At 76.2% G+C, this 57,368-nt stretch carries 49 protein-coding genes and 1 tRNA gene (1 of these 50 running past the window's edge); 27 read left to right on the top strand and 23 right to left on the bottom strand.

Annotated features, from left to right (window positions below):
• The 3 genes from GYH36_RS00255 to ald form a co-directional block, all read right to left on the bottom strand.
• A protein-coding gene (locus GYH36_RS00255; protein WP_162288784.1) for a M3 family metallopeptidase crosses the window boundary here: on the bottom strand, positions 1-216 show its 5' portion. Its footprint begins 1,938 nt before the window's first position; the window shows 216 of its 2,154 coding nt (coding positions 1-216); it begins with the start codon at positions 214-216; its stop codon lies beyond the left edge, outside the window.
• A 109-nt stretch (positions 217-325) separates the two neighbouring features.
• A complete protein-coding gene (locus GYH36_RS00250; protein ID WP_312028436.1) occupies positions 326-961 on the bottom strand; it encodes a GNAT family N-acetyltransferase in 636 nt (211 codons plus the stop codon).
• Positions 962-1,032: 71 nt separating this feature from the next.
• Positions 1,033-2,148, bottom strand: a complete 1,116-nt coding sequence (ald, locus tag GYH36_RS00245) for an alanine dehydrogenase (RefSeq protein WP_162288782.1) — start codon at positions 2,146-2,148, stop codon at positions 1,033-1,035.
• A 108-nt stretch (positions 2,149-2,256) separates the two neighbouring features.
• Here ald and GYH36_RS00240 point away from each other — a divergent pair, with 108 nt between their 5' ends.
• Both GYH36_RS00240 and GYH36_RS00235 read left to right on the top strand, forming a co-directional pair.
• Entirely contained in the window at positions 2,257-3,597 is a 1,341-nt protein-coding gene (locus tag GYH36_RS00240) for an APC family permease (RefSeq protein WP_162288781.1), read from the top strand.
• A 56-nt stretch (positions 3,598-3,653) separates the two neighbouring features.
• Positions 3,654-3,956 carry a DUF1905 domain-containing protein gene (locus tag GYH36_RS00235; protein ID WP_115942640.1) on the top strand — a complete coding sequence of 101 codons (303 nt, stop codon included), beginning with the start codon at positions 3,654-3,656 and terminating at the stop codon, positions 3,954-3,956.
• Between the two features lie 17 nt (positions 3,957-3,973).
• Here GYH36_RS00235 and GYH36_RS00230 read toward each other — a convergent pair whose 3' ends face one another.
• Positions 3,974-5,254, bottom strand: a complete 1,281-nt coding sequence (locus GYH36_RS00230) for an AI-2E family transporter (RefSeq protein ID WP_115942641.1) — start codon at positions 5,252-5,254, stop codon at positions 3,974-3,976.
• 195 nt (positions 5,255-5,449) lie between these two features.
• On the opposite strand from GYH36_RS00230, the gene GYH36_RS00225 reads away from it, so the two are divergent.
• A tRNA-Leu gene (locus tag GYH36_RS00225) sits at positions 5,450-5,534 on the top strand.
• Between the two features lie 83 nt (positions 5,535-5,617).
• Here the strand turns inward: GYH36_RS00225 and GYH36_RS00220 are convergent.
• The 3 genes from GYH36_RS00220 to GYH36_RS00205 all read right to left on the bottom strand — a co-directional run bounded on the left by GYH36_RS00220 (position 5,618) and on the right by GYH36_RS00205 (position 8,097).
• Positions 5,618-6,742, bottom strand: coding sequence for a DUF1275 family protein (locus GYH36_RS00220; protein WP_312028435.1), 1,125 nt, complete (start codon positions 6,740-6,742; stop codon positions 5,618-5,620).
• Positions 6,739-7,206: a fluoride efflux transporter FluC gene (locus GYH36_RS00210; protein ID WP_162288779.1), complete on the bottom strand. Its 468-nt coding sequence runs from the start codon at positions 7,204-7,206 to the stop codon at positions 6,739-6,741. The genes GYH36_RS00220 and GYH36_RS00210 overlap by 4 nt, the downstream gene beginning before the upstream one ends.
• Positions 7,207-7,278: 72 nt before the next feature.
• Positions 7,279-8,097 carry an alpha/beta fold hydrolase gene (locus GYH36_RS00205; RefSeq protein WP_024840153.1) on the bottom strand — a complete coding sequence of 273 codons (819 nt, stop codon included), beginning with the start codon at positions 8,095-8,097 and terminating at the stop codon, positions 7,279-7,281.
• Positions 8,098-8,331: 234 nt separating this feature from the next.
• On the opposite strand from GYH36_RS00205, the gene GYH36_RS00200 reads away from it, so the two are divergent.
• The 9 genes from GYH36_RS00200 (at position 8,332) to GYH36_RS00160 (ending at position 21,289) form a co-directional block, all read left to right on the top strand.
• On the top strand, positions 8,332-9,543 hold the full coding sequence (locus tag GYH36_RS00200; RefSeq protein WP_024840152.1) for a cupin domain-containing protein: 1,212 nt from the start codon (positions 8,332-8,334) through the stop codon (positions 9,541-9,543).
• A 25-nt stretch (positions 9,544-9,568) separates the two neighbouring features.
• Positions 9,569-10,723, top strand: coding sequence for a low temperature requirement protein A (locus GYH36_RS00195; protein WP_024840151.1), 1,155 nt, complete (start codon positions 9,569-9,571; stop codon positions 10,721-10,723).
• An 88-nt stretch (positions 10,724-10,811) separates the two neighbouring features.
• Entirely contained in the window at positions 10,812-13,532 is a 2,721-nt protein-coding gene (locus tag GYH36_RS20165) for a helix-turn-helix transcriptional regulator (protein WP_162288778.1), read from the top strand.
• Between the two features lie 229 nt (positions 13,533-13,761).
• On the top strand, positions 13,762-16,557 hold the full coding sequence (locus GYH36_RS00185) for a helix-turn-helix transcriptional regulator (RefSeq protein ID WP_162288777.1): 2,796 nt from the start codon (positions 13,762-13,764) through the stop codon (positions 16,555-16,557).
• Positions 16,558-16,718: 161 nt separating this feature from the next.
• Positions 16,719-17,474, top strand: coding sequence for an ABC transporter ATP-binding protein (locus GYH36_RS00180; RefSeq protein ID WP_162288776.1), 756 nt, complete (start codon positions 16,719-16,721; stop codon positions 17,472-17,474).
• Positions 17,471-18,346, top strand: coding sequence for a hypothetical protein (locus GYH36_RS00175; RefSeq protein ID WP_203231433.1), 876 nt, complete (start codon positions 17,471-17,473; stop codon positions 18,344-18,346). Before GYH36_RS00180 ends, GYH36_RS00175 begins: the two co-directional genes overlap by 4 nt.
• Positions 18,347-19,189, top strand: a complete 843-nt coding sequence (locus tag GYH36_RS00170; protein WP_162288775.1) for a hypothetical protein — start codon at positions 18,347-18,349, stop codon at positions 19,187-19,189.
• Between the two features lie 28 nt (positions 19,190-19,217).
• Positions 19,218-20,618 (top strand): sensor histidine kinase, encoded by a 1,401-nt coding sequence (locus GYH36_RS00165; RefSeq protein WP_162288774.1) that lies wholly within the window; start codon positions 19,218-19,220, stop codon positions 20,616-20,618.
• A complete protein-coding gene (locus tag GYH36_RS00160; RefSeq protein ID WP_024840144.1) occupies positions 20,615-21,289 on the top strand; it encodes a response regulator in 675 nt (224 codons plus the stop codon). The genes GYH36_RS00165 and GYH36_RS00160 overlap by 4 nt, the downstream gene beginning before the upstream one ends.
• A 4-nt stretch (positions 21,290-21,293) precedes the next feature.
• On the opposite strand, the gene GYH36_RS00155 is transcribed toward GYH36_RS00160, so the two are convergent.
• The 3 genes from GYH36_RS00155 to GYH36_RS00145 are packed head-to-tail and all read right to left on the bottom strand — an operon-like array spanning position 21,294 to position 25,719.
• Positions 21,294-23,909, bottom strand: coding sequence for a winged helix-turn-helix domain-containing protein (locus GYH36_RS00155; RefSeq protein ID WP_162288773.1), 2,616 nt, complete (start codon positions 23,907-23,909; stop codon positions 21,294-21,296).
• Between the two features lie 46 nt (positions 23,910-23,955).
• Positions 23,956-25,329, bottom strand: a complete 1,374-nt coding sequence (locus tag GYH36_RS00150) for a hypothetical protein (RefSeq protein ID WP_162288772.1) — start codon at positions 25,327-25,329, stop codon at positions 23,956-23,958.
• Between the two features lie 6 nt (positions 25,330-25,335).
• Positions 25,336-25,719, bottom strand: a complete 384-nt coding sequence (locus tag GYH36_RS00145) for an SHOCT domain-containing protein (RefSeq protein WP_024840141.1) — start codon at positions 25,717-25,719, stop codon at positions 25,336-25,338.
• A 147-nt stretch (positions 25,720-25,866) separates the two neighbouring features.
• Here GYH36_RS00145 and GYH36_RS20160 point away from each other — a divergent pair, with 147 nt between their 5' ends.
• Positions 25,867-26,796, top strand: a complete 930-nt coding sequence (locus GYH36_RS20160; RefSeq protein WP_312028434.1) for a DUF6325 family protein — start codon at positions 25,867-25,869, stop codon at positions 26,794-26,796.
• A gap of 299 nt (positions 26,797-27,095) precedes the next feature.
• Positions 27,096-30,992 carry a PQQ-dependent sugar dehydrogenase gene (locus GYH36_RS00135; protein WP_246209075.1) on the top strand — a complete coding sequence of 1,299 codons (3,897 nt, stop codon included), beginning with the start codon at positions 27,096-27,098 and terminating at the stop codon, positions 30,990-30,992.
• Between the two features lie 120 nt (positions 30,993-31,112).
• Here GYH36_RS00135 and GYH36_RS00130 read toward each other — a convergent pair whose 3' ends face one another.
• Positions 31,113-32,243 (bottom strand): FUSC family protein, encoded by a 1,131-nt coding sequence (locus GYH36_RS00130; protein WP_024840138.1) that lies wholly within the window; start codon positions 32,241-32,243, stop codon positions 31,113-31,115.
• Between the two features lie 290 nt (positions 32,244-32,533).
• Between GYH36_RS00130 and GYH36_RS00125 the strand changes: the two genes are divergently transcribed.
• The 5 genes from GYH36_RS00125 to GYH36_RS00105 all read left to right on the top strand — a co-directional run bounded on the left by GYH36_RS00125 (position 32,534) and on the right by GYH36_RS00105 (position 38,675).
• On the top strand, positions 32,534-33,883 hold the full coding sequence (locus GYH36_RS00125) for an ABC transporter substrate-binding protein (protein WP_231492819.1): 1,350 nt from the start codon (positions 32,534-32,536) through the stop codon (positions 33,881-33,883).
• A 1-nt stretch (position 33,884) separates the two neighbouring features.
• Complete coding sequence (locus GYH36_RS00120; protein ID WP_024840136.1) at positions 33,885-34,871, top strand: carbohydrate ABC transporter permease; 987 nt, start codon at positions 33,885-33,887, stop codon at positions 34,869-34,871.
• A complete protein-coding gene (locus GYH36_RS00115) occupies positions 34,868-35,827 on the top strand; it encodes a carbohydrate ABC transporter permease (protein ID WP_024840135.1) in 960 nt (319 codons plus the stop codon). The genes GYH36_RS00120 and GYH36_RS00115 overlap by 4 nt, the downstream gene beginning before the upstream one ends.
• A gap of 65 nt (positions 35,828-35,892) precedes the next feature.
• On the top strand, positions 35,893-37,086 hold the full coding sequence (locus GYH36_RS00110) for a zinc-dependent alcohol dehydrogenase (RefSeq protein WP_024840134.1): 1,194 nt from the start codon (positions 35,893-35,895) through the stop codon (positions 37,084-37,086).
• A complete protein-coding gene (locus tag GYH36_RS00105; protein ID WP_231492818.1) occupies positions 37,077-38,675 on the top strand; it encodes a phytoene desaturase family protein in 1,599 nt (532 codons plus the stop codon). Before GYH36_RS00110 ends, GYH36_RS00105 begins: the two co-directional genes overlap by 10 nt.
• 20 nt (positions 38,676-38,695) lie before the next feature.
• On the opposite strand, the gene GYH36_RS00100 is transcribed toward GYH36_RS00105, so the two are convergent.
• Positions 38,696-39,133: an SRPBCC family protein gene (locus tag GYH36_RS00100; protein ID WP_024840132.1), complete on the bottom strand. Its 438-nt coding sequence runs from the start codon at positions 39,131-39,133 to the stop codon at positions 38,696-38,698.
• Between the two features lie 166 nt (positions 39,134-39,299).
• Between GYH36_RS00100 and GYH36_RS00095 the strand changes: the two genes are divergently transcribed.
• A complete protein-coding gene (locus GYH36_RS00095) occupies positions 39,300-39,809 on the top strand; it encodes a DUF2243 domain-containing protein (RefSeq protein ID WP_162288771.1) in 510 nt (169 codons plus the stop codon).
• The gene (locus GYH36_RS00090; protein WP_162288810.1) at positions 39,809-40,612 is read left to right on the top strand and encodes a cytochrome c oxidase assembly protein; all 804 of its coding nucleotides are present in this window, start codon (positions 39,809-39,811) and stop codon (positions 40,610-40,612) included. The genes GYH36_RS00095 and GYH36_RS00090 overlap by 1 nt, the downstream gene beginning before the upstream one ends.
• Positions 40,613-40,641: 29 nt before the next feature.
• Here the strand turns inward: GYH36_RS00090 and GYH36_RS00085 are convergent, their stop codons facing one another.
• A complete protein-coding gene (locus GYH36_RS00085) occupies positions 40,642-41,076 on the bottom strand; it encodes a DUF6098 family protein (protein ID WP_034603906.1) in 435 nt (144 codons plus the stop codon).
• A 200-nt stretch (positions 41,077-41,276) separates the two neighbouring features.
• Here GYH36_RS00085 and GYH36_RS00080 point away from each other — a divergent pair, with 200 nt between their 5' ends.
• Positions 41,277-41,456 (top strand): hypothetical protein, encoded by a 180-nt coding sequence (locus GYH36_RS00080; protein ID WP_024840128.1) that lies wholly within the window; start codon positions 41,277-41,279, stop codon positions 41,454-41,456.
• Positions 41,457-41,528: 72 nt separating this feature from the next.
• Here the strand turns inward: GYH36_RS00080 and GYH36_RS00075 are convergent, their stop codons facing one another.
• The 3 genes from GYH36_RS00075 to GYH36_RS00065 are packed head-to-tail and all read right to left on the bottom strand — an operon-like array spanning position 41,529 to position 44,266.
• Positions 41,529-42,890: a cytochrome P450 gene (locus tag GYH36_RS00075; RefSeq protein ID WP_162288770.1), complete on the bottom strand. Its 1,362-nt coding sequence runs from the start codon at positions 42,888-42,890 to the stop codon at positions 41,529-41,531.
• The gene (locus GYH36_RS00070; protein ID WP_155099228.1) at positions 42,887-43,360 is read right to left on the bottom strand and encodes a DUF4383 domain-containing protein; all 474 of its coding nucleotides are present in this window, start codon (positions 43,358-43,360) and stop codon (positions 42,887-42,889) included. The genes GYH36_RS00075 and GYH36_RS00070 overlap by 4 nt, the downstream gene beginning before the upstream one ends.
• 24 nt (positions 43,361-43,384) lie before the next feature.
• A complete protein-coding gene (locus GYH36_RS00065; RefSeq protein WP_024840125.1) occupies positions 43,385-44,266 on the bottom strand; it encodes a manganese catalase in 882 nt (293 codons plus the stop codon).
• 395 nt (positions 44,267-44,661) lie between these two features.
• Here GYH36_RS00065 and GYH36_RS00060 point away from each other — a divergent pair, with 395 nt between their 5' ends.
• Together GYH36_RS00060 and GYH36_RS00055 are read left to right on the top strand one after the other, a co-directional pair.
• Positions 44,662-45,261 carry a DUF2231 domain-containing protein gene (locus GYH36_RS00060; RefSeq protein WP_312028433.1) on the top strand — a complete coding sequence of 200 codons (600 nt, stop codon included), beginning with the start codon at positions 44,662-44,664 and terminating at the stop codon, positions 45,259-45,261.
• Positions 45,262-45,266: 5 nt separating this feature from the next.
• Positions 45,267-46,091, top strand: a complete 825-nt coding sequence (locus GYH36_RS00055) for an SDR family NAD(P)-dependent oxidoreductase (protein WP_312028432.1) — start codon at positions 45,267-45,269, stop codon at positions 46,089-46,091.
• On the opposite strand, the gene GYH36_RS19415 is transcribed toward GYH36_RS00055, so the two are convergent.
• From GYH36_RS19415 to GYH36_RS00035, 4 genes are all read right to left on the bottom strand, one after another.
• On the bottom strand, positions 46,031-46,294 hold the full coding sequence (locus GYH36_RS19415) for a CDGSH iron-sulfur domain-containing protein (RefSeq protein ID WP_024840122.1): 264 nt from the start codon (positions 46,292-46,294) through the stop codon (positions 46,031-46,033). The two genes, GYH36_RS00055 and GYH36_RS19415, sit on opposite strands and share 61 nt — an antisense overlap.
• Positions 46,291-47,292: a glycosyltransferase family 2 protein gene (locus GYH36_RS00045; RefSeq protein WP_162288768.1), complete on the bottom strand. Its 1,002-nt coding sequence runs from the start codon at positions 47,290-47,292 to the stop codon at positions 46,291-46,293. Before GYH36_RS00045 ends, GYH36_RS19415 begins: the two co-directional genes overlap by 4 nt.
• The gene (locus tag GYH36_RS00040) at positions 47,285-48,493 is read right to left on the bottom strand and encodes an iron-containing redox enzyme family protein (RefSeq protein ID WP_081772264.1); all 1,209 of its coding nucleotides are present in this window, start codon (positions 48,491-48,493) and stop codon (positions 47,285-47,287) included. The genes GYH36_RS00045 and GYH36_RS00040 overlap by 8 nt, the downstream gene beginning before the upstream one ends.
• A 115-nt stretch (positions 48,494-48,608) precedes the next feature.
• On the bottom strand, positions 48,609-48,866 hold the full coding sequence (locus GYH36_RS00035; protein WP_024840119.1) for a hypothetical protein: 258 nt from the start codon (positions 48,864-48,866) through the stop codon (positions 48,609-48,611).
• A gap of 275 nt (positions 48,867-49,141) precedes the next feature.
• Here GYH36_RS00035 and GYH36_RS19150 point away from each other — a divergent pair, with 275 nt between their 5' ends.
• From GYH36_RS19150 to GYH36_RS00020, 3 genes are read left to right on the top strand one after another with little or no spacing between them, the layout of a single operon-like run.
• Positions 49,142-50,083: a hypothetical protein gene (locus GYH36_RS19150; protein ID WP_024840118.1), complete on the top strand. Its 942-nt coding sequence runs from the start codon at positions 49,142-49,144 to the stop codon at positions 50,081-50,083.
• On the top strand, positions 50,067-50,567 hold the full coding sequence (locus GYH36_RS00025; protein WP_024840117.1) for a phage holin family protein: 501 nt from the start codon (positions 50,067-50,069) through the stop codon (positions 50,565-50,567). The genes GYH36_RS19150 and GYH36_RS00025 overlap by 17 nt, the downstream gene beginning before the upstream one ends.
• Positions 50,564-51,154, top strand: coding sequence for a DUF3618 domain-containing protein (locus GYH36_RS00020; RefSeq protein WP_024840116.1), 591 nt, complete (start codon positions 50,564-50,566; stop codon positions 51,152-51,154). The genes GYH36_RS00025 and GYH36_RS00020 overlap by 4 nt, the downstream gene beginning before the upstream one ends.
• A gap of 175 nt (positions 51,155-51,329) precedes the next feature.
• Here the strand turns inward: GYH36_RS00020 and GYH36_RS00015 are convergent, their stop codons facing one another.
• From GYH36_RS00015 to GYH36_RS00005, 3 genes are all read right to left on the bottom strand, one after another.
• On the bottom strand, positions 51,330-55,013 hold the full coding sequence (locus tag GYH36_RS00015; protein WP_162288767.1) for a PQQ-dependent sugar dehydrogenase: 3,684 nt from the start codon (positions 55,011-55,013) through the stop codon (positions 51,330-51,332).
• A 387-nt stretch (positions 55,014-55,400) separates the two neighbouring features.
• Complete coding sequence (locus GYH36_RS00010) at positions 55,401-56,198, bottom strand: MBL fold metallo-hydrolase (RefSeq protein ID WP_115942664.1); 798 nt, start codon at positions 56,196-56,198, stop codon at positions 55,401-55,403.
• Positions 56,195-57,368: aldehyde dehydrogenase family protein (locus tag GYH36_RS00005; protein ID WP_162288766.1), on the bottom strand; the 1,174-nt coding region annotated here is incomplete at its 5' end. The genes GYH36_RS00005 and GYH36_RS00010, both read right to left, overlap by 4 nt.

Genomic DNA, 57,368 nt, shown 5'->3' with positions numbered 1-57,368 from the left:
GATCGCCTCGACCGCCGCACGCTGGGCCGCGGTCGCCGCGCGCAGCGCGGGGAGGTAGTGCTCCTCGCGGATCGCGTCGTAGTCGGGCAGTTCGTACGGCAGCGCGGACGGCGCCGCGAAGGGGTTGGCGGGGTCGAGGTCGGCGAGGGTCGTGGCGCCGGCCGGCACGGGGGTGGGCGCGGGCGCGTCGGTGCGCGTCGTGGGCTCGGAGGTCATGGACCCCATCTTGACCCCGCGGCCGCGCACGACGGAAACGGATTCGCAGGCACCGGACGCTCCCGGTCGGCCGCGCGTCCTCGGGCGTCCGCGGCCGACCGGGCGTGCGTCAGGCGGCGCGGCCCGGCGACGGGGCGTCGGCCGGCCACGGCTCGTTTGGCTCGCGCGGGTCGTCCGGCAGGAGCGTGCCGAGCCACGAGTCGCGGCGCTCGCCGCGCTGGAGCGCGTAGCCGCGCACCGTGCCCTCGACGCGGAAGCCGAGCCGCCACGCGGTGCGCCGCGACGGCCAGTTCCCCACGTACGCCTGCCAGAACAGGCGCGCGAGGGCGCCGCCCTCCGGGTCGAACGCCCAGTCGACGACGAGCCGGCACGCCGCCGTCATGAGGCCGCGGCCGCGCGCCTCCGGGGCGGTCCAGTAACCGATCTCGGCCGACCGGTGCCCCGCGGGCGCGTCGTCCGCGCTCAGTCCGACCATCCCGAGCAGGCGCCCGGGGCCCTCGGGGCCGGGGATGCCCGACGGCCCGGCGCTCTCGCGCACGCCCCACGTGAGCACGTCGCCGCGCTCCCAGCCGGGGGCCACGTACTCCTCGACGAACTGCACCGCGTCCGCGCGCGCGTACGGGGACGGGACGACCGTCCAGGCCGCGACCTGCGGGTCCTGGCACGCCGCGGCGATGGCGTCGACGTCGTCGGGGGTGGGGGTGGACAGGTGGACACGGCCGTCGTCGAGGGAGAAGGGAAGCACGCCCCGAGGCTCGCACGCGCCGCGACCCCGCGTCATCCCGATTCTCGGCACGTCCCGCCAGAGGGCGACCGTCAACCGCGCAGCGCGTCCTGCGCGGGCGTCCACGGCAGGTCGTGCGCCTCCGCGACCGCCTCGTTGAGCAGCGTCCCGCGGCGGGTCGACGCCCCGGACCGCAGCACGGGGTCCTCGCGCACGGCCGCGACCCCGCCGTCCGCGAGCGCCGCGAGGTACGGCAGCGTCGCGCTGGTGAGCGCGAGCGTGCTCGTCACCGGCACCGCGCCGGGCATGTTCGCCACGCAGTAGAACGTCGTGCCGTGCACGGCGAACGTCGGGTCGTCGTGCGTGGTGGGCCGCGACCCCTCGAAGCACCCGCCCTGGTCGACGGCGACGTCGACGAGCACGGCGCCCGGGCGCATGCGGGCGACGAGGTCGTCGCCGACCAGGCGCGGCGCGCGGGCGCCCGCGACGAGCACGGCCCCGACGACGAGGTCGGCCTCGAGCACCTCGCGCTCGATCGCGTACGCGCTCGACACGACCGTGCGGACGTGCCCGGAGAACTCCTGGTCGACCGCGCGCAGCACGGGCAGCGAGAGGTCGACGACCGTGACCTCGGCGCGCATCCCCACCGCGATCTCGGCGGCGTTGCGGCCGGCGGTCCCGCCGCCGAGCACGACGACCCGTCCCGGGCGGGTGCCCGGGACGCCGCCGAGCAGGACGCCGCGCCCGCCCGCGGGGCGCTGCAGGAGCCACGCGCCGACCTGCGTCGCCATGCGCCCGGCGACCTCGCTCATGGGCGCGAGCAGCGGGAGCGAGCCGTCGGCGGCCTGCGCCGTCTCGTAGGCGACCGACGTCGTGCCCGCGTCGAGCAGCGCGCGCGTGCACGCCTCGTCGGCGGCGAGGTGGAGGTAGGCGAACAGCAGGAGGTCCTCGCGCAGGAAGCCGTACTCGCTCGCGACCGGCTCCTTGACCTTGCACACGAGCTCGGCCTCGCCCCAGACCTCCTCGGCGGTGGGCACGACGCGCGCCCCGGCGCTCTCGAACTCCGCGTCCGACAGGTGGGAGCCGGTCCCGGCCCCGGACTGCACGAGCACGTCGTGCCCGGCGCGCACGAGGTGGTGAGCGCCGGCGGGGGTGAGCGCGACGCGGTCCTCGTGGTTCTTGACCTCGGTGGGTATGCCGATCCTCATGGTCCAGTGTGGCCGCAGGCCGTCGCGCCGCGCAGGGTGGCAGGATCTTGTGCACAGGTGGCGTCCCTGCCACTCGTCCGCCCGTGCCGCCGTCGCGAGGGTGGCAGCGTGGACACGACGACGCCTCCCCCGGCCCCCGGCACGGCGCCTCCCGCCCCGCCGTCCGGCGCCCTCGCCGGTCCCGCTCCCGGGCTCGGCCGTGCGCCGTCCGGCACGCTCGGGATCGCGCGCGGCAGCGCGCTCTACGTCGCGAGCGTGCTCGGCACGGGCGTGCTCGCGCTGCCCGGCCTCGCGACGCGCGTCGCCGGGCCCGCGTCCGTGCTCGCCGTGGCGCTCGTCCTCCTCGCGAGCGTGCCTCTCGCGGGCACGTTCGCGGCGCTCGCGGCCCGGCACCCGGACCGCGGCGGCGTCGCGAGCGCGGTGCGCACGGCGCTCGGCCCGACGGCGGCCCGCGCGACGGGCTACTGGTTCTACCTCGGCGTGTGCGTGGGGGCGCCCGTCGTGGCGGTGCTCGGCGCCGAGTACGTGGTCGCCGTCGTGGGCGCGGACCGGGCGGCGGTGCCGGTCGTGGCGGTGGCGCTCGTCGTCGTGCCCGCCGTCGCCGTGTGGCTGGGCGTGCGCGTCGCGGGCGCCGTCCAGCTGGGCCTCACGTCGCTCCTGCTGGCGGCGGTCGTCGTGGTCGTCGCCGTCGCGGCGCCGGCCGCGAGCGCCGAGCGCTTCACGCCGTTCCTCAGCGAGGGCTGGTCCGGCGTCGGCTCCGCCGTGAGCCTGTTCGTGTGGGCGTTCGCGGGCTGGGAGGTGGGCACGCACGTCTCGGCCGACTTCCGCGACCCGCGCCGCACGATCCCCGCCGCGACGGCGGTCGCGCTCGTCGTCGTGGGGGTGGCCTACCTCGCGCTGCAGGTCACGACGGTCGGCGTGCTCGGCACGGGCGCCGGCACGGGGACCGTCGCGCTGCTCGACCTCGCGCGCACGGGCGCACCCGCGGCGGGACCGGTGGTCGTGGGCGTGGTCGCGGCGGTCGTCACGTCGGGCGTGCTCACCGCGTACCTCGCGGCGTTCGCGAACCTCGGCCAGGCGCTCGCGCGCGACGGCGACCTGCCGCGGCCGCTCGCCGCGCTCTCCGGGCGTGCGGGCGTGCCGCGCCGCGCGCTCGCCCTGACGCTCGCGCTCACCGCGGCCTACCTCGGCGTGCTCGTCACCACCGGGCTCGACCTCGAGCCGTTCGTGCGCGTGCACACGAGCTGCATGGTCGCGGTCTACGCGCTCGGCATGGTCGCCGCCCTGCGCCTGCTCCCCCGCCGCACCGCGGGCCGGCGCCTCGCGGCCGTCGCGACCGCGCTCACCGCCGTGCTGCTCGTCCTCGCCGGGGCGTCGCTCGTCGCGCCCGCGGTGCTCGCCGTCGCGGCCGTCGTGGTGACGCTCGTGCGGCGCCGTCCCAGCGCCTGAGACCGGCGGCCCAGGCCCGTTCCCCGCGCCGGGGCCCGTCCGCTACGGTCGTCGGCATGCCCACGTGGACGGACCCGGGGCCGGTGGAGTTCGACGCGGTCGTGACCGCCGCCGGGACGCGGACGGGAGCGTTCGTCGCGCTCCCGTACGACGCCGCGGAGCTGTTCGGCACGCGGGGGCGCGTCCCCGTCGTCGCCGAGGTGGACGGCGTGCGGTACCGCGCGTCGCTCGTCGCGTACGACGGGCCGCACCTGCTGGCCCTGCTGCGCTCGGTGCGCGCCGCCACGGGCAAGGACGTCGGCGACACCGTGCACGTGTCCGTCCGGCTCGCGGCGGAGATCTCCGCCGTCCCGCGCTGACGCGGGGGCGCGCGGGCTCAGGCCGGGGCGTCCTCCGCCGCCGTGCGCCCGGCGTCGCCCAGGGCGATCTCCTTGGCCGTCGGGATGTCCTCCTCCATCGGGGGGTCCTTGTGCCGCAGCCTGGAGAACACCGACCACGCGACCGCGACGAGGGGGACGGAGACGACGGCGCCGAGGATGCCGGCGAGCAGCGTCCCCGCGGTCACGGCGATCGCCACGACGACCGGGTGCAGCGACACCTGCTTGCCCATGACGAGCGGCTGGAGCACGTGTCCCTCGAACTGGCCGATGAGCGCGATCCCGATCGTCACGACGAGCGCGATGACGATGCCCTTGGCTGCGAGCGCGACGATCGCCGCGATGATCATCGCGAGCGGCGCGCCGATGATCGGGATGAACGCCCCGATGAAGACGAGCACCGCGAGCGGCGCCGCGAGCGGCACGCCGAGGATCGCGAGGAAGACCCCGGCGAGGATGCCGTCGACGAGCGCGATGATCACCGTGCCGCGCGCGTAGCCGGAGAAGGTGTACCAGCCCGCGCCGCCCGCGATCTTCCAGCTGTCGCGCGAGCGCGCCGGGAGCTGGTTGAGGAACCACGTCCACATGTCCTTGCCGCGCGCGAGGAAGAACACCGTGCAGAAGATCGCGAGCGCGATCGCGGCGAACGCCTCGAACACCGACCCCGCGCTCGCGGCGGCCTGGCTCGCGATGTCACCGCCGTGCTCCGTGAGCCACTGGCGCCCGTTGTCGATCCACTCGTTGACGTCGTCCGCCGTGATCGTCACGGGCAGGGGGCCGTTCTCGAGGAAGTCGAAGATCTGCTCGATGCCCTGGTCGAACTGGTCGGCGAGGCTCTGCCACTGGCCGGCGACCGACGTGATGACGTAGGTGAGCAGGCCCGCGATGAACAGCAGGGCCGAGAGGATCGCCAGCGCCGTCGCCAGGCCGCGCGGCATGACCTTCGCGTAGAGGTCGGTGACCGGGCGCAGGACCGAGGTGATGACCAGCGCGAGGAAGACCGCGACGAAGACGAGCTGCACCTGCGCCGTCGCGAAGAAGATCAGGGCGACGGCCGCGACGATGAGGAGCAGGCGCCAGGACCAGCCCGCCGCCGTCCGCAGCCACGACGGGACCGTGTCGTCGTACCCGACGACCGACGGGTTGCGCCGCGCCCCGGCGACCTTGCGCGCCGCGCTCGACGCTCCCGCGAGGTGCTTGACCGACGCCGCCGCACGGTCCGACCCGGACCCGGGCCGGGGGGTGCCGGTCGCTGCCGCCGGGCGCTGGTCCTCCGTCACGCGTGCCTCCGTCCGGTCGTGGCCACCACCCGCCCAGTGTGCCCCAGGTCGTCCCCTCGCGCCGGGCGCCCCGCGTCCCGGGCCCGGTGGGTCCGCGCGGTGGTGGGGTGGCCGGACGCGATGTGAGGACCACGCCCGAACCGTGCTATGTTTTTCCCCGCACCGGAACGGCGGAAACGCCGGGAAGGTCCACTCGTCCGGGTGGCGGAATGGCAGACGCGCTAGCTTGAGGTGCTAGTGCCCTTTATCGGGCGTGGGGGTTCAAGTCCCCCTCCGGACACTCGTTGAGACAGCGACGACGGAGCGGGTCCAGGGAAACCTGGGCCCGCTCCGTCGTTGTGTCGTGAGCCCGGTCCGCCGAGGTCAGGGGGTCGGCGCGGTCTGCTCGGGGTCGACGGGCCCGCGGGCGCGCGCGGCGGCGAGCCCGAGCCCGAGGACGACGACGGCCGCCGCGAGCAGCGGCGCCGGGGACCACACGGACTCCAGGACGAACCCCGCCGCTCCCCCGTCCGCGAACGCGACGAGCACGAGCCCGAAGACGGCCGCGATGCGCACGTGCGGGTCGCCGTCGTCGACCCGGCGCCGCACGACCGCCCGCCCCAGGAGGCTGAACGTCGTCTGCACCACGAACGTCACCGCGGTGTTGCCGTACAGCATGCCGTGGTCCCGGTGGAAGGCGTTGCCCTGGACGCCCGCGAGGAGGCTCACCGCGAGCACGACCCCGGCCGCGAGGGCCGGACGGGCGGCGACGAGCACGGCGCACACGACGAGGGCCAGCGCCTCGACCAGCAGCACCCACGGGGAGTACGCGCGCCCCCGGGCCAGGACGAGCGCCACGGCGACCGCGCACAGACCCGCGCCGAGGCCGAAGGCGAGGACGGCGGCCAGCGCCCGCAGCGCCCGCTCCGCGTCCCCCTGGACCCCGAAGAAGCCGAGCATGACGACGTTGCCGGACTGCACGGTCGCGAACGTGCCGACCCGGGCGAACGTCCAGGCGTCGAGGACGCCGGACACGAGCGCGAGGAGCATCGCCGACGTCGGCCGCTCGAGCAGCGGGTAGGGCCCGGCGCGGCGCGGGCGCGCCGGGGCGGGGCTCGCGGACGCGCTCACCGCAGCACCGATCCCGCCCACAGGCCCGCGGCCGCCGCGAGGAGGGCGCCGGCGTACGTCGTACGTCGCGCCCCCGTACGCGAGCGCGGCGAGCGGGCGCCCGTGCGCGAGCAGGTCGGCGTTCTGCGTGCTCGCCGTGCTGAACGTCGTGTACCCGGCGAGCAGCCCCGCCCCGAGCACGGCGCGGGCGGCCGCCGTCGGGGCGCCGGCGAGGGCCGCCGTCGCGAGGCCAAGGGCGAACGACCCCGTGACGTTGACGACGACCGTCCCGAGCGGGACGGGTGCGCGGACGGCGCGCTCGACCCACCCGTCCACGAGGAACCGCAGGGCCGCGCCGAGCCCACCCGCGACGACCGTGGCGAGCGTCACCCCGGTCACGGCGTCCCTCCCCGGTCCGAGCGCGCGAGGGTCGCGCCGGCCCGCGCCGCCAGGACCCCGGCGGGGACGGTGGCGATCGAGAGCGCGAGACCCGCGAGCGGCGCCGTCCCGGTGAGGAGCCCGTCGGTGCCGACGGCGAACGCGCTGTACGTCGTGTAGCCGCCGAGGACGCCGGTGCCCAGACCGAGCCGCGCCGCGCGCGCACGCGGCGTGCCCGCTCGCCCCGCGAGGACCGCGAGCAGCCACCCCAGGGCGAACGCGCCGGTGAGGTTGGTCACGACGACGGCGACGGGCAGCGGCCCGGCGTCCGGCAGGACCCGCGCGACGCCGAGCCGCAGCGTGGTCCCGAGCGCCCCGCCGGCGGCCACGACCAGGACGTCGCGGACCGCGGGAGCGCCGGGTCGCGCGGGGGCCGGCGGCCCGGCCGGGCGTCCGCGCGGGGCGGTCTGGTCGTGCGTGCACATCGCTCCCCCTCGGCTGCCGGTGGGGCAGACCGTGCACGGCCCCGCGATCCCGCCGCGGGGCCGTGCCGGCCGCTACGAGATGAAGTCGAGGACGTCCTTGTGGAGGGCTTCCCGGTAGCTGCCGTGGATCCCGTGCGGGGCCCCCGGGTAGACCTTGAGCGTGCCGTCCTGGACGAGCTCGATCGCCTTGAGCGCGGCGTCCGCGATCGGCACGATCTGGTCGTCGTCGCCCTGCGCGATGAGCATGGGGACGTCGATGGAGCGGAGGTCCTCGCGCTGGTCGGTCTCGCTGAACGCCCTGACGCAGTCGTACGCCGCGGCGAGGTTGACGAGCATGCTCTGGCGCCAGAACTCGTCCTTGGTCCCCTGCGAGACGGACGAGCCCTCGCGGTTCGCGCCGTAGAACGGCTCCGCCAGGTCGCGGAAGTACTGCGGGGCGTCGTGGAGCACGCCCGCGCGGATCTCGTCGAACGCCTCGACCGGCGTGCCCTCCGGGTTGAAGTCCGTCCGGACCATGATCGGCGGGACGGCGCCGACGGTGACGACCTTGGCGACTCTGCCCCGGCCGTGCTGCGCGGCGTACCGGACGACCTCCCCGCCCCCGGTCGAGTGGCCCACGAGCACGACGTCGCGCAGGTCGAGGGCCTCGACGACCGCGGCGAGGTCGCGGGCGTAGGTGTCCATGTCGTTGCCCGTGTACGTCTTCGACGACCGGCCGTGCCCGCGGCGGTCGTGCGCGATCGTGCGGAACCCGGCGTCGGCGAACACCTTGAGCTCGACCTGCCACGCGTCCGAGCTGAGCGGCCAGCCGTGGCTGAACACGACCGGCTGCCCCTGGCCCTGGTCGGTGTAGTAGATCTCGGTCCCGTCGGTCGTGGTGATGTACGGCATGACGTCCTCCTGGTGCGACGGACGGCCGGCCCTGCGGCCTGCCTGGTCCGCCCACTGTGGGCACGGGCCCGCGGACCGAGGATCCGTCAGACGACTCGACCCGGCCGGAGCGCGTCCGCGGGCGCACGGTCGAGTCATTCGTCGCTCCCCCGCGGCGCCGCCGTGGTGTTCGCTCGGACCACGAGCGCCCGACGGACCACCGTCGCGCACCGAGGGACCCGTCTGGAGAGCACCATGGATTCGAACGCCACGGCCCCGCACCACGAGACGCCCGAGCTCGGCAACCCCGACCTGCCGCCCGAGGGTTCGGTCAACACGGTCCGGGAGCCGGCGAGCACCGCGATGACCGGGCCCCGCAACCCGGTGATCGAGAGCCAGTTCCCGAACCAGATGGACCCGCCGGCGACGGACGTCAGCACGCAGCCGTTCTTCTGGTCGTCCTTCAACGTCTCGCCGCGCCGCATCCAGGCGGGGGGCTGGGCCCGGGAGGTCACCCAGCAGGACTTCGCGATCTCCGACGAGATCGCCGGCGTGAACATGTACCTCGAGGCGGGCGGCATCCGCGAGCTGCACTGGCACCAGACCGCGGAGTGGGCGCTCATGACCCGGGGGGACTGCCGGATCACGACGCTGTCGAGCGCCGGGCTGCCCAGCGTCGAGGACGTGTCGGAGGGGGACCTGTGGTTCTTCCCCGCCGGGCTCCCCCACTCGCTGCAGGGGCTCGGCCCGGACGGCGCGGAGTTCGTGCTGGCGTTCGACGACGGCGAGCAGTCCGAGAGCAACACGCTCCTGCTCACCGACTGGGTCGCGCACACCCCGCCGGAGGTGCTCGCGAAGAACTTCGGCGTCTCCCAGGAGGTGTTCCGGGACGTCCCGCTGCACAACCTCTGGATCTTCCCCGGCGAGGTGCCCGGGCCGCTCGAGGACGACCAGCGGGCGGCCGGCGTCGAGTGGGGCGCGACCGAGCCCGTCATCTTCCGCCTCTCGCGCTCCCAGCCGGTCTACGAGAACAGCGGCGGCCGGATCCAGGTCGCGGACAGCCGGAGCTTCCCCGTCTCGCGCACGGTCGCGGCCGCCCTCGCCACGGTCCGGCCCGGGTCGATGCGCGAGCTGCACTGGCACCCCAACGCCGACGAGTGGCAGTACTTCCTCCGGGGCAGCGGCCGGATGACGGTCTTCAACACGGGGCCCCACGCGACGACGACGGACTTCCACGCGGGCGACGTCGGGCTCGTGCGGCGCAACCTCGGCCACTACGTCGAGAACACCGGCGACGAGGACCTCGTCTACCTCGAGACGTTCCGCAGCGACCGCTACGAGGAGGTGTCGCTCGCCAACTGGCTCGCGCACCTGCCGCCGCGGCTCGTCGCGCAGCACCTCAACATCCCCGAGGACGTCGTCGCGAGCTTCCCCCGGGGGACGCAGGGGATCGTCCCGCTGCGGTGAGAGCCGCGGCCCCAGGAGGACCGCCATGGCGGCTCGCCGAGCCCCCGAGGGCCGCAGCGTCCGCCCGCTCGAGCTGTTCTACGACCTCGTGTTCGTGGTCGTCGTGCAGCAGCTCGCGCGGCGCCTGGAGGGCGGGGCCGACGCCCTGGCGTACGTCGCGGTCGCCGCCCTCGCGGTGCTCGTGTGGATGTGCTGGCTCAACCAGACGTTCCTCATGAACATGGCCCCCGCGCGGAGCGGGGCGGAGGTCGTCCTGACGCTGGCCTCAATGGCAGGGGTCGGGGTCGTCGCGATCTCGCTCGCGCCGTCGCAGCCGTGGACGCCCGGGCTCTTCGCCCTCGGGTACGCGGTCGCGCGCGTCGCGCTGTGGCCCCTGTGGCGCCGGGTCGCCGCCTCCAGACCCGCGGGCGCGTGGCGCGAGACGTGGGCGACGCCGACGCTCTTCGGCCCGGGCCTGGCCGTCGGCTGGCTCGCGAGCGTCCTGCTGCCGCCGCCGGCGGTCTACGTCGCGTGGGCGGTGCTCGTCGGCGTGGAGACGGTGCTCCTCGTCCAGGGCCTGCCGCGGTACGCGTACCGCGGGGACCACCTCACGGAGCGCGCCGAGCTCTTCGTGCTCGTCCTGCTCGGGGACTCGATCATCGAGCTCTTCCTCAGCGTCACCGTCGCGAGCCCCCCGGCCGCGTGGTGGGTCGCCGCGGTCGCGTTCGTCGCGACGTGCGCCGTGTGGGCGCTGTACTTCGACCTCGGGGCGCGCGTCCCGGCGCTGCGGCGCGACCCGTCCCGCACCACGGGAGGGTTCGTGCGCGACGTCGTCGTCGGCGCGCACCTCCTGCTCCTCGTCGGGCTCGTGCTCGTCGCCGTGGGCTTCCGGTCGGCGATCGAGGCGGCGGAGGTGCGGCCGTCGGGCACGGCCACCGCCGCCTGTCTCGGCGCCGGGTTCGTGCTCGTGCTGCTCGCGCAGGGCGCGACGGCGCTGCGCGCCCGTTACGCACCGCGCTGGGTCGCCGTGTGGGTGCTCCCGGGCGCCGTCGTCGCCGCGGGCGCCGGCGTGGCCGGGGCGTCCTGGCCGACGGCGGCGGTCCCGGTGGTCTGCCTCGGCGCCGTCCTCGGTGCGCTCGCCACCGGGTACGCGCTCGTGGGGCGCGGGTTGCTCGTCGTCGCGCGCACCCCGGCGGCGTGAGGCCGCGCCGCCCGGACCGCGCGCGGTGGTCGCGAGGCCCCCGGGAGGAGCCCGGGACGCGCGGACCCCGCTGCAGTAGCCTGGACCGGTGCTAGCCCGGCACGCGGAGAGGGCCCGGCTCGACGAGGTCCTCGGACGGGTCCGTGAAGGACGGTGCTCGACACTCCTGCTCGAGGGAGCCGCGGGTGTCGGGAAGACGACGCTGCTCGACCACCTGGTCGAGCGCGCGGACGGCGTGCAGGTGCTGACCGTGAGCGGCATCCAGTCCGAGGTCGAGCTCGCGTACGCCGGGCTCCACCGCCTCGTCCGGCCGCTCCTCGGCTCCGTGCCCGCGCTGCCCGTCCCGCAGCGCCAGGCTCTCGACGTCACGTTCGGCCTGCGCGACGGTCCCGCCCCGCCGAGGTTCCTCGTCGCCCTCGCCACCCTGGGCCTGCTCGCCGCGGCGTCGGACGCGGGCCCGGTCGTCTGCGTGGTCGACGACGCCCAGTGGCTCGACGAGAGCACCGCCCTGGCCCTGGGGTTCGTCGCGCGCCGGCTCGAGGCGGAGCCGGTGGCCCTCGTGCTCGCGGCCCGCTCCCCCGCGGACCTCCCGCACCTGCGCGACGTCCCGCGCCTGGAGGTCCCCGCGCTCGGGCGCGAGGCCGCGACGCGGCTCCTGCTGTCACGGGTCCCGGGCCCGATCGACCCGCGCGTGCGCGACCGCGTGCTGGACGAGGCGGGCGGCAACCCGCTCGCGATCGTCGAGGCGGTGCGCGTGATGCAGCGCGCGGAGATCACCACGGGGATCGTGACGCCCGCCCTGTCGGGCCGTCCGAGCGAGCTCGAGGAGCACTTCCGCCGCCTCGTGGACACGCTCCCCGCCCCGACGCGGCGCCTCCTGCTCGTCGCCGCCGCGGAGCCGTTCGCCGACGCGGGCGCCGTCCGGGCCGCCGCGGGCGTCCTCGGGCTCGACGACAGCGCAGCCGGCCCGGCTGCCGAGGCCGGGCTCCTCGACCCGGGCGCCCCGCTGCGGTTCCGGCACCCGCTGGTGCGCTCCGCCGTCTACCGGTCGGCGCCGCCCGAGGCCGTGCGGGCGGCGCACCGCGCCCTGGCCGACTCGCTCGCCGAGCGCGCCGACGGGGCCGATCCCGACCTCCTCGCGTGGCACCGCGGTCGCGCGTGCGACGGCGTCGCCGACCACCCCGTGGCCGAGGACCTCGCGCGCGCCGCGGGGCGCGCGCTCGCACGCGGCGACCCGGCCGCCGCCGCCGCGCTCCTGCGCCGCGCCGTCGAGCTGACCGACCGCCCCGAGGACCGCGCCGCGTGGTCCGTCCTCCAGGCCGAGGCCGATCTCGCGGCCGGGCAGTACGACGCCGCGACCGCCGACCTCGCGGCGGCGCGGCGCGCGGGCGCACCCCGCACGGTCCGGGCGCGCGCGACGCTCACCGAGGCGCGGGTCGCGTTCGCGCGCGAGCGCGGCGGCGCCGCGGTGCCGCTGCTCCTGGAGGCCGCGCGGCAGCTCGCACCCGTCGACGGCGCCGCGTCGCGCGACGCCTACCTCGAGGCGCTCTCGGCCGCGCTCTTCGCCGGCCGTCTCGCCGACGGCGACGCGATCGAGACGGTCGCCGCGGCCTGGCGCGCGGCGCCCGTCGAGCGGACCGGGGCCCCGGCGGACCGGCTGCTCGACGCGCTCGCGCGCGTCGTCCTCGACGGCGGCGTCCACGCGTGGGGCGCGCTGCGCCGGACGGTCGCGTCCCTCGCGGCGTCGGACGAGCCCGTGTCGGCACCCGCGCTCTGGCTCGCGAGCGTCGGGGCGGCCGCCGCGTGGGACCTCGAGGGCTGGGAGGGGGTCTCGAGGCGCCTCGTCGACCTCACGCGCGCGGCCGGGGACTTCAGCGAGCTGCCGACGGGGCTCAGCTCGCTCGCGTTCGTCCGGATCTTCCAGGGCCGGCTCGCGGACGCGACCGAGGTCGTGAACGAGCTCGACACGATCGTCTCCGCCACCGGCGGCCTCGTCAGCCCCTACGTCGCGCTCGGCACCGCGGCCGTCCAGGGGCGCGAGGCCGACGTCGACGCACTCCTCGTCGAGTCCATCCCCGACGCCGTGCGCCGGGTCGACGGCACGGGCGTCGCGATGGCGCACTGGGCGGCGGCCCTGCTCAACAACGGCCTCGGGCGCTACGAGGCGGCGCACCTGTGGGCCGCGCGGGCGGACGCCCTCCACCACCCGCTCCACGCGACGAGCGCGTGGACGCTCGTCGAGCGCGTCGAGGCCGCGAGCCGCGTGCGCGACGACGCCGACGCCGCCGCGGGGCTCGAGGCGCTCGCCGACGTCGCCGGGTCGAGCAGGACGGACTGGGTGCTCGGCGTGCTCGCCCGGTCGCGCGCGCTCGTGGCCGGCGCCGGCGCCGAGGAGCACTTCGCCGAGGCCGTCGACCGGCTCGGCCGCGCGCGGTCCCGCCTCGACTACGCCCGCGCGTGCCTCCTGTACGGCGAGTGGCTGCGGCGCCGGCGGCGTCTGGGCGAGGCGCGAACGCGGCTCGGCGAGGCCCACGAGCTCTTCGACGCCATGGGCGCGACGGGCTTCGCGCTCCGGGCGGCGCGCGAGGCCGCGGCCGCGGGAGTGCGGACCGAGGCCCCCGGGCCACGGCCCTCGAGCGTGCTGACCCCGCAGGAGGCCCGCGTCGCGCGGCTCGCGGGCCAGGGGCTGACCAACGGCGAGATCGCGGCCCGCATGTTCCTCAGCCCCCGCACCGTGGAGTACCACCTCGCGAAGGTGTTCGCCAAGCTGCAGATCACCTCCCGGCACGACCTGGGCGACGCACCCTGACGCGCGCCCGCGCCGCGCCCGCCCCGCGCCCGCGACGCGCGCGACCTGCGCGCACCGGGCTCCGGGCCTACGGATGCCCCTACGGATTCCGTCGCGCCCGCCGTGCGGGACCCTGGACACCTCGGCACGTCGACGGCCGCGACCGGTGGAGAGAACCCGGGCGGACCGACGTGGGCAGCGGACGACGGGGGCGCGCGAGCGACCCGTGGTGCCGGCGGAGGAGGAGCAGATGACGCGCAGCACGGACGCGCCGTCCGCGAGGGCGCTCCTCGGGCGCGACGCCGAGACCGCGGCGCTCGACCGCTTCCTCGCCACGTCCGCGCGCACGGGCGGCGCCTGTCGCGTCGTCGGCGAGCCGGGGATCGGCAAGAGCGCGCTGCTCGACCACGCCGCGGCGCGCGCCGCCGCGGACGGCTGGCAGGTGCTGCGCGGCAGCGGCTTCGAGTACGAGGCCGACCTCACCTACGCGGGCCTCCACCAGCTCATGCTCCCGGCGTTCCCCACGCTCGCCGACCTCCCCGCACCGCACGGCGGCGTCCTGAGCACGGCGCTCGGCATCGAGGCCGGCCCACCGCCCCGCCGCCTCGTCGTGACGACCGCGCTGCTGTCGTGGTTCGGCCTGCTCGGGCGGCGAGGCCCCCTGCTGCTCGTCGTGGACGACGTGCAGTGGCTCGACCGTGCCAGCGCGCTCGCCCTGAGCCGGGTCGCCCGCCGTCTGTCCGGCCTCCCCGTGGCGCTGCTCACGGCCCAGCGCAGCGGCTCCGAGTCGTTCCTCGACGAGCGCACCGACACCCTGACGCTCGGACCGCTCGACGACGCCGACGCGGCGCGGCTCCTGCGGTCGCGCGCCGCGCCCCTGCACCCGGCGACCCGGCGCCGCGTCATCCTCGAGGCCGGCGGCAACCCGCTCGCGCTCGTCGAGCTCCCCCGCGCGCTGACGTCCGAGGAGGAGCGCGCGGGCGACCGTCTGCCCGTCGTCCTGCGGCTCACGGACCGCCTGCGCACCATGTTCGCCGCGCGCGTCGAGGCGCTGCCGCGCCCCACGCGGCACCTGCTGCTGCTGGCCGCGCTCAACGGCCGCGACGGCGCACCGCTCGTGCCGACGCTCGCCGCCGCCGCCGCGGACCTCGCGCCGGCCGAGGAGCAGGGCCTCGTGCGCGTCGAGCGGGACCAGCGGCTCGTGTTCCGCCACCCCCTCACGCGCGCCGCGACCGTCGAGCTCGCGACGCCCGCCGAGCGCCGCGCGGCCCACCGCCACCTCGCCGAGCTCGCGACGGACCCGTCCCTGCGTGCCGTGCACCGCGGGGAGGCCGCGCTCGGGTACGACGAGGACGCCGCCGCAGCCCTGCAGGAGGCGGGCCGCGTCGCGGTGAGCCGCGGGGACGTCGTGCAGGCCGTCGCGCGCATGGTCCGTGCGGCCGAGCTCACGGCCGAGCCCCGCGAGCGTGCCCGACGGCTCGCCGAGGCCGCCTACCTCGGGGCGAACTTCTCCGGGTCGCTCGACGGCGCGCACGCGCTCCTCGAGGAGGCACGGCGCGCCGCGCCGGACGCGGTCCACACGCTCGGCGCGGCGGCGGCCGCAGCGGCACACCTCCTCAACAGCGACGGCGACATCGACACCGCGCACCGCATGCTCGTCGCCGCCCTCGCGCACGCGGACCCCCGGTCCACGGACCCGGCGGTCGAGGCCGCCGTCACGACGCTCATGGCGGTGTGCACCTTCGGCGGACGCGCGGCCCTGTGGGAGGAGCTCGACCGCACGGTCGCCCGGTTCTCCACGGTGCTGCCGCGCGCGCTGGTCCTCGGCGCGCGGACGTTCGGCGACCCCGCCCGGTCCACCCCGGCGATGCTCGCCGAGCTCGACGCGCTCGTGGAGCAGATCGGCTCGGACACCAACCCGGTCCGCATCCTCCAGGTAGGTCTCGCGGGGCACTACGTCGACCGGCTGCCCCGGGCCGCCGTCGAACGGGTCGTCGACGACGCCCGGCGCGGCGGCGCCGTCGCCGCCGGGGCGAACGGCCTCATCCTCCTGGCCGTCGACGCCTACCACACCGGGCGCTGGACCGAGGCTGTCGCGCTCGCCCAGGAGTGCGCCGAGTGGTGCCGCGAGAACGGCTACCCGACGCTCGAGTGGGGCGCGCTCCACGTCAGCCTGCTCGTGGCCGCCGCCCGGGGCGACCGGCAGCGCCTGCGCGACGCCCACGAGCGCGCGCACCGGTGGGCGGTCCCGCGCCGGGCGTACGCGGTGCGCACGTTCACGTCCGGCACGGAGGCGCTCGCGGCCCTGGCGTCCGGCCGGCACGAGGACGCGTACGCCCTCCTCACGTCCGTGGCCCCGCCCGGCGACTTCCCCGACCACGACCAGCTGGGCGTGTGGTCGCTGCTGGACCTGGTCGAGGCCGCGGTCGGGACGGGCCGGGTCGGGGAGGCGCGGGCCCACGTCGAGGCCGCGACCGCGCTCGGACTCCCCCGGGTCTCGCCCCGGCTGGCCTTCCAGTGCCGCGCCGGACGGGCCATGACGGCCGACGCCCGCACCTACCGCGCCGCGTTCGAGGACGTCGTCGACGACCCGGGCGCGAGCGCGTGGCCGTTCCACCTCGCGCGCGTCGAGCTCGCGTTCGGCGACCGGCTGCGCCAGGACCGCGAGCTGCGCCGCGCGCGGGTGCGTCTCGAGCGCGCGGTCGAGCTCTTCGCGCGTCTCGACGCGACGCCGTGGCTCGACCGGGCGCGCACCTCGCTGCGGTCCACGGGACGGACGGTCCGTCGGGCCGCCGCCGCCCCGGACGCCCTCACCCCGCAGGAGCGCGAGATCGCGCGCCTCGCGGCGAGCGGCCTGACGAACCGGCAGATCGGTTCGCGGCTGTGCCTCTCCCCGCGCACCGTCGGCGGCCACCTCTACCGGGTGTTCCCCAAGCTCGGCATCAGCACGCGGGCCGCCCTGCGGGACGCGCTCACCGAGCGCGAGCGCGAGCGCGCGACCACGTCCGCCGCACCGCGCGACGACGCGGCGTACGGCGTCTCCTGAGCCGCCGCGGTCCGCCCGTGGCGGGAGCGTCTCCTCCTCGAGGAGGAGGCCCCCGGCCCGACGATCTCGGCCGCGAGCCCGAGCCGGGGTCGGTGCGTGCGTCCGTAGCGTCGACGACGGCGGCGCCCGGGCGGCGGGCGCCCCGGACGACGGGAGGACGCATGATCGAGGTGGCGGCGCTCACGAAGCGCTACGGGCCCACGACCGCGGTGGACGGGCTGACGTTCACCGCGCGAGCGGGCGCCGTGACCGGGTTCCTCGGGCCCAACGGGGCCGGGAAGTCGACGACGATGCGGGTCGTCGTGGGCCTCGAGCGCCCGACCTCGGGGACCGCGACGGTCGACGGGCGCCGGTACGCCGACCTGCCCGCGCCCCTGCGCACGGTGGGCGTCATGCTCGACGCCCGCTCGGTGCACCCGGGGCGCACCGCGTTCCGGCACCTGACGGCGCTCGCCCGCACGCACGGGATCGGCCGCGCCCGGGTGGACGAGGTCATCGGGATGACCGGGCTGGACAGCGTCGCGGGCCGCCGCGCGGGGACGTTCTCGCTCGGGATGGGTCAGCGCCTCGGGATCGCCGCGGCCCTGCTCGGCGACCCGGGCACGCTCGTCCTCGACGAGCCGGTCAACGGTCTCGACCCCGACGGCGTGCTGTGGGTGCGCCGGCTCGTGCGCGACCTGGCGGCCGAGGGCCGCGCCGTGCTCCTCTCGTCCCACCTCATGCACGAGCTCGCGCTGTGCGCCGACCGCGTCGTCGTCATCGGGCGCGGCCGGCTCCTCGCGGACGCCCCGGTCGCCGAGCTCGCCGCCGACGGCTCGCTCGAGGACGCGTACCTGCGGCTCACCGCGGGCGCGGTCGAGTACCAGGGCCGCGCCGTCGGCGAGACCGGCACGACCGCCGTCGGAGGTGCCCGATGACCGCCACGACGGCCGCGTCGCGCCGCGCCCGCCCGACCGCCCACCGACCCGCGGACGCCGGAGGCCCGACGCTCCTCCGCGTCGTCGCCGCGCAGTGGACCGCCCTGACGAGCCTGCGCTCGTCGTGGTGGGCGGCGGCCCTCACGGTCGTGGTCTCGGGCGTCCTGACCCACCTCTCGGCGCAGGCGTCGTCGGTGGACCCCGGGTTCGACCCGCTCGGGTCGCTCACGTCCGGCGTCGTCCTCTCCCAGGTGCCGCCGCTCGTCCTCGGGGTCGTCGTCGGCACCGGTGACTTCAGCACCGGCGCGTTCCGCACGACGTACGTCGCGGTGCCGCGGCGCTGGCCGGTGCTCGTCGCGCAGACCGTCGCCACGGCCGCGTTCGCGCTGCTCACCGCGGTGGCCGCGGTCGCGGCGGCGGTGCTCGCGCTGCTGCCGTCGGCGCGGTCGCGCGACATCGCGCTGGAGCTCGGGAGGGACGGGACGCCGCAGACCCTCTTCGGGATGACGCTCCTGCTCACGGGCACCGCCCTCCTCGGGCTCGCGATCGGCGCGCTCGTGCGCCGGTCCGTCCCGGCGCTCACCGCCGCGGTCCTGCTCGTGCTCGTCCTCCCGGTCGTGCTGCTGCTCGCGACCGACCTCTCGACCGACCCGCTCGCCCCGGCGACCGGCGGCGTGCCGCCCGCGGTGGCGGTCGTGAACACCGTCGTCACGTTCCTGCCGAGCGGGGCGGGCGCGCTCCTGACGGCGGACGTCGTCGTCGAGGGCGCGCCCGACCTCGGCCCGTGGGGCGGGGGTCTCGTCCTCGCCGCGTGGATCGCGCTGCCCCTCGCGGCGGCGGCGCTCCGGCTGCGCACGCGGGACGTGGTCTGAGTGGGCGGCGTCCCCGCCACCGCCACGGCGCGCCGTGCGCGACCCGCGCTCGACCCGCGTCCCCGCGGCGTCACCCTCGGCCGGGTCGTCGCGTCCGAGGCCGACAAGCTCACGAGCCTGCGCTCGACCGGCTGGCTCGCTCTCGCGACCGTCGCCGCCGCGGCGGCGACGGCGTGGGGGCTCGGGCTGTTCGCCCGCCCGGAGCCGGGTGCGTCGGGCGCGCCGATCGCCGTCGCCGGCGCCGTGCTCTCCCAGCTCGGCTTCCTCGTCCTCGGGGCGAGGGCCGGCGCCGACGAGTACCGCACCGGCACCGCGCGTAGCACCTTCGCCGCCGTGCCGCGGCGCCTCCCCGTCCTCGTCGGCCAGGCGCTCGTCACGACGGCGGCGGCGCTGGTCGTCGCGGTCCTCGCGCTCGGCGCGGCGGTCGCGGCGACGGCCGGGCTGCGCGCGGCGGCCGGGCTCGCGCTCGACGTCACGGACCCGGAGACGGCGCGGCTGCTCGCCGGGTTCGTGCTCCACCAGACCGGCGTCGCGCTCGTCGGGCTGGGTCTCGGCGCGCTCGTGCGACGCCCCGACGCGGCGCTCGTCGCGGGCGTGCTCGCGCTCGTCGTGCTCGACCACCTGCTCGCGACCAACCCGGGCCGCGTCGCGGACACGGCCCGCGCGCTCCTGCCGGGCGCCGGGGCCCGCGTGCTCCTGGACGACGGCCGTCTCGACGCGCTCGCCGCCGGGTCCCTCGGGCCCCACCCCGGCCCGTGGTCGGGACACCTCGTCCTCGCGGCGTGGGCGGCGGCCCTGCTCGCCGCGGCGGCGTACCGGCTGCGACGCGGCGACGTCACCTGACGTGCCGCCGGGATGGGAGAGTGGGGCCATGCCCTCGCCGCACGCCGCCTTCCCCGCGCGCGCGGGGGCAGCGTGGGAGGAGGCCGCCGCCCCGGACGTGCTCCGGCCGAGCCGTCGGAGCCGGCTGCTCGCGACCCACCCGTGGGTCGGCGACGCGGCGCTCGTCGCCGCGGTCGTGGCGCTCGGGCTCCTCACGGGCGTCGTCGCGCTCGCCACGGTCGACGGCACGACGAACCTCGGGATGTTCCGGCCGGAGGACCACGTCCCCGAGCGGGTCGTGTCGGCGTGGCTCGTCGGCGCCGTCCTGGGCGCCGCCCTCCTCACCGCGCGTCGGGCGCGCCCGCTGCTCGTCACCGCGGTGCTCACCGGGCTCGCCGTCGCGTCGCTCGCCACCGCGGGGGTGCTCGGCGTCCTCGGCGTGTGCCTCGCGTGCGCGGTCCACGCGGTCGCCGCGACGCGCGCGCCGCGCACGGCCTGGGCGACGTGCGCCGCGGTGCTCGTCGCGGTGACCGCCGCGCTGTGGTGGTGGCAGGACATCGGCCTCGCCGAGATCCTCCTGTGGAGCGACCCGATCGTGCGTCCCGACGGCAGCCCGCCCGTGCGCGACCTCGCCGAGCCCCCGTTCTCGCCCGGCCGCCGGTCCGCCAGCGCGTCGCTCCTGCTCGCGCTGCTGCTGCTCGGCATGGCGACCGGCTCGGGCGCGCGCGCCCGCCGCCTGCACGCCGAGGACCTCGCCGAGCGCTACCGGGCGATGGCGCGCGAGCGCGACCAGAGCGCCGCCCTCGCGCGCGCCGCCGAGCGGGCGCGCATCGCGCGCGAGATGCACGACGTCGTCGCGCACAGCGTCTCCGTCATGGTCGCCCTGTCCGACGGCGCGGGCGCCGCGCTCGACCGCGCCCCCGAGCGCTCGCGCGAGGCCCTGCGCGAGCTGTCGCGCACGGGCCGGGAGGCGCTCGGCGACATGCAGCGCGTGCTCGGCGCGCTCGACCCCGACGACTCCGGCGTCGCCGACGGCGACGGGCGCCCCGCGCCGACCGGCACCGACCTCGCAGCCGTCGTCGCGCGGTTCCGGGCCGCGGGCCTGCCGCTCACCGCGACGGGTCTGGACGTCGCGCTCCCGGCCGACACGTCGCTGCGCCTCGCGCTCGTGCGGATCGTGCAGGAGGCGCTGACGAACGTGCTGCGGCACGCCCCGGGCACCGCGGCGGCCGAGGTCGTCGTGCGGCGCTGCCCGGGCACGGTCGAGGTCGAGGTCGCCGACCACGGCGGCACGCGGCCGGGCGCGGGCGGCGGGACGGGGCGCGGGATCATCGGGATGCGCGAGCGCGCCGCCCTGCTCGGCGGGAGCGTCGAGGCGGGCCCGCGACCCGGCGGCGGCTGGACGGTGCACGTCGTGCTGCCGTGGGACGACGAGGGAGGACGCGCGTGACGACGGTGCTGCTCGTGGACGACCAGGCGCTGCTGCGGATGGGGTTCCGCCTCGTCATCGAGTCCGAGCCCGACCTCGAGGTGGTGGGCGAGGCGTCCGACGGCGCCGTCGCGCTCGACCAGGTCGCGGCGCTCTCCCCCGACGTGGTGGTCATGGACGTGCGGATGCCCGGCACGGACGGGATCGAGGCCACGCGCCGCGTCGTGGCGGAGCACCCCGCGACGCGCGTGCTCGTGCTCACGACGTTCGACGTCGACGAGCACGCGTTCGCCGCCCTGCGCGCCGGCGCGAGCGGCTTCCTCCTCAAGAGCGCCCGGCCCGACGAGCTCGTCGAGGCGATCCGCACCGTCGCTGCCGGCAGCTCGGTCGTCGCGCCCCGCGTACTGCGTCGCGTGCTCGACCTCTTCGCGCCGCACCTCCCGGCGGGCGACGCCCCCGCGCCCGACGACGGCCTCGACCCGCGGCTGCGCGCGCTCACGCCGCGCGAGCTCGACGTGCTGCGGTGCGTCGCGCAGGGCCTGTCGAACGCGGAGATCGCCGAGCGTCTCGTGCTCTCCGCGACGACCGTCAAGACGCACGTCGGCAACCTGCTCGCCAAGCTCGGCGTGCGCGACCGCGTGCAGGCCGTGATCGTCGCCTACGAGAGCGGGCTCGTCGGCTCGCGGTCGTGAGCCGTCACGGGACCACGCCGAGCTTGCGGTAGACGGACTTCAGGTGCGCCTTGACGGTGTTCACCGACACGAAGAAGTCCTCCGCGATCTCGACGTTGCTGGCCATGGACGGCAGGACGACGAGGATGGCGAGCTCGCGCTCGGTGAGCGGCTCGACGAGCGGGACCGGCTCGGGCGCGCCCTCGGCCCGGTCGAGCAGGCCGCGCAGGCGCGCGCCGAGCTCGTCGGGGCGACCTGCGACCGCGCGCACGAGAGCCGGGCGCAGCGTGTGCACCGCGACCGAGAGGAACGGCCGGGCGAGCCGCTCCGGTGCGGCGAGGTCGAGCGCACGCCGCAGCGCCGCGTCGAGCCGGTGCGCGCCGGGGCGCACGAGCGCGCACGCCTCGACCAGCGCCGCCTCGACGCGCACGAGCGGGTCGACCTCGCCGTCGGGTGCGTCGACCAGCCCCGACACCGCGCGCACCGCGGCGCCCGTCCGTCCTACCGCGAGCAGCCCGCGCGCGGTGCACACGGCGACCGTTCCCGTGCTGCCGAGCCGTTCGCGCGTCCCGCGCGCGGACCGTGCCGCGTGCGCGCCGTCGTCGAGCGCCCGCACCGCCGCCGAGGCGCGCACCCAGAGGTCCGCGACTGCCGGGGGCGTCGCGACGCCGGCCAGGGCGCGGTCGGCCCCGGCGAGCGCCTGGCGCGCGGCGCGCGCGTGCCCGCGGTCCGCGGCGACGAGCGCCTGGAGCAGCCGGACCGCGACGCCCGACGCCGGCTCGCGCCCTCCGGCGTCGGCGGCGAGCGCGTGCGCGAGATCCCGGTCCACGCCGTCGTCCTCGGCACGCAGGTACCGCACCCACGCGCGCGCCGCGTGCGCCGGGCGGACGTGCGCGTACCCGTCCCAGCCGCGGGGCTCGGCCTCCGCGAGCACGGCGCGCGCGGCTGCGTCGCCGTCGTCGAGCCGGCCCTCGGCGACGGCGAGCAGCGCCGCCGCCGCGCGGGCCCCGAGGACGAACAGCTGGGGGGCCCGCCACGCGCGCGTCGAGGACGTTGCGGCCGCCGTCGTGCCCGACCGCTCCGGGCCGACCGAGCACCAGGCCAGGCCGGCCGCGCGCTGCGCCGCGGCCATCCCGCGGTAGGTGTCGAGCGCCGGGAACGGGTAGGGCGCGGCCTCCGCGACGGCCAGCGCGGCGCCCGCGGCCGTCGCGAGCCCGCGCACGTCCCCCGTCGCGCGCGCGACCGACGCGTCGAGCAGCTCGACGAGCACGGCCGCGGCGGGCTGCCCGACGGGGTCGAGGAGCTCGCGCGCGAACGCCGTGTGGCGACGGGCCGCGTCGAACCGCTCCTCGGCGTACGCGAGCGACGCCGCGCACAGGGCCAGGCCGGCGTCCGGCGGGAGGTCCGCGTACGGCACGCGGCGCAGCGCCTCCGCCACGCTCTCGCGGTGCGGCCCCGCGAGCTGTGCGGCCGCGCCCTCGACGAAGACCGTGCCGACCAGCCCCCAGTCCTCCGCGGCGACCGCGTGCTCGAGCGCGCGCAGCGACTCACCCTCGCGGGCGAACCACCGGGCCGCGGCGCGGTGCGCGTCGCGCAGCCCGCCGGGGTCCTCGACGCGGAGCTCGCTCACGAGCATCTCGCGCAGGAGGGGGTGGTACCGGTACCAGGTGCGGCCCTCGCCCGCGGTCGTGACGAACCCGTCGGCTGCCGCGAGACCGGGGAGCAGGCGCCCCGCCGGCGAACCCGGGGCGAGGTCGGCCGCGAGGTCGGGGCACACCGCCGTCGTGACGCTCGTCCGCAGCAGGAAGCGCCGCGTCGCGGGTTCCTGGCGGTCGAGGACCTCCGTGAGGAGGAACTCCGCGGCCGAGCGGTCCGCGCGCGCCCGGCTCGCGGCGTCGTCCGCCTCGACGCGCAGGCGGACCCCGACGGCCCAGCCGCCCGTCTCGTAGAGCACGCGGTCCACGCCGTGGGGGTCGAGCCCCCGTCCCGCGGCGAGGGCCAGCGCCGCGACGTCCGCGGCGCCGAACGCGAGGTCGGCCGCGCCGACCTCGGCCACGTCGCCGCGTGCGCGCAGCGTCTGGAGCCGCAGGAGCGGGTCGACGCGCGTGAGCACCACGAGGTGCAGCGGCAGGGGGTAGCGCAGCAGGTCGTCCACCGTCTCCGCGACGGCCGCGCACGCCGCGTGGTGGAAGTCGTCGAGCACGAGCACGACGGGCTCGGGCAGCAGCTCGATCGCGCCCAGGATCCGCCGCAGGAGGGCCGGGGTCAGACGGGGCGGCACGACGAGCGACTCGAGCGGGTGGCCCGGAGGCACGGCACCCGCGGCGCGCAGCGCGGCGAGGACGTCCGACCAGAACGCGGCGGGCTTGTCGTCGAACGGCTCGAGCGTCAGCCACGCGACGCGGACGCCGGCACCACCGCGCGCCCATCGCGCCGTGACGGTGGTCTTGCCCCATCCGGGACCGGCGGAGACGAGCGTGAGCCGCCGCGTCCGCGCGGCGCCCACGAGCCGCTCGACCGCGGGGCGCGGGACCGTGGACGGCGGGACGTCGGGGACGGTGGTCCGGGCGCGCGTCGGCTCGGAGGCGTCCGTCGCGCGGACGGCGTCCTCCGGCTCGGCTCGTGGCTCGACCGACGCCATGGAGGCAGGCTACGCCCGGGCCTCGCGGAGCGCAGGGCGTCGACGCTCAGGTGCGGCCCTCCGCGGAAGGCCGCGCGACGAGCTCCACGACGACGAGGACGAGGCCGGCGACGAGCGCTGTTCCCACGACGAGGCCCGGGGTCGGCGTCCCGGCGAGGAGGACGACGAGCGCGGCGACCGCCACGACGACGACACGCACGAACGTCTTGTGGCGGCCGAGCCAGTCGCCGACGGGGCCCGACGTGACGCCGCGCCCCTCGGCCCAGCGCCGGCCGCGGGCGCCGAGCCCGGACAGGCCGGCGCGCAGGCTCCGCGCCGACTCGCTGCGCCCCCCGAGGTAGGCCGCGAGGGCGACGACGAGGCCGAGGACGCCCACGGTCCGCAGCGTGAGCCGCAGGTAGCCGACGGCCTGGTCGAACACCACCTCCGCCGCGTCGAGCCGCAGCACCCGGTCCGAGAGCGCGCCGAGGTACAGCCCGCGCGCCACGGCGAGCCCGATCCCCAGCGCGAGCATCGCCGCCGTCAACGCCAGGCCCGCCACGACGAGCGCGCGCGGGCGCTCGTTCGCGACGAGCACCCCGGCCGCGAGAAGCGCGAGAGCGAGCCACGGGAGCCACGCCGTCAGGGTCACGACCTGGGCGTAGCGGTTCTGCAGGACGACGAGCTGCGCGGACTGCGCGACGGTGAACGTCGCGTCGACCGACGGGATGCGGGCCGCGACGTCGAGCCCGCGCTCGACGAGGCGCTCCTTGAGCAGGTCGATCAGGCCGGACAGCTGGATCGACAGCGTCCCGTCGTCGCCGACCTGGAGCACGTCGCCGTCCTCGCCGCGCATCACGGCGACGAGCTGCTGGTGCGCGACCCGGTTGGCCTGGAGCCACGCGCCCTCGAACGCGTCGCTCTCCACGAGGCGCGTCGCGGTCTCGTGCACGAGGGACTCGACGCCCGAGGTGAGCGGCGCCTCGAGCGCCGCGACCGCGCGCGTGGCGCGGGGCGGGACGTCGCGCTCCTCGAGCCCGGCGACGAGGTCGTCGACGAGGGCGCCCACGTCGACGCGCGACATCACGACGTCGGTGAGGCGCCCCGCGACCGCCGACTGCACGACCGGGTCGGCGGCGAGCGGCCCGACGGTCGCGACCCAGCGCTCGGTGTCGGTGAGCTCGCGCTGCGCCCAGGCGGAGACGGCGCCCAGCGGCGCGAGGAGCGCGCCGAGCGTGACGAGCACCGCGCACGCCACCGCCCGCAGCCTCCGGTGCGGGCGCCGCACGGCCGGCGTCGTGCCGGCGGCCGGGCGCCCGGCCCCCGCGGACCCGTCACCCGCGACGGTCCCGAGGCGCCGCCGGAGCTCGGCGTTCTCGCGCTCGAGCGCCGCGAGCCGCGCCGCGACGTCGGCGGACGCGGGTCCGGTCTCGTCGGTCATCGCGGCTCAGGCGAGCGCCCGCGCCTTGAGCCGGGCGAACTCGTCGGCGTCGATCGTGCCCGAGTCCAGCAGCGCCTTCGCGTCGGCGATCTCGCTCGCCGGCGAGCGGCCGCTGCCGGCCGCGGCACGCACGTAGTCGTCCATGACCTGCCGGCGCGCGCGGTCCTCCTCGGCGTGCCGCTCCGCCATGCCGCGTCCGCGCGCGACGACGTAGACGAGCGCCGCCAGGTACGGCAGGACGATCAGGGCGACGATCCACAGCGCCTTCCACCAGCCGCTCAGCGCCTTGTCGCGGAACAGGTCGGCGACGATCTGGAACAGCACGACGAGGTACGCGATGAAGAAGAACCACCACACCATGAGCCAGAACCAGTCCCAGAAACCGTCCATCGGGCACCCCTCGTCTCCGGTGGCGCTCGTCGCCACGCTCCCACTGTGGTGGCCGCCCGGGCGCCCGTGCTCACCCGCCGGGGGTAGTCGCTCGCGGCACCCGCCCCGGGTGATCCGCGCCGCGTGACCTGCGCGCACGCTGGTGCCGTGGGCGATGCGGAGGAGCGCGTGGACCGCACGACGGTCGTCGAGGTGACCGTCCTGGGCTCGGTGTCGCTCCCGGCGGCCGAGCTCGCCGAGCTCGGCGTGCGGGGCGCGGTCGAGTGCACGCAGCTCGAGGCGACGGTGCGCGACCAAGCCGCGCTGTACGGCCTGCTGCAGCGCCTCGCGTCGCTCGGCCTCGAGCTGGTCGAGCTGCGCACCGGCGGCCCCGGGCACCGCACGGAGGTCGACGTCGTGGTGCGGGGCCGTGTCGGTGCGCTCGCCCAGCGGATGCTCGTCGGCGTGGAGCGCGCGCACCCCGGGGCGCGCACCGCGCGCCGGGTCGCCGAGGACGACCTCGCGGCGCTCCTCGCGGCGGTGGTGGCCCGCTCACCCCTCGCGGGTGAGGACGCGCCGTCCGCCTCCGGGCACGGTGGAGACGCCGACGCCCCGCCGGGCGCACGGCTCCCGGCCACGCCGACAGGAGAGGGACCGATGGACAGCGACACCGACGAGATGGGCCCGATCGACTACATCGTGGTCGAGTTTCCCGAGAACCGGCTCGACGGCGAGGCGCTGCCCCTCCTCCTCGACCTCGTCGATCGCGGGATCATCCGTGTGCTCGACCTCGCGTTCGTGCGCAAGAGCACGAGCGGGGAGGTGTCCGCCGTGGACCTGCGCAACCTGGACGCGACGGGCGGGTTCGACCTGACGGTGTTCGAGGGGGCGTCCTCCGGGATCCTCGGCGACGACGACCTCGAGGAGGCCGGCGCGGCGCTCGCCCCCGGAGCGGCGGCCGGCGTGCTCGTGTACGAGAACACGTGGGCGGCCCCGTTCGCCGCCGCCCTGCGCCGCGGCGGCGGGTCCCTCGTGGCGGGCGGCCGCATCCCCGTCGAGGCCGTCGTCGCCGCGCTCGACGCCGCCGACGCCTCCTGAGAACCACCGGCAGGGCTGTGCGCGGCCCTGTTCCTTGACACTCGGAAAGCGCCTTCCCTACGCTGCGAGGGTCGCGCACACGGACGTGCAGCTCGATCAGGGACGGGACAGCAGGACGCGGCGGCGCGGGGCCGCCACCGGCCGCGCGCGCGACCCGTACCGACCTCGCCGCAACGACGCGGCCGCGGGGCACGGACGGCGTGCAGGAGGACCCGGCAGGCACACCGACGCCCCGGGTCGCAGGACATGACAGCGCTGAACAGCGTCGTGCCAGCACATCCGACGAAGTGGAGCAGACGATGACGTCTACGCATGCGAGCCGACGAGGGAGGACGGCGCTCGCCGTCGCCCTCGCGGCCGTCTTGGGAGGCACGCTGCTCGTGCCACCCGCGGCCGCCGAGACGGCCGAGGACGAGTTCACCGAGATCCTGAGCTTCGAGGCCTACGAGCGCACCGCCCTGGACGGGCAGGACGGCTGGTCCGCGTCCTCGGCGGCACGGGTCATCGCCGACCCGCTCAACGGCAACAACCAGGTCCTCGAGATGGTCGGCGGCACGCAGCGCGCCCACCGCGCGGTGCCGGGCATCGCCGACGGGACCACCGGGACCGTGTTCTTCCGCTTCATGCGCAACGGCAGCGTCGACACGTCGTTCGGGGTCACGGACAACGACGCGCCGTCCGACTACGTGCACAGCCGCGCGTACGTCAACAACCAGAACGACGACGTCATGCTCGTGCGCGACGGCGGCGCGTTCAAGCCCGCGGGCGTGTGGTCGCGCGACACGTGGCAGTGCGTGTGGATCGTCGCGGACAACGCGACGGACACGGTCAGCGTGTACAGCCAGGGCGGCCCGTACGAGGAGATCACCCGGCTGCCCGAGGGGACGGAGGAGCAGTTCGGGTTCCGCCAGAGCGTCTCGGGCGCGCTCGACCGCTTCTTCTGGATCAACGGCGCCAGCAGCGCCGGCCGCCTCATGCTCGACGACGTCGCGGTCGACACGACCGGGCAGAACCTCGCGATCCCGACGGGCAACCCCGCGGACTGCGCGGCGGGCGGCACGACGCCGACCCAGCCGCTGCTCAACCCGCTGCCCGACCCGACCCCCTCGACGCTCGGCATCGAGGTCACCGAGCTCGCGCAGCTCCCGGAGTCGCAGACGACCCCGGCGACGCAGGACCAGCGCCTCGTGCGCCACAACCGCATCACGCACCTCGACGAGATCCCCGACGGCTCGGGCCGCCTCATGGTGCCCGACAACAACGCGGTGCTGTACACGGTCGGCAAGGACACGGGCGCGTACGTGCCGTACCTGGACGTGCGCGAGCAGTTCCTCGACAACTTCCACAACAGCGCCGGGCTGGGCACGGGCCTCGGGTCCGCCGAGTTCCACCCCGACTTCGCGGAGAACGGGCTGTTCTACACGGTGCACACCGAGGGCGGCACCGCGCTCACGGAGGACACCCCGGACTTCCCGGCCTACGGCAACACGCAGTTCCACAGCGTCGTCACCGAGTGGAAGGCGACCGACCCGTCCGCCGAGACCTTCGAGGGCACGAGCCGCGAGGTCCTGCGCGTGCCGTTCGCCGGCCGCGTGCACACCGTGCAGCAGATCGCGTTCAACCCGACCGTCTCCGAGGGCGACGCCGACTACGGCAACCTGTACGTCCTCGTCGGCGACGGCGGCAACGGCGTCGGGAACGGCAACCCGCAGAACCTCGCGACCCCGCAGGGCACGATCTTCCGCATCGACCCGCTCGGCGACGACAGTGCCAACGGGCGGTACGGCATCCCGGCGGACAACCCCTTCCTCGGCACGCCGGGCGCGCTGCCCGAGATCTACGCCGTCGGGATGCGCGACCCGCACCGCATCAGCTGGGACCCCGAGGGCGACCACACGATGTACCTGGGCCACATCGGCGAGTGGCAGGTCGAGTCGGTGTACGCCGTCGAGCCGGGCGACAACTTCGGCTGGTCCGTGCGCGAGGGACCGTTCCTCGCGGACAACCGGCAGATCTTCCCCCTGCCGGCCGACGACGCCGAGAACGGCTTCACCTATCCCGTGGCCGCGTACGACCACAACCGGGACCCTGGCCAGACCGGCGACGCGGGCGTCGCGCTCAACGGCGGGTTCGTCTACCGCGGCGACATCCCCGAGCTGCGCGGGCGCTACCTCTTCACCGACCTCGTGCGCGGCTGGGTCCTGGCGACCGAGCAGGACGAGATGGTCCGCAACGACGGCGACCTCGACGACCTCGCGGAGATCGAGCACCTGCGCGTGTTCGCCGACGGGCAGGAGACCACGTTCCAGGAGCTCGTGGGCGACCAGCGCGTCGACCTGCGGTTCGGGTCCGACGCCGACGGCGAGCTGTACCTCGTCGCCAAGGCGAACGGGAAGATCTGGAAGGTCACCGGCGCTCGCCGTGTGACCGCGAGCTCGCCCGTCGCGCTGCCCGAGCTCGCCGGCAACCTCGTCGCGCACTACGACTTCGACCACCCGGTCCAGGGGGCGCCGACGTGGGAGGCGGACCAGGGCTGGTCGGGCACGGACGTCCAGCTCGTCAACGGCGGCGTCGAGATGCGCGTCGCCGACCGCGCCTATCCGGGTGCGGGCGAGGCGCTGCAGACGCAGCAGATGAGCCCGGGCGCGTCGTCGAACGACGACTGGAAGGCGGGCGTCTACGACCCCGAGGGCGTCGACTCGCTCGGGGCCTTCGCGGACGCGGACGAGATCTCGGTCATGGGCTGGTTCAAGCCCACGGGCGAGCACCCGGCGCTCAACTCGGGCTCGGCCGACCCTGACGACCGGTACAACGCGATCGGCCTCGCCGGCGTGCTGACCGGCGACTCCGACGGCCACGCGGTACGCGCGCTGCTCGAGGTCATCACGGTCGGGGACGAGCTCAAACTCGTGGCCCTCGGGCGCCGCGTCGACGGCGGCGGCTCGTGGACGTTCGCGGCCGACATGCCGTGGGACCAGATCCTCGAGCGCAACCGCTGGGTCCACCTCGCCGCGACGTTCGACTTCGCGGGCGGCGAGATGAAGCTCTACATGAACGGCGAGGAGCTCGAGGGCCGGTACACCGCCTCGAACCCCTGGGGCGCCGGGGCCACCTCCCCCACCGACCCGCGGGGCATCAAGATCGGCGGCAGCTTCCCGCAGGACACGCGCGAGGCGAACCCGTTCCACGGGCGCATGGACGACCTCATGTTCCTCGACGTCGTCCCGACCCCGGAGCAGGTCGCCGCGCAGTACGCGCTGTTCGGCGCCGAGCCCGTCGAGCCGCCCGCGCCGCCGTCGTGTGCGCCCGCGGGCGAGCCGATCACGGACGTCATGGGCGCCGAGCACTGGGCGCCGCGCACGCCGTCCAAGTGGCAGTTCCCGGGCGACCGGATCGTGCTCGCGCAGGCCGGCACCGACCCGAACGACGGCATCCGCCGCCCGTTCGAGTACGCCGTCCTCACCGAGGGCCCGGAGCTCGGCTCGTTCGCGCTCGACGCCGAGGTGAGGCTCGACGCCCCGGCGTCCGTGAACAACCGGGACGTCATCGTGGTGTTCGGCTGGCAGTCGGACACGCAGTACTACTACGCGCACCTGTCGCAGGACAACACGATCTACGCCCACAACGGCATCTTCAAGGTCGACGGGAAGGACCGGGAGCGGATCGACGACCAGTGGGACGGCGCGGTTGGCGCCCCGCCCGCGGTCACCGACGAGGAGTGGCACGACGTGCGCGTCGTGCGGTGCGCGGACAGCGGCGACGTCGCGGTCTACGTCGACGGCCTCGACACGCCGCTCCTCACGGCGAACGACACGACGTTCGGCGAGGGCCGGGTGGGCTTCGGCTCGTTCGACAACACCGGGAGCCTGCGCGACCTCGTGGTCACGCCGGCCGAGGAGCCGGCGGGCGTCGCGCTCGACGTCACCGTCGCGCCGCGCTGCCTCGCCGGCACGGCGTACCTCGCGGTCGCGGCGACGAACGCGTCCGACGTCCCGGCCGACGTGACCCTCACGACCGCGTTCGGGTCGCGCACGGTCTCCGACGTCCAGCCCGGCGCGGCCGCCTACCAGTCGTTCGCGACGCGGGCGACGGCGCTCGAGGCCGGCTCTGTCACGGTCACGGCGACCGCGGTCGTGGACGGCGAGGAGGCGTCGAGCGAGGTCGTAGTCGAGCACGCGGCGCACGCCTGCGGGTGACGCCGCGCGTGAGCACGCGCGCCTGACCGCGTGAACCGCTCCGGTCCCGCCACCGGCTGAGTCCGACCAGCCGGCGGGACCGGGGCGGTTCGCGCGTCCCGGCCTCGCGCCGCCCGCCCGTCAGGCGGGCGGGGGCGCGAGCGCCGCGGCGCCGCGCCGCAGGGCGAGCACGACGGCGCCCGCGACGAAGTAGTCCTCGTCCTGCTCGTGCCGGGCGGCGCGCACGGCCTCGCGCAGCTCCTCCGCGCGCTCGTCGAGGTCGTGCAGCGCGTCCGCGTCCGCGGGCTCGGTGCCCACCGAGCCCAGCGCGACGGCGTAGGAGCCCAGCGCTCGGGACGCGAGCGGTCGCAGGCGCGCGCCGAGCGCGAGGTCGTCCCGGTCCTCACGCTCCCACTCGACCAGCAGCCGGACGAGCGACTCCACGACGTCCGCCGACCCTTCGAGCTCGCGCGCCCGGCGGACCTGCGACGCCGCCCAGTCGCGATGCCGGCGCAGGCGGATGTTCGCCCGCGCGGCCTCGCGCGTGCGGGAGACGGCGTCGCGCGCCCGGGTCAGGGTCGGCTCGACCTCGCGGCGCCGCTCCTCCCACTCCTCCGCGGACGGGGGCCGCTCGCCGTCGAGCCCGTCCGCGAGCGCCTCGACCTGGTCGACGAGCGTGTCGCGCAGCCCGTCGAGCGCCTCCTCGGTCGGCGTGAGCGGGAGCGGCGGGACGAGGAGGTTGATCCCGACGCCGATCGCGGCCCCCGCGACGACGAGGCCGGCGTAGGCGCCCACGAACTCGACCTTCGCCGCGTTGCCGATGATGAGCACGAACAGGGCCGACGTCACGGCCCACGTCCCCATCTCGCCGAACCGGCGCCACCCCGCGCACAGCAGCGCGAGACCGACGACGAGCGCCACGGAGGCCGCGCTCGGGTACAGCGCGAGGTCCACGACGCGCGCGATCGCCGCACCCACGAGGATCGCGAGGACGGCCTGGACGGACTCGCGCACGGATCGCGCGAGCGTGCTCGTCGTGGCGACGACGGCGCCCAGCGGCGCGTAGTAGGGGTAGTCGGAGAACGGCTCGGGCGCCAGGACCCCCACGAACCAGGCGAGAGCGGCGGCGATCGCGCCCTTGACCGCGAGCGACCACCGCGGGTGGCGCACCCAGCGCTGCTGCGCCGCGGACAGCACGCCGCGCGCCCGCCTCGCCGCCGCGCGCGCCCGGGCGCCGCGCGCCGGCTCCGTCGTGCCGTCCTCGTGTGTCACGCCCCGAGCGTGCCGCGCCCGGCGGGCGCCCGCACGCGCGCCGTCGCGCCGTCGCACGGGCGCGCGGGCGTGCGGGCGTGCGGGCCGTCGCGGCGGGACCGCGCCGAGAACCGGCTCGACGTGTGTGCGGACGGCGGCGGTGCTTCACTGGCGGCGTCGGTGCAGCCAGCCGCCGACGCCGTCGAGCACCACGGTGGCGTCGCGCACCCCTGCCGTCCCCCGTGGCTCCCACGAGGAGGCAGATGATGGTCCGCCGACGCGGCGCCGCAGCCGCAGCCGCAGGAACGAGCATGGTGGTAGCCGCCCTGGCCCTGACGGGCTGCGCCCAGGGCACGGGAGACGAGGGCGCGGACGTCGACTTCTCGGCCGACGGGTCGCCGTCCGGCGAGCTCTCGGTCATGGGGTTCGGGACGGGCGACGAGATCGGCGAGGTCCGGTACGACCGCGCCACGCAGGACCTGGAGGGCGTCGACGTGCGCCTCGCGGAGGGCGAGCTCGACATCCAGGCCTTCCTGTCGGCCGTCGCGTCGGGGAACCCGCCGGACCTCGTCTACGCCAACCGGGACCAGATCGGCACGTTCGCGTCGCGCGACGCGATCCTCCCGCTCGACGAGTGCGTCGACGCCGAGAGCGTCGACCTCGACGCGTTCGTGGACACCGCCGTCGAGCAGGTGACGTTCGACGGCAGCGTGTACGGCATCCCCGAGTTCAACCAGGTCCAGGTCACCATGGCGAACGCGGACCTGCTGTCGGCGGCGGGGCTGACGGTCGACGACGTGAACGGGTCCGACCGCGACGCCGTCACCGCGGCGAACGAGGCGCTGATGCGCACCGACGGCGGGACGCTGAGCGTCATCGGGTTCGACTCGAAGCTGCCGGAGTTCCTGCCCCTGTGGGCGAAGGCCGCGGGCGCCGACCTGCTCTCCGAGGACGGGCGGACGGCGCAGCTCGACGCGCCCGAGGTCGTCGAGGCGCTCGAGTGGGCCGTCGGGATCTACGACGCGCAGGGCGGCTTCCCCGCCGTGAAGACCTACCGCGACTCGGCGGACTTCTTCGGGGCCGGCAACCAGTTCGCCACGGGCGTGCTCGGCGCGATGCCGATGGAGCAGTGGTACATCAACGTCCTCAACGAGTCGTCGCCCGACGCGCCCATGGCGTTCGACGCCGTGCGCACGCCCGACGGCGACGCGATCGCGTTCGCCTCCGGCTCGGCCTGGGCCGTGCCGCGCGGCAGCGAGAACCCCGCCGCGGCGTGCCGGTTCGCGCGCCTCATGACGGAGACCGACGCGTGGGTGCAGGCGGCGCAGGCGCGCGCCGACGCGAGGGCCCAGGACGGGCTCGTGTTCACCGGCGTCCTCACCGGCAACGAGGAGGCGGACGAGCAGATCCGCGAGGACCTCGTCCCGGACGACGCGCCGCAGCCCTGGCAGGACGCGATCGACGCCATGTACGAGGCGAACGACGCGACCTTCGCGCTGCCCGCCAACCCCGCGGACAACGAGTTCGAGACGGCCTGGCAGGACGCGGTGAACCGCGTGCTCAACGGCCAGCAGGAGCCGGCGGACGCCCTGGCCCAGGCGCAGGACGAGGCCCAGCAGGCGCTCGACGACGCGTGGGCGCGGTGGGACGAGGAGGACTGAGGTGACGACGCCCGTCGCGCCGGCCCTGCCGACGCCGGCCACGGGCGGGTCGCGCGAGGCGCCGGTCCGGCGCCGTCGCGCGCGCCCCAGCCCGTCCGAGCGGCGCGAGCGCAACGCGGCGCTGCGCTTCATCAGCCCGTGGATCGTCGGCTTCGTCGTCTTCACGGCGTGGCCGATCCTCTACAGCGCCTACCTGTCGCTCACGGACTACGACGTCATCAACGACCCGACGTTCGTGGGCCTCGACAACTACCGCGAGATGGCGCAGGACCCGAAGGTCGCGCTGTCGCTGTGGAACACGCTCGTCTACACGGTGGTCCAGGTGCCGCTGTACACGGTCGTCGCGCTCGCGCTCGCGCTCCTGCTCAACCAGGCGGCGCGCTCCGCCGGGTTCTTCCGGACTGCGTTCTTCATCCCGAAGATGACGCCGCCCGTCGCCGTCGGCGTGCTCCTGCTCCTGCTGTTCAACGGCCAGTACGGGATCGTCAACGAGGTGCTGTCGTGGGTCGGCATCCAGGGCCCGTCGTGGACCACGGACCAGGACTGGATCAAGCCCGGCCTCGTCCTCATCAGCCTCTGGACCGTCGGGTCGGCCGTCATCATCCTGCTCGCCGCGCTGCGCAACGTGCCGAACGACCTCTACGACGCGGCCCGCGTCGACGGCGCAGGCTTCTGGCGCCGCACGCGCGCGGTGACGGTGCCGATGATCTCCGGCGCCCTGTTCTTCGTCGTCGTCATCAACACGATCGCGGGCTTCCAGATGTTCACCGAGGCGTACTCGGCGTACTTCGGCGCCGGGAACTCGACCTACCGCAACGACGCCGCGCTGTTCTACGTGATCTACCTCTTCCAGGAGGGGTTCCAGGAGCTGCACATGGGGTACGCCTCGGCGCTCGCGTGGCTCCTGTTCGTCGTCATCATGCTCGTCACGGTCGTCCAGCTCGTCGTGTCCCGACGGCTCGTCTACTACGAGGGGGAGCAGCGATGACCACCGCCCCCTCGTTCCCCCGCCCCGCGGTGAGCGGCGCCGGCGCGGCGACCGACCCCGCGGCCGGCACCCCCGAGACGCTCGGGCCTCCCCCGCCGGCGCGACCGGCACCGAGCGCTCGCGGGCCGCGGCGCCGGTGGCTGCGCGCCGTCGTGCTCGCCGCGCTCGTGCTCGCGACCGTCGCGTTCGTCTACCCCCTGCTGTGGCTGCTCTCGGCCTCGTTCAAGCCGCGCGCCGAGGTCTTCGACAACCGGCTCGTGCCGCGCACGTTCACGCTCGACAACTACGTCACGGTGTGGCAGGAGGCGCCGCTCGCGCTCTGGCTCGGCAACACGGTCGTGGTGACCGTGCTCGCGGCCGGGCTCGTCACGGTGTCGAGCGCGCTCGTCGCGTGGGGGTTCGCGTTCTTCCGCTTCCGGGGCCGCGGGCCGCTGTTCGGGCTCGTGCTGGCGACGATGATGCTGCCCGGTGCGGTGACGATGATCCCCACGTTCCTCATCTGGAACCAGCTGGGGCTCGTCGGGACGAACGTGCCGCTGTGGGCGGGCAACCTCTTCGCGAGCGCGTTCTACGTGTTCCTGCTGCGGCAGTTCTTCCTCGGCCTGCCGCGCGAGCCGTTCGAGGCGGCGCGGCTCGACGGCGCGAACAACTGGCAGATGTTCTGGCGCATCGCGGTGCCGCTGTGCCGGCCCGCGCTCGTCCTGACGTTCCTCTTCGAGGCGCAGGCGTCGTGGACCGACCTCATGCGGCCCCTCATCTACCTGCAGGACTCGTCGACGTTCACGATCCCGCGCGGTCTCAAGGCGCTCATCGACCAGTTCGGCCCGGGTGGCGAGTCGCAGTGGGAGGTCGTCGTCACGGCCTCCGTCATCACGACGCTCCCGATGATCCTCCTCTTCTTCCTCGGCCAGCGGCACTTCGTCGAGGGGGTGGCGACGACGGGGAGCAAGGGCTGAGCCCGGCGCACGACGCCGGACGCACGACGCACGACGCACGACCATCGACGGAAGGACGGCAGACCATGCGAGCACTGACCTGGCAGGGACGCGAGAAGGTGAGCGTCGAGGACGTGCCCGACCCGCGGATCGAGCAGCCCACCGACGCGATCGTGCGCGTCACGTCGACCGCGATCTGCGGCTCCGACCTGCACCTGTACGGCGTGCTCGGGATGTTCCTCGACGCGGGCGACGTCCTGGGTCACGAGGCGATGGGCGTCGTGGAGGAGGTCGGCCCCGAGGCGGGGAACCTCCGGGTCGGCGACCGCGTCGTCGTCCCGTTCAACATCGCGTGCGGGCACTGCTGGATGTGCGAGCGCGGCCTGCAGACCCAGTGCGAGACGACGCAGGTCCGCTCCCAGGACAAGGGCGCCGCCCTCTTCGGGTACACGAAGCTCTACGGCCAGGTCCCCGGCGGCCAGGCCCAGTACCTGCGCGTCCCGCAGGCGCAGTACGGGCCCGTGGTCGTGCCCGACGACGGGTCCCCGGACGAGCGCTACCTCTATCTCTCCGACGTGGTCCCCACGGCGTGGCAGGCGGTCGAGTACGCGGACGTCCCGCCGGGCGGCACGGTCGTCGTGCTCGGGCTCGGGCCGATCGGCCAGATGGCGGCCCGCATCGCGCTGCACCGCGGCGCGGGGCGCGTCGTGGGCGTCGACCTCGTGCCGGAGCGCCGCGCGATGGCCCAGCGGCACGGCGTCGAGACGATCGACCCGACCGCCGTCGACGACCTCGTCGCCGCGGTGCGCGACCTCACCTCCGGCCGGGGCGCCGACTCCGTGATCGACGCGGTCGGCATGGAGGCGCACGGGTCCCCGGTCGCGGAGACCACACAGAAGGTGGTCGGGGTCCTGCCCGACGCGATCGCCGCGCCGCTCACCGAGCGCGCCGGGACCGACCGTCTCGCGGCCCTGTACGCGGCGATCGACCTGGCCCGGCGGGGCGGCACGATCTCGCTCTCGGGCGTCTACGGCGGCGCGAAGGACCCCCTGCCGATGATGCAGCTCTTCGACAAGCAGCTGACCCTGCGCATGGGGCAGGCGAACGTGCGGCGCTGGACCGACGACCTCCTCCCCCTCGTCGCCGACGTCGCCGACCCGCTCGGCGTCCTCGACCTGCGCACGCACCGGCTCCCCCTCGAGTCCGCGCCGGACGCGTACCGCACGTTCCAGCGCAAGGAGGACGGCTGCATCAAGGTCGTGCTCGACCCGTGGGCCTGACCACCGTCGACGCCGTCGTCGTGGGGGCGGGTCCGAACGGGCTCGTCGCCGCGAACGCGCTCGCCGACGCGGGGTGGGACGTGCTGGTCCTGGAGGCGCAGGAGACGTGGGGCGGGGCCGTGCGGGACGCGGAGGTCGCGGCGCCGGGGTTCCGCACGGACCTGTTCAGCGCGTTCTACCCGCTCGCCGCCGGCTCGCCCGTGATCCGGGGCCTGCACCTCGAGGACCACGGGCTGTCGTGGTCGCGCGCGCCGGACGTGCTCGCCCACGCGCTCGACGACGGCCGTGCCGCCGTCCTGCGCGCGCGCCCCGAGGACACCGCCGCCGGCCTCGACGAGTTCGCCGCCGGGGACGGCGACGCGTGGCTCGAGCTCGTGGCGGGCTGGGACCGCGTGCGCGACGCGCTCCTCGACGCCCTGTTCAGCCCCCTGCCGGCGGCGGGTCCGGTGCTGCGCGTGCTGCGCCGCCTCGGGGCGGCCGGCACGCTCGACCTGGCCCGTCTCGCGGTCCTGCCCGTGCGACGCCTCGCCGACGAGTCGTTCCGCGGCGAGGGCGGGGGCCTGCTGCTCACGGGGAACGCGATGCACGCCGACGTGCCGCCCGACGCCGCGGGCAGCGGCGTCTTCGGGTGGCTGCTCGCCATGCTGGGGCAGGACGTCGGGTTCCCCGTCCCCACCGGCGGGGCGGGGCGACTCCCGGACGCGCTCGTCGCGCGCCTGCGCGCCCGCGGCGGCGACGTCGTCACCGGGGCGCGCGTCGACCGGGTGCACGTGGTGCGCGGCCGCGCCGTCGGCGTGAGCACGGCCGACGGCCGCCAGGTGCGCGCGCGCCACGCGGTGCTGGCCGACGTGAGCGCGCCCGCGCTCTACCTCGACCTCGTCGGCGCCGACCGGCTGCCGCCGCGGCTCGTCCGGGACCTCGGGCGGTTCCAGTGGGACCACCCCACGCTCAAGGTGAGCTGGGCGCTCGACCGCCCGGTGCCGTGGACCGCGCCGGGCGCCCGGACCGCAGGGACGGTGCACCTCGGCGTCGACCGGGCGGGTTTCGTCGACGTCGCCGCGGCCCTGTCCCGGGGCCAGGTGCCCGAGCGTCCGTTCCTCGTGCTCGGGCAGATGACGACGGCGGACCCCTCGCGCTCCCCCGCCGGGACCGAGTCCGCCTGGGCGTACACGCACGTGCCCGAGGGCGTGCCGTGGTCGACCGACGTCGTCGCGGCCGAGGTCGCGCGCATGGAGGGCGCGGTCGAGCGCGTCGCGCCCGGGTTCGCCGACGCGGTCGTGGGCCGCTTCGTCCAGACCCCGGCCGACCTCGAGGCCGCCGACGCGAACCTCGGCGGCGGGGCGATCAACGGCGGGACGTCCGCGGTCCACCAGGAGCTCTTCCTCCGGCCGACCCCCGGGCTCGGCCGCCCCGAGACCCCGGTCACGGGGCTCTACCTGGCGAGCGCCTCGGCCCACCCGGGTGGCGGCGTCCACGGCGCGTGCGGCTGGAACGCCGCGCGGGCCGCGCTCGCCGCCGCCGGACCCCGGGGCGCGCTGCGGCGCGCGCTCGTGCGCACCGCGTGGGGGCGGCTCCTGCGCGACGGCTGACGGTGCGCGTCCGCGGCGGGCTACGGCGAGCGGTGCTCGGCGAGGAACGCCAGGCGGCGCAGCGTCTCGACGTTGCGGGGGGCGATCACCGCGCTGCGCAGCGGCCGGGGCACGAGCGTGCCGGGGCCCTTCGCGGCGTCCTCGGCGATCCGGATCGCGCAGCCGTCGGGGGCCGGGACAACCTCGACGCGGACGCGCGCCTCGCCCGCGGGCCAGCCCCGCGCCTGCAGCTCGATCCCCCGCCCGGGGTCCCACGCGCGCACGACGGTCTCGTCGTTCAGCAGGGCGGGCCACAGCCCCACCGAGTGCAGGATCTTCGACCCCGGGGCGGGCCAGGCGGCGTCGACGGCGCGGATCCGCGCCGTGCCGACGACCCACGTCGAGTACGACCAGCCGTCGGCGAGCACGGCCAGCACCGCGTCGGGAGAGCACTTCGCCTTGCGCGTGACGGTCACCATGAGGCGACGCTAGTCGCGCACCCGGCACTGGCAACCGCTCCCGGGGCCCGGGCGCGCGCGGTCCTGCGGGGGGTCCGCGGTGGCCCGAGTGCGCGCGTGCGCGCGCCGCCCGACGTAGCGTGAGGACCGCGAGCACGGGGCACCGGAGCCCCGGGGAGGAGGTGCCGTGGGCAGCGCGAGCCCCGCGCGGGAGCGGGACCGGCCGGCGCCGGACGGCGCGCCCGCCGCCGACCGCCGGACCCTCGTCTCGGGGGTCCTGTTCGGGTGCGGCGTCGCGGCGTCGATCATCGACCCGTTCGTGTTCCACCTCGGCCTGCAGTGGCACCACTTCTACGACCTCTCGACGACGCACGTGGCGCTCCTGGCCGACGGCGTGTTCCACGCGGTGGGCTGGTTCGTGACCGTGTGGGGGCTGTTCCTCCTCGCGGACGTGCGGCGCCGCGGCGACGTGCGGTGGGGTCGGTGGGTCGGCGCGGTGCTCGTCGGGGTCGGCGGCTTCCAGCTCCTCGACGGCGTGCTCAACCACAAGATCCTCGGGATCCACCAGATCCGGTACGGCGTGGACCTGCTGCTCTACGACGCCGTGTGGATCGGCTCCGCGGTCCTCGTCCTCCTGGCCGGGCTCGTGGTCGCGCGCCGGACGCGTCCCGCGCGGGCGGGCGCCGGGGCCGCGTGATGCACCCCCACGAGCACGCGGCCGCGGGGCCGCCGCTGCTCGCCGTCGTGGCCGTGCTCGCCCTCGCCGCGGGCGCCGTCGCGTACGCCGCCGCGCTGCGGGCGTCGCGCGCGCGGAGCCCGTGGCCGGTGGGGCGCACGCTCTGCTGGTACGCCGGGCTCGCGTGCGCGGGCGCGGCCACCGCGGGTCCCCTCGCCGACGCCGCGCGCACGGGGTTCACGGCGCACATGGCCGGGCACGTCCTCCTCGGCATGCTCGCGCCGCTGCTGCTCGTGCTCGCGGCGCCCGTGACGCTGCTGCTGCGCGCCCTGCCGCCCGCGCGGGCGCGGCGCGTCGTCGCCGTGCTGCGCTCGCCCGTCGCGCGGTGGGGCGGGCACCCCGTGGTCGCGGCGGTGCTCGACGCGGGCGGGCTCTGGGTCCTGTACACGACCGGGCTGTTCCACCTCGTGCACGCGTCGGCGCCCGTGGCGCTCGTGGTGCACGCGCACGTGCTCCTGGCGGGCTGGCTCCTCACCGCGTCGCTCGTGGGTCCCGACTCGCACCCGCACCGCGCGTCCTTCCGCGTGCGGGCGACCGTTCTCGTCGCGTTCGTCGCCGCGCACTCGGTGCTCGCCAAGTGGCTCTACACCCACCCGCCCGCCGGGGTGGCTGCCGCCGACGCGCGTGCGGGGGCCCAGCTCATGTACTACGCGGGCGACGCCGTCGACGTCGCGCTCATGGTGCTCGTCGCGGCCGGCTGGTACGCCGCGTCGCGGCCGCGCGACGCGCTGGCCCACGGCCGCGCGCGGCCCGGCGTCGCCTGAGCGCACCGCCCCGGCGTGCCGCCGCGGCCTCACGTGCCGTCGTCGCCCGCGTCGAAGACCTCGCGGTAGAGCCGGCCCGCCTCCTCGACGACGGCCGGGTCGACCGACGCCGCGGGCACCACGTCGACGAGCAGCGGCTCGCAGTCCGGGCCGCGCCCGGCGACCGTCCCCGTGAGGAGCCACGGGAACCGCTCGGGCGTCATGAGGTGCGCGTACTGGCACAGCTGGCGCGCGACCCAGTGCTCCACGGGGCGGTCCCACCACGGCTCGGGGTTCATCGGGTTGACGCTCAGCCCGGGGAGCAGGCAGCCGCTCTCGTGGTCGCGGCTCGTCGCGGCGGCGTCCTGGTCCGGGCCGCCGCTGAACCGCACGTAGAGCGGGTGCACGACGGCGGCGAGCTCGGTGACCTCCGCGAGCCTGCGCAGCCGCGGCAGGCCGTCGAGGGCGCTCGGCTCCTCGGGCATGGGATACCTCCTGGGCAGACGGCGCCGCGGCGGCCGGCCCGTTCTCGACGCGCCGCGACGGCATCCTGCGGTCAGGCTACGAGCGCCCCGGGACGCCGGCATCCCGGGCCTGCGAGGGTCCACGGGCCGTGCGACGGTGGCAGGGCCCGGTCGCCGTGCGCGGCGCGGGCGCAGCACCGAGACCCGACCGAGGAGGCCCCATGAGCGAGAACGACGAGCGCGGCTACGACCCCGCCGAGGACCCGGACGCCGACCCGAGGTCGCTCAACCCCCGCGAAGGACGCCAGGCGGTCGGCGGTGAGACGCAGGACGCCGACCCTGACGCCGAGCCAGGCAACCTCAACCCGCGCGGCGGGGAGGACGCGTCCGGCGGCGCGTGACGCGACCGCCGAGACGGCGCGAGGAGGGCCCGGGCGGTCGCGACCGTCCGGGCCCTCGTCATGGGCGTCGGCCTACGCCGCCGCGGCGGCGGCGCGGGACGCATCGATGCCGTGCCGTGCCGTCCCGGTGCGCAGGCCGAAGCGCAGCCCCATGTGGTCCATCGTGGGCGGCAGGGGGTCCTCCGCGAGGTAGCGGCCCCGGCTGACGACGAGGTCGGGCCCGGCGAGCCGCGCGAGGGTGTGCGACGCCAGGAGGAGCACGACGTTGCGCCCGGGGCAGGAGACGGGACCGGCGCTGAACGGCACGAGGCCCCAGTCGGCGTCGGCGCGTCCGTCGAGCCACGCCTCGGGTGCGAACGCGTCCGCGAACGGGAGCCGGCGGGCGTCCCGGTGGAAGTACGCGCTGAGCACCACGAACCCCGTCCCCGCCTCGAACGTGCGCGCGCCCCACCGCACGGGCTCGGTCGCGTCCCGCAGGATCGCGAGCGTCGTCGGCCAGAGCCGCACCGCCTCGAGCACGCACCCGCGCGCGTAGGGCAGCACGCCGGGTCCGCGTCCGGACGTCGTGAGCTCCGTGAGGAGGCGGTCGCGCACGGCCGGGCGGGCCGCGGCGACCGCGAGCGCGCGGAACGTCGCAGCGCCCGCGGCGTCGAACGCGAACAGCCAGTGCGGGATCTGCCGACGCACGGCGTCCGCACCGCCGGCGTCGCGCCCGCGCGCGGCGAGCGTGCCCGGCTCCGCGACCGCCACGTGCTCGGCGATGCGGCGCTCGAGCGCCGCGCGGAGCCAGGGCCGCCGCGGGCGGAACCAGGACCAGTTCCCGTCGCGCCGCAGGGCGTCGAGCAGCGCGACGAGCCGTTCGTCGTCGCGCGCGCCGCGCCCGAGGACGACGGTGCGCACGAGACGCCACCACGCGGCGGCGAACGCGTCCCACTCGAGCCGTCCGGACGCCTCGACGGCCGCGACGAGCGCGCTCGTCTCGCGCTCGACCACGGCCACGAGCGCGTCGCCGTCCCGGTGCACGGGCTCGCTCATGTCGAGCACCGCCTCGTTGTACGGGCGGCGCTCGGCCCGCTCGGCGAGCGGCGAGACGAGGACGCCGTCAGGCTGGAAGTGCGCGAGCGCGCCGCGCTTCTCCCAGGACGCCGGGGTGAACGGCTCGGGCGAGCCTGCGAGGATCCGCTCGACGTGCTCGGGCCGGGTCGCGAGGACCATCCGTCGCCCGCCGAGCCGCACGACGAGCGGCGCCCCGTGGTACCGGGCCCGCAGCCCGTCCAGCACGCGGCGGGCCGTGCGGTCCACCTGCCGCCGCTCGGCCCACGCCGTCGCCCGCGGTCGGCGCACGATCGCGCCCTGGGCGACGAGCGGACCGAGCACGTCCCGCAGGACGCGCCCGGTCTCGCCCGCCGTGAGGTCGACCGGCGTGTCGGTCATGCGCCCGCCCGGGCGGCCGGGGTCGTGGGACCGGTCGCCCGGCGCGCGGGCCACAGCGCGATCACGAGGCCCGCGGCCGCGCTCACCGCGTGCAGCACGTTGTCCGCGCCGTTGATGTTGAGGACGTTGGCCTCCGGGTCGTTCACGACGATCAGCCCGTAGACGAACGCGGCCCCGTAGCCGATCGCGAGGATCCAGCCGTAGGTCCGGGCGCTCGCCGACCTGCTCCACAGGAGCACGCCGAGCAGGCCGATCAGCAGGTGGACCACGTTGTGCAGCGGGTTGATCGCGAAGACGAGCAGCGTCTGCGAGTGGTCGTGCACCGTCCACTCGTCGAAGCCCGTGATCGCGAAGCCGACGACGCCCACCAGCAGGTAGACGATCCCGATGACGAGCGCCAGGTACTGGTGGACGCCCCGGGCGGGTCGCTCGGCCCGTGCTTCGTCCCGGGGTGCGGATGCGGCGGTCATGACGGTCTCCTCTCCGTCGTCCGGTCAGTCCTTGTGGAGCGCGTCCTTGACGGCGCCCTTGGCCTTCTCGAGCGTCGAGGGCTTGCCGGTCGTGCCGTGGAAGCGCTCGTCGGGCTGGGTGGGCGGGGGCATCGGCACGCCCGCGGGCGGCTCGGCGACGTACGTGAACTCGCCCTTGCCGTCCGGGGTCGGACCGCTCGCCCAGCGCCCCTCGGACGCGTGCTCGCCGTCGGAGAAGTTGATGTACTGGTAGGACACGTCCCGGTCCTCCTTGGAGATCGGGAAGGTGCTGGGCACGGGCAGCTCCTCGACGCCCTCGTCGCGCAGCTCCTGCGCCGCGGCGAGCCACTGGTTCTGGTGCATCGTGTCGCGCGCGAGCAGGAAGGACAGGAGGTCCTTGACGCCGCGGTCGTCGGTCATGTGGTAGAGCCGCGCGACCTGGACGCGGCCCTGCATCTCCGCGTTCGCGTTGGCGGTGAAGTCCGCGAGCAGGTTGCCGCTCGCCGTGACGTAGCCGGCGTTCCACGGGTTGCCGTTGGAGTCGACCGGCCGGGCGCCCGCCCCTGCGACGATCGCGTGCTGCGGGTCGGTCCCACCGATGATCGCGGCGACGGTCGGGTCGTTCTGCACGGCGCCCTCGACGAGGCCGACGGGCGCCTTCTCGAGGAGCTGCGCGATCATCGTCGCGAGCATCTCCACGTGACCGAACTCCTCGGCACCGATGCCGTAGAGCAGGTCGCGGTACTTGCCGGGGATGTGGGCGTTCCAGGACTGGAAGCCGTACTGCATGGCCACGGTGATCTCGCCGTACTGCCCGCCCAGGACCTCCTGGAGCTTGCGGGCGTAGACGGCGTCCGGGCGGTCGGGGGTGGCCTTGTGCTGGAGCTCTTGACGGTGGAAGAACATGGTCTCTCCCTCGGGGAAGTCGGCCCTGCGGGCACGGGCGTGCACGCGAGGACCACGGCACGCGCCCCGTTCTCGACGCGTCGAGCGTCCGTCCAGCGTGTGCCCGGCCGCTCCCGGTCGCATCTGGGCGCGGCCCGACCCGCAACTTCACCCGCTGCGGGCGAGCCAGGGCACCGCCCGCCGCCCTAGCGTGGGTGCCGTCGCGGGGCGGGCCGGTGAAGAAGCCCGCCGGACGCCTGCCCCGCGGCTATACCCCTCGCCACATCCCCTCGTCCCCCGTCCGCCGGGACGGGGGCGACGTGCGTCCGGGCCGGCGCGCGCGAGCGCGCGCGTTCGTGCCTACGGTCGTCGGACCGCTCGGGGACGCCGAGCGCGACGACCCGACAGGAGCGACCGTGACCGGACCCCGCACCGCCGTCGACGACGGCACCGAGACCCCCGTCCTCCTGCGCCTGGCGCGCCGCCTGGAGGACTCGACCGCCCTCGACGACCTGTCGAGCGCCGTGCGCGGCGTCGCGCTCGCCCTCGTGCCGTCGCACGGGCGGCTGCGCGAGGAGCTGCACGGCCGCTCCCTCGGCCATGCCCTCCACGCGACCCTGACCGACGTCCCGGTCGGCCTCTGGACGAGCGCCGCGGTGCTCGACCTCGTCGGGGGCGAGCGCAGCGCTCCCGCGGCGCAGCGGCTCGTCGGGCTCGGCCTCCTGTCGGTCGCGCCCACGGCGCTCACCGGCCTCGCCGACTACCTCGACGTCGACCGGCGCGCCCGGCGCGTCGGCGCGGTGCACGCCGCGCTGAACTCCGGCGTCTCGGTCCTGTACGGGGCGTCGTGGCTGCTGCGCCGCGGGGGCCGGCGCCGCTCGGGGATCGCCGTGTCCCTCGCCGCGTACGGGCTGGCCGGGGCGAGCGCGTTCCTCGGCGGGCACCTCGCCCAGGCGCTGCGCGAGCCGCCCGCCGAGACCGCGCTGAGCGACGGCGACGCGCCGGACCTGCCGTGAGGGCCGTGGCCCGCCCGCCCGAGGACCGCGGCGTCGCGCTCGTCACGGGCGCGACGAGCGGGATCGGCCGTGCGCTCGCGACCGAGCTCGCGCGACGCGGGCACGACGTGCTCGTCGTCGCCGACCGGGACGTCGACGTCACCGTGCGCGCTCTCGAGGCGCACGGCGGCACGCACACCGGGCTGACGGCCGACCTCGCGACGCCGCGCGGCGTCGCGGCGACCGCCCGGCGCGCGCGCGAGCTCGGCGCGTCGACCCTCGTGCTCAACGCGGGCGTGGGCGTGCACGGGGCGTTCGCGCGCACCCCGCTCGAGGACCAGCTGCGCCTCATCGACCTCAACGTCCGCTCCGTCGCGCACCTCACGCACCTGCTCCTGCCGGACCTCCTCGCGGAGGGTCGCGGCCGGATCCTCGTGACGGCGTCCGTCGCCGGGGAGATGCCGGCGCCGCACTTCGCGACGTACGCCGCGTCGAAGGCTTTCCTGCGCTCGTTCGCGTGGTCGCTGCGGGGCGAGCTCGCGGGGACCGGGGTGACGGTCACGGCCCTGCTCCCCGGCCCGACGCGCACGCCGTTCTTCCGCGAGGCCGGGATGGAGCGCACCCACGTGGGCCGCCTGCCCAAGCCGAGCGCCGCGCGGACGGCGCGCCGCGCCGTGGACGCGCTCACCCTCGGCCGGCCCGAGGTCGTCACGGGCGTGCAGGGTGCGGCGATGGTCGCCGTGGCGCGCGTCCTCCCCCAGCCGGCGCGCGCCGCGTTCCACGGCTGGTTCTACGCGCCCGTCCCGCCGTCGCTCGCGGTGCCGCGCACGTCGTCGTCCCCGCTGCGGTAGCCGTTGACCTTGTGCGTCCCGTCGCACCACGGCGGGATCGCGGTGCCGCCGCACCGGCACAGCGCGACCGTCGCGCGGTGCCGCTCGATCTCGCGGCCCTCGGGGTCGACGAGCCGCGCGGGCCCGCGCACGAGCAGCGGACCGTCGGGGCAGGCCGTCACGGTCACCTCGTCGGCGCGGCCCGCGCCCCCGGCGGCCGTCACCGGGCCACCGCCTGGGCCGCGCGCCGCAGCTCGGCCTCGGAGTGGGCCGCACGGCGGATCCTCGTCCCGGCGTACGGGACGCCGCCCCGCACGCGCCAGGCGAGCGCGACCCACACGCACACCGCGCGCTCGACGAGCCACGCGGGCGCCCACAGCGCGGACGTCGCGGGCCAGGCCGCGGCGCACCCGGCGACGCGCCGTCCTGCCTCGGCGACCGCGACCACCGCCGCCAGGACGACCACCGGCACGGCCGCCCACGTCGCGCGCACGGTCCCGCTGGACCGCGCCGCACCGACGGCGCACCCGGCGAGCAGCGGCGCGAGCGCGAGCTCCGCGACGAGGCGCGCGGGCTGGGCGAACGAGTCGTAGGCCTGGCGCACGCGCTGCTCGACGAACGTCCGGACCCGAGGCGGGCGGCGGACCACGAGGAGGTCGGGCCGGTGCTCGACGCGCCCGCCGCGGGCGCGCACCGTCCGCTCGAGCTCGAGGTTCTCGAAGAGGACGCGCGCGTCGTACCCGTCCGGCCCGAGCGCGTCGCGCCGCAGCACCACCGTGCCGGCCCAGTCGTGGCCGAGCGCGCGGTTGACGAGGGAGCGCGCGGTGTCCCAGCGCGCGTGCCACGGCAGCGGGTCGAACACGTTCTGCGGCACGACGGCGTCGGCACGGTCCAGCCCGGCGAGGGCGCGGTCGAGCGTCGCCGCGTCCCACCGCACGTCGTCGTCCGCGACGACGACGCGCGGCGCCGACGTCGCGGCGAGCGCCGCGAGCACGCCGACGACCTTCCCGTTCGAGCCGGGAGGCGGCGGCTCGACCGCGACCGTCCGGGCGGCGTCGCCCCACGCGGCGGCGTGCCGCGCGCGCACGGGCTCGGGCGAGCCGTCCGCGACCACGACCTCGACGCGGCGGGCGAGGCCCGCCACGTACCGGGCCAGCTCCGCCACGGACCGCTCGTCGACGCCCGGTCGGCGCAGCGGCAGCACGTAGGCCACGTCAGCCACGCGGCGCGCCTGCCGTCCCGGTGGCGGGCGACGCCGTCACGGGTCCGGGCACCGGGTCGAGCGGCACGCGCAGCGCCGAGGCGCCCTGCTGCCAGCGCTCGAGCGCGTGCGCCGCCACGTCGCCCTCGACGGCGAGGCACGCGGCGGCGCCCAGCAGGACGTCGTCGCGCAGGGCGGGCTCCTGCTCCACGAGCCGGCCCGCGAGGTCGCGCGCGGCGATCTGCTCGTGGACGGCGTCGGCCTCGACGTGCTCGTCGAAGTACCACGTGGTGTCCGCGTCGTGGCCGAGCCGCCGGAACCCGTTGCCGTAGAGCCGGCTCGGCACCGACGACGTCATCTCGAACGCGGCCAGGTGGCCCACGATCGCGCCGCGCAGGCGACGGTGCAGTCCGAAGAGCGACATCGTGTTGAGCGCCGCGAGCGCGACGGCGGGCACGGCGTCCACGTAGCGGCCGTACGTGTCGTCGAGGCCGACGCCGCGCATCGCCTGCGCGAACAGCTCCGCGTGCATGCGCCCCGGGCGCCCGCCGCCGTACTCGTCGGCCTGGATCTCGACGAGCGCCGCCTTCGGCGCGCCCGCGAGCCGCGGGACCGCCCACGTGTGCGGGTCCGCCTCCTTGAGCTGGTAGAGCGACTTCAGCGCGAGGAGCTCGCGCGCCTGCTCCGCGTCGGCGCGCTTGGCCACCCAGCGCGACAGGCTCGGGCCGTCGTCGGCCGCGGCGAGCTCGAAGAGGCGCCGCGCGACGCCCGCCGCGTCGGTCGCGGCGCACGCGGGCTGCCCGGCGCGCTCGCGCACCGCGGCCTCGAACGGGACCTCGAGCCGCGCGCGCAGGGCGAGCAGGGCCGGCTCCCACTCCCAGTCGTCGTCGACGCCGTCGACGCCGCGGTAGTGGAGCTCGTAGAGGACCGCGAGCGCGAGCTGGACGTCGTCGTCGCGCAGGAGCCGCCCGGACGCGGCGTCGAGCGCACCCGTCGCGGCGTCGTCGACGGGCCGCAGGGCCGCTGCCGCGTCGGGGCCGGGGGCCTCGGCGAGCGCGGCCAGGAGGGCGGCGCTCAGCGGGCCGCGCGGCTGCGGCAGGGGCAGCCGCCCGGCGCCGGGGGTCGCGGCGGCGGTGGCTGGTGAGCCGGCCGGGGCGATGCCGTCGGTCGCGGGACCCGGGACGGCGGCCGGGGCGTGGGTGGGGACGGCGGTGGAGGTCATCACGGGCTCCTGGCACTCGCACGGACGGCGCCCTTGCCGGCGCCACCGTCATGCTCCCCACGGACCGCCCGACTCGCGAGCCGAACCGCTCCTCGCCGGGCGGTCCGAGGCAGCATCAGCCCTGCTCGGAGCCCTGCGGTGACGTCGCGGACGTACCGTGCCGCGTGAGCTCGGCGAGGAAGTGGTGGCACTGCTGCGCGCGCTCCGCGTCCTGCGCCATCACCTGCTCGAAGAACGCGGCGATCTCCTCCTTGCCCGCGTTGCGGGCGTCCCGCACGTACTGGCCGTAGTCGTGCCCGGCCTTGAGCGAGTGGTACTGCACCGAGATGAGGTCGAACGTGACGTCGTCGAACCCGGTCTCTCCTGTGGCCATGGTCGGAACCTCCTGCGCCCGGGGGCGCGGTCGTGCGCCGGGGCGGCCCGGCGCGGGGACGGCCGGCTGCTGGACCACCTCCCACCGTCGCAAGGTCGGGCCCGCTCGCAACCCGCGCGCGGACCCGCCCTCCCGGGTTGTGTGCGACCCGCCCGCGCCTACCGTGAGGAGTGGTCCAGGAAGGGGCCGTACCGGCGGAGCGAGCGCCCGGAACGGCCCTGCGCTCCGCCACCAGTCACGCCGCCGAGGCGGCGACGACGACGGGAGTGGGGACCATGAGCGAGACGAACGTGCCGTACGGTTCGGGACCCGGTGCGCCGGGTGCCGGGACGTCCCAGGACACGTCCGGGAGCGGCAGCGCCGCGACCGGGATCAAGGACCGCGCCGGCGAGGCCGCGTCGCACGTGGGCGACGCCGGGCGGGACGTCGCGCAGGACGCCAAGGAGCGGGCGCGCGACGTCGCCCACGAGGCGACCGACCGCGCGCGCGGCCTGGTCGACCAGACGCGGACGGAGCTGAGCGAGCAGGCCCGCACGCAGCAGGACCGCCTCGCAGGTGGGTTGCGCGCCCTCGGCGACGAGCTGCGCCAGATGGCCGACGGCACCGAGGACCCGGGGTACGCGACGGACGTCGTCCGCCGTGTCGGCGACGCGACGGGCCAGGTGGCGCAGTGGTTCGAGGACCGCGAGCCGGCGTCGGTGCTCCACGAGGTCGAGGACTTCGCCCGGCGCCGGCCGGGCACGTTCCTCCTCCTCGCCGCGGGCGCGGGGCTCCTCGTGGGCCGGCTCGTGCGCGGCATGAAGGACGCCCCCGACACCGGGGACGGCTCGCAGGAGCGCGGCGGCGCGGCGGCGTCCGGCACGCGGGGCGCCCACGCGGCACCCGTCACGGGCGGAGCCACCGCCGCGGGCGGGCCGGGCGTCACGGGCGGCGCCGGCGTCACGGGCGGGACCGGCACCACCGGCGTCACCGGAGGGACGGGCGCGGCCGGGACGACGGGCGCGACCGCGCCCGCGGGCACGACCGGCACCCCGGCGGGCGGTGCGCCCGACATCGGGACCGCCGGCGCGTTCCCGGGCCTCGCGAACGAGCGCCTCGCGCAGGACCCCGACGTGGCGACGTCGGCGGAGGGCGAGCGCCCGCCGTCGTTCCCGCCCACCACGCCCGGGACCCGCGCCGACCGGCCGGGAGGGGGCCCCGATGTCGTACACCCCTGACCCGTTCGCGGCCGAGCACACCGCACGGCACACGGCCGGCGGCCCCGACCCGGGTGTCGCGCCCGCTCCGGCGGCCGCGGGACCCGCCGGGCCGCCTGCCGACCAGCAGAGCGTCGGAGAGCTCGTCGCCGAGGTGAGCCGCGACCTGTCGACCCTCATGCGGCAGGAGGTCGAGCTCGCCAAGGCCGAGGCCAAGCAGTCGGCGCAGCGCGCCGGGAAGGGCGCGGGCATGCTCGCGGGCGCCGGGGTGGCGGGCCACATGGTCCTGCTGTTCCTCTCCGTGGCGCTGTGGTGGGCGCTCGGCGCCGTCATGGGCCGTGGTTGGTCCGCCGTCGTCGTCGCGGTGCTCTGGGCGGTCGTCGCCGCGGTGCTCGCGGCGCGCGGGCGCAAGGAGCTCCGCACGGTCGAGGGCATGCCGGAGACCACGGACACCCTCAAGAAGATCCCGAACGCCGTCCGAGGACACGAGGAGAAGAACTCATGAGCACCAGCGATCCGGAGGAGATCCGGGCGGACATCGAGCGCACGCGGACCGAGCTGAGCCGCGACGTCGACGCCCTCGGGGAGAAGGTCAGGCCCGGCAACGTCGCGCGACGCCAGGTGGACCGCGTGCGGTCGGGCGTCACGAGCGTCAAGGACCGGGTCATGGGCAGCGCGCACGACGCCACGGCGTCGGCGCACGACGCGTCGCACGGCGTCGCCGAGCGCGGCCGCGACGCAGCCTCCTCGGTCGCCGACACCGTGGGCTCCGCCCCTCGGGTGGTGCGCGAGCAGACGCAGGGCAACCCGCTCGCCGTGGGCCTCGTGGCGTTCGGCGTGGGCCTCGTCGTCGCGTCCCTCCTCCCGTCGAGCCGCGCCGAGCAGCGCGCCGCCGTCGGGGTCAAGGAGAAGGCGGCCCCCCTCGTCGAGGACGTGAGGTCCACGGCGCAGGAGGTCGTCCAGGACCTCAAGGAGCCCGCGAAGGAGGGCGCCGAGGCCGTCCGCGACGCCGCGAAGGACGCCGCGCAGTCCGTGGGGCAGCACGGCAAGGAGGCCGCGGCCGACGTCCGCGACCAGGTGCGCGAGGGCTGACCTCCGCACGACCGACCATCCGCACGGCGAAGGGCCCGGGCGACGCGTGCGTCGCCCGGGCCCTCGTGCGTCACCGGCCGTGCCGGGCGGCGGCCGGCCGCCCGGCACCCGAGCGCCGGGTGAGGCGGCGTCGGACGTCCGCCTCACCCGGCGCGCCGGGCGCGTCAGCGCGGCGTCAGCCGCACGTCAGCGCGTCGTGCTCGGCGGTGATCGTCGCGGTCCTCCCCTCGGCGTCGGTCGCGGTGACGGTCGCGGTCCCCGCGTCGATCGCGCCGGACCGCGCGTTGAACGCCTGGTACGCGTTCGCGCCCGGGGCGACGTTCTCGACCGTCTTGGTGCCGTACGGCGTCTCGAGCGTGACGGTCAGCGGGACGTCGTCCTCGTTGAGCGCCCGCACCGCGACGTACGCCTTGCCGGCGAGGCAGCGCGCCTGCGCGGTCACCGTGACGTCAGGACCCTCCCCGCCACCGGCCGGGAGACCCGTGAGGTACTCGAAGCCCGTCGTGACGAAGTCGTCGCCGTCGGGCGCGAGGTCCCACTCCATGACGTAGTACACGACGCCTGCCTCCTGCGCCGCGGTGAGGATCTCCTGCAGCGGCACGTCGCCCTCGCCGAGGTTGGTGAACGTCGGGCGTCCGCCCGCGTTCAGCCCGGTGGCGTCCTTGACGTGGATCAGCTCGATCCGGTCGCCGTACTCGGCGATGAGTGCCGGGACGTCGACGCCCGCGTGCGCGGCCCAGGCCACGTCGAGCTGGAACGTCACGTACTCCGGGTTCGTCTCGCGCACGAGGATCTCCCAGGCCGAGAGCGTCTCGCCGTCGTGCTCGTACGTGGTGCGGAACTCGCTGTCGTGGTTGTGGCCGAAGAACTTCTCGAACCCGGCCTCGACCGCGCGCTCCCCGAGCCGGTTCATGGCCTCGGCCGTCGCGAGCGTGTTCTCGTACGTGCCGATGCCCGGGCCGGGCCAGCCGCCCGAGCCGACGTACTCCTGGCCGAGCGTGCCGACGTACTCGAGGGTCTGGTCGAACGTCGCCTCGTTGACGTCGTAGTGCGACGACTTCACGCTCAGGCCGTAGGAGTCCGCGAGCGCCCGGAACTCCTCGGCCGTGTAGCCCGCGAAGTTGCCGCCGTAGGGCTCGATGTTCTCGAACCCGATCTCGGACAGGCGCTCGAGCACGGCCTCCAGGCCGACCTCGTCGACCCACGGGATCAGCGAGTACAGCTGGATCGACACCTGGTCGACCGGCACGACGACCGGTCCGCCCGTGCCGCCGCCGGCCGCGAAGGAGATCGCGTCGACGTCCACGCCGCCGGTGGTCGTCACGACGAGCGAGCCCGAGCCCTCGGGCACACCGGTCAGCGCCTGCGTGACGTCCTGCCAGCCCTCGCCCGTGAAGGCGAAGTCGGCCAGCGTCTCGGCGGCGTCCGACCCGTCGGCCTGCCAGCCGAGCGTGACGGTGCCCTCGCCGCTGCCGCGGACGGTGATCTCGTCGATCGTCTCGCCCGTCGGCGCGTGCACGAGCGCCAGCGGGCGGTACGTGAACGAGTCGCCCTCGTCGAACGAGGTGACGTAGCGCCCGGCGTCGGCCGCCGCGTCCTCGACGACCTCGACGCCCTCGGACGCGTCGAACCACTCGGCCTGCTGGACCTCGGGCTTGAGGACGTGCGTCGCCTCGCCGGTGATGGCGGGGACGTCGCCCTGGGGCTCGTCCGTGTAGGTGACGACGAGCGTGCCGTAGATCTTCTCGCCCGCACCGTGCTCGACGGCGTCGGGGCTCGTCTGGATCGTGAAGCCGCAGCCCGCCTCGGTCTCCGTGGCGCTGCCGCTCACCTCGGGGTGGGCGTGCTCGTTGTGCCCGAGACCGAAGGTGTACTGGATGTCGCTGCACACCGGCTCGTCGCCGTCCTCGGCGTCGTGCACCGAGACCGTGTACGGGACCGCGTCGCCCCAGTCGAAGATCGCGCCGTTCGGCTGGTCGAGCGTGACGACGGGTGCGGTGTTGCCCACCGTGATCGGCTGGACCGCGAGGCCGTAGTTGCCCTGCGGGTCGGTCACGCGCAGCTGCACGTCGAACCGGCCGAGCTCGGTGAACGTGTGCGTCACCGTCTCGCCCTCGGCGTCGTACTCGCCGTCGGCGTCGAAGTCCCACTCGAACGTGAGCTCGGCGTTCGGGCTCTCGGCGTCCGAGCTGCCCGACGCGTCGAACGTCACCTCGAGCGGTGCCTCGCTGCCCGAGATCGGGTCGGCCGAGATCACGGCCTGCGGGGTGGCGTTGTCCGACCCGTAGGTGATCCGGTAGAGGCCCGCGTCGGGGTTCTGGCGGAAGAAGCCGTCACCGTACTCGAGCACGTAGAGCGACCCGTCCGGGCCGAACTCCATGTCCATGACGTTGTCCCAGATCGGCTGGCCGACCGCCTCCAGGTGCGCGTTCGGCAGGAAGTCCTCGACCGCGGTGACCTCACCGTCGGACGAGAGCTCGTCGAGCGTGAACGCGACGACGTAGTCCTGCGAGAACTCGGCCATGAACGGCTTGCCGTCCCAGTAGTCCGGGAACTTGCCCGGCACGTCCGGGTAGTCCGCGGAGCGGTAGACCGGGCCGCCCATGGGGGCCTGGCCGCCGCCGCCCAGCTCGACCAGCGGGTCGAGGAGCGCGGGCTGGTCGCCGGGGCGGTCGCCGTAGTACACCTGCGGGGCGGTCGCCGGCGGGAGCACGTCCAGACCGGTGTTCCACGTCGAGTTGTTCTCCGCGCCGGCCTCGCAGTCGAACCACGGGCCGGGGGTGCGGGTCTCGAAGTCCCACTCGTTGTAGTTCGCGTTGGGGCCGTGGCAGTACGGCCAGCCGCCGTTCATCGGCTCGGTCGTGAGCTGCCACTCGACGTAGCCCATGGGGCCACGGTCGGGGTTGGCGTTCGCCGCGTCGGGGCCGTAGTCGCCCCACACGAGCGCACCGGACTCGACGTCGTAGTCGATCCGGAAGGGGTTGCGCACCCCCGTCACGTAGATCTCCTCGCGCACCAGGTCCTCGGAGCCCTCGTACTGCGGGTCGTCGAACAGGTTGCCCTCGGGGATCGTGTACGTGGTGCCGGGGCCGACCTCGGCGTCGGCGGGGATGTCCTCGATCGGGTTGATCCGCAGGATCGAGCCGCGCAGGTCGTTCGTGTTGCCCGCGCCGCGGCGGCTGTCGAAGCCGGGGTTCATGCGGGGCGCGTTGTTGTTCGGGGCGTACCCGTCGGCGCCGGGAGCGCTGGCCGGCGTGTTGTCACCGGTCGACAGGAAGAGGTTGCCCTCGTCGTCCCACGCCATGTCCGCGCCGACGTGGCAGCACTGCCCGCGCTGGGTGTCGACCTTGAGGATCGCGCGCTCGCTGTCGAGGTCGAGCGTGCTGTTCTCGGCGTCCCACGTGAACCGCGAGAGCTGGTTGTAGCCGAGCCACCGGTCCCAGTAGCTCTCGTCCTCCCCCGCCGGGAGCGAGTTCGGCGCGCTCCCCTGCGGCGTCGTGGTGGGGTACTCCACACCCGTCGCCGAGGTGCCCTCCATGACGCGCGGCGCGTACACGAGGTAGACGTACCCGTTCTCCTCGAAGTCGGGGTCGAGCGAGATGCCCTGGAGCCCGTCCTCCGAGTTCGCGTACACGTCGAGCTTCGCGATCTGGGTGGTCTGCCCCGTCGCGGGGTCGGTGAGGCGGACGACACCGTCACGCGCGGTGTGCAGCACGCGCGAGTCCGGCAGCACGGCGAGGTCGATGGGCTCGCCGACGTCCTTGGTGAGCAGGATCTTCTCGTAGTCGTTCCAGTCGATCTCGGCCGCCGCGTCCTGCGCGGCTGCCGCCTCCTCCCCGTGACCGGGATGAGCGCTCACACCGCTCACGGAGAGGGGTACCAGCAACGCGGCGGCCAGCGCCGCGGCGGCACCTCGGGCGAGCCTGCGACGGCTCGTGGATGGTCTGCGCACAACGTCCTCCCTGACGTGGTTCTGCCGTGGTCCCCGGCCAGCAGCGCGACGCCTGTGCTCGACGCCGCGTCCTTCGACGATCTCCGCTGATCGGTCGACCCCGTTGGGCTGCGGGCCTCGACGGCGAGGCCCCCGTGCGACGGGCGGACCCGAGCCCGCCCGCGCACTGCGCTCGACCCTACGGCGGACTTTCGCTCGTGCCAAGTCAGAAGTCGGAAAGTGAGACCAAAAGTTGCGCCGTGATGCTTACCAAAGTGGTGGGGAATCGTGCCGCGCCGCACACCCCGGCCCGACTCAGTCCACCCGCAGGCCCACGGTCGCGCCGCGCGCGACGGGCCGCAGCTCCACGCCGGGCAGCTCCGGCGAGCGCGCGAGGAAGTCGCGCAGCGGGCTGCGGAACACGCCGTAGTCGTCGTGGTGGATCGGCACGACGAGCGGCACGCCCACGCGCCGGACCAGGTCGGCGCCCTGCACGTCGTCCATCGTCACGGTCCGGCCGAGGATGCGCGTCCCGCCCAGGTGCGCGACGACCGAGTCCAGGTGCGGGAACGCGCGCGCGACGACGTCGACGTGGTCGCCCGTGAGCGTGTCGCCCGTGACGTAGACCTGGGTCTCGCGCCGCCCGTCCACGCGATGGGTGTAGACGGTGCCCATGACCTCCGGCAGGAGCGCGCGCAGGAACCCGCGCGCGTGGATCGCCGGCACGGACTCGACCTCCAGGGTCTCGGAGCCGGAGCGGAACGTCTCCACCGTGCCCGTCGGCATGCCCACGGTCGCGAAGTGGTGGCGCGCGAGGCGCCGCGCCGCGGACGGCGTCGTGAGGAGCGGCACCTGGCGCGTGAGGCCGCGGCGTGCGACGCGGTCGAAGTGGTCCCCGTGCAGGTGGGACAGGACGACCGCGTCGAGCGGGGGCAGGTTCGCCGGGCCGAGCGCGGGCTCGGTGCGGCGGCGGGACGCGAGGCCCTTGCCGAGGTAGGCCCACTGGCCGCGGTGCAGGAAGTTCGGGTCGGTGAGCACCGTGAACCGGCCGAACCGCAGGAGCGACGTCGCGGTGCCGCCGAACGTGAGCGTGGCGCTCGCACGCCCGGTCACGGCTCCCCCAGCCCTTCGAGGTGGACCGCCTTGCGTACCGTGAGCTCGTCGAGCAGGTCCGGCCCGTACCCCGCTCCCCCGCCGCTGCCGCGGCGCGGGTCGGCGGAGCCGCCGGGCGCGCCGCCGAACACGGCGTTCACCTTGACCGTGCCGACGTCGAGCACGTCCGCCGCGCGCAGCGCGTGGTCGAGCGAGGGCGTGAGCACCGTCGCCGCCAGCCCGTACGCGGACGCGGACGCGCGGCGCAGGCCCTCCTCGAAGTCGGCGACCCGCACGACCGGGGCGACGGGACCGAACGTCTCGACCGTGAGCAGGTCGACGTCGTCGGGGCACCGGTCGAGCACCGTGGGCGCGAAGAACGAGCCGGGGCGCTCGATCCGCCGCCCGCCCGTGACGAGGCGCGCGCCCGCGTCGAGCGCCCCCTGCACGTGCGCCTCGACGACGGCGAGCTGGTCGGCGTCGACGAGCGGGCCCAGCGTCGTCGCGGCGTCCGCGGGGTCGCCCACGACGACGTCCTCCTCGACGATCCGCGCGAGCTCGGCGACGACGGCGTCGGCGACCTCCTCGACGACGTACGCCCGCTCGACGGCCGTGCACAGCTGGCCGCCGTTGGTGAACGCGCCGGTCGCGATCTGCCGCGCGGCGAGCACCGGGTCGACGCCCGCGTCCACGACGAGCGGGTCCTTGCCGCCGTTCTCGAGCAGCACCTTCGCCCCGCGCGCGCCGGCGACCGCGGCGATGCGCCGCCCGGCCGCGGTCGAGCCGACGTGCGCGACGAGCGCGACGTCGTCGTGCGCGACGACCGCCTCGCCCGTCCGGCCGTCACCGCTGACGACGCGCAGGACGTCCGGCGGGAGCGCGCCCGCGACGAGCCCCGCGAGGCGCACCCCGGGGGCGTCGCTGCGCTCCGACGGCTTGTGCACCACGGTGTTGCCGGTGACGAGCGCCGCGGCGAGCAGCCCGGCGGCCGCCGGGTAGGGGTCGTTCCACGGCGTGATCACGGCGACGACGCCGCGCGGCTCGCGGCGCACGACGTCGAGCGCGGCGGGGTCGCCCGCGAGCACCCGGCCCGCACGACCGAGGCCCGCGACCGCCGCCTCGTCGAGCAGGTCGGCCGCGACCTCCGCGGACGCCCGGGCCTCGTGCTCGAGCCGTCCCGTCGTCGCGCGC

The organism is Cellulosimicrobium composti (assembly GCF_010287905.1).
In the GTDB taxonomy this organism is placed as follows: domain Bacteria; phylum Actinomycetota; class Actinomycetes; order Actinomycetales; family Cellulomonadaceae; genus Cellulosimicrobium; species Cellulosimicrobium composti.
The sequence above is the reverse complement of the archived record's forward strand: the minus strand, read 5'-3'. Positions and strand labels throughout refer to the sequence as shown.

Coding starts and splice junctions, on each gene's coding strand:
- ald (WP_162288782.1), bottom strand. CDS start 2,148: ATGAGGATCGGCATACCCACCGAGGTCAAGAACCACGAGGACCGCGTC.
- GYH36_RS00235 (WP_115942640.1), top strand. CDS start 3,654: ATGCCCACGTGGACGGACCCGGGGCCGGTGGAGTTCGACGCGGTCGTG.
- GYH36_RS00210 (WP_162288779.1), bottom strand. CDS start 7,206: ATGTGCACGCACGACCAGACCGCCCCGCGCGGACGCCCGGCCGGGCCG.
- GYH36_RS00205 (WP_024840153.1), bottom strand. CDS start 8,097: ATGCCGTACATCACCACGACCGACGGGACCGAGATCTACTACACCGAC.
- GYH36_RS00200 (WP_024840152.1), top strand. CDS start 8,332: ATGGATTCGAACGCCACGGCCCCGCACCACGAGACGCCCGAGCTCGGC.
- GYH36_RS00195 (WP_024840151.1), top strand. CDS start 9,569: ATGGCGGCTCGCCGAGCCCCCGAGGGCCGCAGCGTCCGCCCGCTCGAG.
- GYH36_RS00185 (WP_162288777.1), top strand. CDS start 13,762: ATGACGCGCAGCACGGACGCGCCGTCCGCGAGGGCGCTCCTCGGGCGC.
- GYH36_RS00180 (WP_162288776.1), top strand. CDS start 16,719: ATGATCGAGGTGGCGGCGCTCACGAAGCGCTACGGGCCCACGACCGCG.
- GYH36_RS00175 (WP_203231433.1), top strand. CDS start 17,471: ATGACCGCCACGACGGCCGCGTCGCGCCGCGCCCGCCCGACCGCCCAC.
- GYH36_RS00165 (WP_162288774.1), top strand. CDS start 19,218: ATGCCCTCGCCGCACGCCGCCTTCCCCGCGCGCGCGGGGGCAGCGTGG.
- GYH36_RS00155 (WP_162288773.1), bottom strand. CDS start 23,909: ATGGCGTCGGTCGAGCCACGAGCCGAGCCGGAGGACGCCGTCCGCGCG.
- GYH36_RS00150 (WP_162288772.1), bottom strand. CDS start 25,329: ATGACCGACGAGACCGGACCCGCGTCCGCCGACGTCGCGGCGCGGCTC.
- GYH36_RS00145 (WP_024840141.1), bottom strand. CDS start 25,719: ATGGACGGTTTCTGGGACTGGTTCTGGCTCATGGTGTGGTGGTTCTTC.
- GYH36_RS00135 (WP_246209075.1), top strand. CDS start 27,096: ATGACGTCTACGCATGCGAGCCGACGAGGGAGGACGGCGCTCGCCGTC.
- GYH36_RS00125 (WP_231492819.1), top strand. CDS start 32,534: ATGGTGGTAGCCGCCCTGGCCCTGACGGGCTGCGCCCAGGGCACGGGA.
- GYH36_RS00115 (WP_024840135.1), top strand. CDS start 34,868: ATGACCACCGCCCCCTCGTTCCCCCGCCCCGCGGTGAGCGGCGCCGGC.
- GYH36_RS00110 (WP_024840134.1), top strand. CDS start 35,893: ATGCGAGCACTGACCTGGCAGGGACGCGAGAAGGTGAGCGTCGAGGAC.
- GYH36_RS00100 (WP_024840132.1), bottom strand. CDS start 39,133: ATGGTGACCGTCACGCGCAAGGCGAAGTGCTCTCCCGACGCGGTGCTG.
- GYH36_RS00090 (WP_162288810.1), top strand. CDS start 39,809: ATGCACCCCCACGAGCACGCGGCCGCGGGGCCGCCGCTGCTCGCCGTC.
- GYH36_RS00085 (WP_034603906.1), bottom strand. CDS start 41,076: ATGCCCGAGGAGCCGAGCGCCCTCGACGGCCTGCCGCGGCTGCGCAGG.
- GYH36_RS00080 (WP_024840128.1), top strand. CDS start 41,277: ATGAGCGAGAACGACGAGCGCGGCTACGACCCCGCCGAGGACCCGGAC.
- GYH36_RS00075 (WP_162288770.1), bottom strand. CDS start 42,890: ATGACCGACACGCCGGTCGACCTCACGGCGGGCGAGACCGGGCGCGTC.
- GYH36_RS00070 (WP_155099228.1), bottom strand. CDS start 43,360: ATGACCGCCGCATCCGCACCCCGGGACGAAGCACGGGCCGAGCGACCC.
- GYH36_RS00065 (WP_024840125.1), bottom strand. CDS start 44,266: ATGTTCTTCCACCGTCAAGAGCTCCAGCACAAGGCCACCCCCGACCGC.
- GYH36_RS00040 (WP_081772264.1), bottom strand. CDS start 48,493: ATGACCTCCACCGCCGTCCCCACCCACGCCCCGGCCGCCGTCCCGGGT.
- GYH36_RS00035 (WP_024840119.1), bottom strand. CDS start 48,866: ATGGCCACAGGAGAGACCGGGTTCGACGACGTCACGTTCGACCTCATC.
- GYH36_RS19150 (WP_024840118.1), top strand. CDS start 49,142: ATGAGCGAGACGAACGTGCCGTACGGTTCGGGACCCGGTGCGCCGGGT.
- GYH36_RS00025 (WP_024840117.1), top strand. CDS start 50,067: ATGTCGTACACCCCTGACCCGTTCGCGGCCGAGCACACCGCACGGCAC.
- GYH36_RS00020 (WP_024840116.1), top strand. CDS start 50,564: ATGAGCACCAGCGATCCGGAGGAGATCCGGGCGGACATCGAGCGCACG.